Source organism: Methylophilus sp. Leaf408 (genome assembly GCF_916856905.1).
In the GTDB taxonomy this organism is placed as follows: domain Bacteria; phylum Pseudomonadota; class Gammaproteobacteria; order Burkholderiales; family Methylophilaceae; genus Methylophilus.
The window spans coordinates 113,899-171,569 of sequence record NZ_CAKASK010000001.1; the positions used below are offsets into that span (position 1 = coordinate 113,899).

47 protein-coding genes (2 of these 47 only partly in view) are annotated in these 57,671 nt (G+C 50.4%); 16 read left to right on the forward strand and 31 right to left on the reverse strand.

Features of this window, described 5'->3' with window-relative positions; all coding sequences use genetic code 11:
* The 5 genes from LPA26_RS00530 to LPA26_RS00550 form a co-directional block, all read left to right on the forward strand.
* Positions 1-808: the 3' portion of an ammonium transporter gene (locus tag LPA26_RS00530; protein ID WP_055829798.1), read on the forward strand. The gene continues 383 nt to the left of window position 1, outside the view; the window shows 808 of its 1,191 coding nt (coding positions 384-1,191); its start codon lies off the left edge, out of view; the stop codon is at positions 806-808.
* Between the two features lie 274 nt (positions 809-1,082).
* On the forward strand, positions 1,083-1,541 hold the full coding sequence (locus LPA26_RS00535; RefSeq protein ID WP_229006912.1) for a (2Fe-2S)-binding protein: 459 nt from the start codon (positions 1,083-1,085) through the stop codon (positions 1,539-1,541).
* A gap of 2 nt (positions 1,542-1,543) precedes the next feature.
* Entirely contained in the window at positions 1,544-3,760 is a 2,217-nt protein-coding gene (locus LPA26_RS00540; RefSeq protein ID WP_229006913.1) for a xanthine dehydrogenase family protein molybdopterin-binding subunit, read from the forward strand.
* A 5-nt stretch (positions 3,761-3,765) separates the two neighbouring features.
* Positions 3,766-5,046 (forward strand): cytochrome c, encoded by a 1,281-nt coding sequence (locus LPA26_RS00545; protein ID WP_229006914.1) that lies wholly within the window; start codon positions 3,766-3,768, stop codon positions 5,044-5,046.
* A 170-nt stretch (positions 5,047-5,216) separates the two neighbouring features.
* Positions 5,217-5,360, forward strand: coding sequence for a hypothetical protein (locus LPA26_RS00550; protein ID WP_156376548.1), 144 nt, complete (start codon positions 5,217-5,219; stop codon positions 5,358-5,360).
* A gap of 94 nt (positions 5,361-5,454) precedes the next feature.
* Here LPA26_RS00550 and LPA26_RS00555 read toward each other — a convergent pair whose 3' ends face one another.
* Positions 5,455-5,934, reverse strand: a complete 480-nt coding sequence (locus LPA26_RS00555) for an acyloxyacyl hydrolase (RefSeq protein ID WP_229006915.1) — start codon at positions 5,932-5,934, stop codon at positions 5,455-5,457.
* Between the two features lie 37 nt (positions 5,935-5,971).
* Positions 5,972-6,448 (reverse strand): CBS domain-containing protein, encoded by a 477-nt coding sequence (locus tag LPA26_RS00560; protein ID WP_229006916.1) that lies wholly within the window; start codon positions 6,446-6,448, stop codon positions 5,972-5,974.
* A gap of 240 nt (positions 6,449-6,688) precedes the next feature.
* Here LPA26_RS00560 and LPA26_RS00565 point away from each other — a divergent pair, with 240 nt between their 5' ends.
* Positions 6,689-7,342, forward strand: a complete 654-nt coding sequence (locus LPA26_RS00565; RefSeq protein WP_229006917.1) for an HAD family phosphatase — start codon at positions 6,689-6,691, stop codon at positions 7,340-7,342.
* A 28-nt stretch (positions 7,343-7,370) separates the two neighbouring features.
* On the opposite strand, the gene LPA26_RS00570 is transcribed toward LPA26_RS00565, so the two are convergent.
* Genes LPA26_RS00570 through LPA26_RS00585 form a run of 4 tightly spaced genes read right to left on the reverse strand, consistent with a single transcriptional unit; the run spans position 7,371 to position 11,981 of the window.
* Complete coding sequence (locus LPA26_RS00570) at positions 7,371-8,228, reverse strand: alpha/beta fold hydrolase (protein WP_229006918.1); 858 nt, start codon at positions 8,226-8,228, stop codon at positions 7,371-7,373.
* Positions 8,229-8,287: 59 nt separating this feature from the next.
* Complete coding sequence (gene fabF, locus LPA26_RS00575; protein ID WP_229006919.1) at positions 8,288-9,556, reverse strand: beta-ketoacyl-ACP synthase II; 1,269 nt, start codon at positions 9,554-9,556, stop codon at positions 8,288-8,290.
* Positions 9,557-9,593: 37 nt separating this feature from the next.
* A complete protein-coding gene (locus LPA26_RS00580) occupies positions 9,594-11,018 on the reverse strand; it encodes an MFS transporter (RefSeq protein ID WP_229006920.1) in 1,425 nt (474 codons plus the stop codon).
* Positions 11,019-11,075: 57 nt separating this feature from the next.
* On the reverse strand, positions 11,076-11,981 hold the full coding sequence (locus LPA26_RS00585; RefSeq protein ID WP_229006921.1) for an alpha/beta fold hydrolase: 906 nt from the start codon (positions 11,979-11,981) through the stop codon (positions 11,076-11,078).
* A 139-nt stretch (positions 11,982-12,120) separates the two neighbouring features.
* On the opposite strand from LPA26_RS00585, the gene LPA26_RS00590 reads away from it, so the two are divergent.
* The gene (locus LPA26_RS00590) at positions 12,121-12,732 is read left to right on the forward strand and encodes a TetR/AcrR family transcriptional regulator (protein ID WP_055829776.1); all 612 of its coding nucleotides are present in this window, start codon (positions 12,121-12,123) and stop codon (positions 12,730-12,732) included.
* A 61-nt stretch (positions 12,733-12,793) separates the two neighbouring features.
* Positions 12,794-14,236 (forward strand): PLP-dependent aminotransferase family protein, encoded by a 1,443-nt coding sequence (locus LPA26_RS00595; protein WP_229006922.1) that lies wholly within the window; start codon positions 12,794-12,796, stop codon positions 14,234-14,236.
* 337 nt (positions 14,237-14,573) lie between these two features.
* Here LPA26_RS00595 and LPA26_RS00600 read toward each other — a convergent pair whose 3' ends face one another.
* The 4 genes from LPA26_RS00600 to LPA26_RS00615 form a co-directional block, all read right to left on the reverse strand.
* Positions 14,574-14,942, reverse strand: a complete 369-nt coding sequence (locus LPA26_RS00600; protein ID WP_229006923.1) for a cupin domain-containing protein — start codon at positions 14,940-14,942, stop codon at positions 14,574-14,576.
* Between the two features lie 31 nt (positions 14,943-14,973).
* Positions 14,974-15,738: an SDR family oxidoreductase gene (locus LPA26_RS00605; RefSeq protein WP_229006924.1), complete on the reverse strand. Its 765-nt coding sequence runs from the start codon at positions 15,736-15,738 to the stop codon at positions 14,974-14,976.
* 208 nt (positions 15,739-15,946) lie between these two features.
* Positions 15,947-17,053 carry an NADH:flavin oxidoreductase/NADH oxidase gene (locus LPA26_RS00610; RefSeq protein ID WP_229006925.1) on the reverse strand — a complete coding sequence of 369 codons (1,107 nt, stop codon included), beginning with the start codon at positions 17,051-17,053 and terminating at the stop codon, positions 15,947-15,949.
* A 33-nt stretch (positions 17,054-17,086) separates the two neighbouring features.
* A complete protein-coding gene (locus tag LPA26_RS00615; RefSeq protein WP_229006926.1) occupies positions 17,087-18,277 on the reverse strand; it encodes an MFS transporter in 1,191 nt (396 codons plus the stop codon).
* 91 nt (positions 18,278-18,368) lie between these two features.
* On the opposite strand from LPA26_RS00615, the gene LPA26_RS00620 reads away from it, so the two are divergent.
* Complete coding sequence (locus tag LPA26_RS00620; RefSeq protein WP_229006927.1) at positions 18,369-18,695, forward strand: helix-turn-helix transcriptional regulator; 327 nt, start codon at positions 18,369-18,371, stop codon at positions 18,693-18,695.
* Positions 18,696-18,713: 18 nt separating this feature from the next.
* Here LPA26_RS00620 and LPA26_RS00625 read toward each other — a convergent pair whose 3' ends face one another.
* Complete coding sequence (locus tag LPA26_RS00625; protein ID WP_229006928.1) at positions 18,714-19,595, reverse strand: LysR family transcriptional regulator; 882 nt, start codon at positions 19,593-19,595, stop codon at positions 18,714-18,716.
* 240 nt (positions 19,596-19,835) lie between these two features.
* Here LPA26_RS00625 and LPA26_RS00630 point away from each other — a divergent pair, with 240 nt between their 5' ends.
* From LPA26_RS00630 to msrA, 5 genes are all read left to right on the forward strand, one after another.
* Complete coding sequence (locus LPA26_RS00630; RefSeq protein WP_229006929.1) at positions 19,836-20,492, forward strand: SDR family oxidoreductase; 657 nt, start codon at positions 19,836-19,838, stop codon at positions 20,490-20,492.
* Between the two features lie 235 nt (positions 20,493-20,727).
* Positions 20,728-21,240 carry an RNA polymerase sigma factor gene (locus LPA26_RS00635; RefSeq protein WP_229006930.1) on the forward strand — a complete coding sequence of 171 codons (513 nt, stop codon included), beginning with the start codon at positions 20,728-20,730 and terminating at the stop codon, positions 21,238-21,240.
* Between the two features lie 38 nt (positions 21,241-21,278).
* Entirely contained in the window at positions 21,279-22,139 is an 861-nt protein-coding gene (locus LPA26_RS00640; RefSeq protein WP_229006931.1) for a FecR family protein, read from the forward strand.
* A 76-nt stretch (positions 22,140-22,215) separates the two neighbouring features.
* Complete coding sequence (locus tag LPA26_RS00645) at positions 22,216-24,594, forward strand: TonB-dependent receptor (RefSeq protein ID WP_229006932.1); 2,379 nt, start codon at positions 22,216-22,218, stop codon at positions 24,592-24,594.
* 268 nt (positions 24,595-24,862) lie between these two features.
* Positions 24,863-26,125: a peptide-methionine (S)-S-oxide reductase MsrA gene (msrA, locus tag LPA26_RS00650; RefSeq protein WP_229006933.1), complete on the forward strand. Its 1,263-nt coding sequence runs from the start codon at positions 24,863-24,865 to the stop codon at positions 26,123-26,125.
* Positions 26,126-26,134: 9 nt separating this feature from the next.
* Here msrA and LPA26_RS00655 read toward each other — a convergent pair whose 3' ends face one another.
* From LPA26_RS00655 to LPA26_RS00750, 20 genes are all read right to left on the reverse strand, one after another.
* Positions 26,135-30,319: a bifunctional nitrate reductase/sulfite reductase flavoprotein subunit alpha gene (locus LPA26_RS00655; RefSeq protein WP_229006934.1), complete on the reverse strand. Its 4,185-nt coding sequence runs from the start codon at positions 30,317-30,319 to the stop codon at positions 26,135-26,137.
* A gap of 30 nt (positions 30,320-30,349) precedes the next feature.
* Positions 30,350-30,742, reverse strand: a complete 393-nt coding sequence (gene nirD, locus LPA26_RS00660; RefSeq protein WP_229006935.1) for a nitrite reductase small subunit NirD — start codon at positions 30,740-30,742, stop codon at positions 30,350-30,352.
* Positions 30,743-30,758: 16 nt separating this feature from the next.
* Complete coding sequence (nirB, locus tag LPA26_RS00665) at positions 30,759-33,323, reverse strand: nitrite reductase large subunit NirB (RefSeq protein WP_229006936.1); 2,565 nt, start codon at positions 33,321-33,323, stop codon at positions 30,759-30,761.
* Between the two features lie 460 nt (positions 33,324-33,783).
* A complete protein-coding gene (locus LPA26_RS00670; protein ID WP_229006937.1) occupies positions 33,784-35,472 on the reverse strand; it encodes a bifunctional protein-serine/threonine kinase/phosphatase in 1,689 nt (562 codons plus the stop codon).
* A gap of 59 nt (positions 35,473-35,531) precedes the next feature.
* Positions 35,532-36,743 (reverse strand): NarK/NasA family nitrate transporter, encoded by a 1,212-nt coding sequence (locus LPA26_RS00675; protein ID WP_229006938.1) that lies wholly within the window; start codon positions 36,741-36,743, stop codon positions 35,532-35,534.
* 61 nt (positions 36,744-36,804) lie between these two features.
* The gene (gene cobA / locus LPA26_RS00680) at positions 36,805-37,584 is read right to left on the reverse strand and encodes a uroporphyrinogen-III C-methyltransferase (protein WP_229006939.1); all 780 of its coding nucleotides are present in this window, start codon (positions 37,582-37,584) and stop codon (positions 36,805-36,807) included.
* Between the two features lie 24 nt (positions 37,585-37,608).
* Positions 37,609-39,054, reverse strand: a complete 1,446-nt coding sequence (locus tag LPA26_RS00685; protein ID WP_229006940.1) for an alginate export family protein — start codon at positions 39,052-39,054, stop codon at positions 37,609-37,611.
* A gap of 87 nt (positions 39,055-39,141) precedes the next feature.
* On the reverse strand, positions 39,142-39,948 hold the full coding sequence (locus tag LPA26_RS00690) for an ABC transporter ATP-binding protein (RefSeq protein ID WP_229006941.1): 807 nt from the start codon (positions 39,946-39,948) through the stop codon (positions 39,142-39,144).
* Positions 39,949-39,980: 32 nt separating this feature from the next.
* Positions 39,981-40,907, reverse strand: a complete 927-nt coding sequence (ntrB, locus tag LPA26_RS00695) for a nitrate ABC transporter permease (RefSeq protein WP_229006942.1) — start codon at positions 40,905-40,907, stop codon at positions 39,981-39,983.
* A gap of 18 nt (positions 40,908-40,925) precedes the next feature.
* Positions 40,926-42,230, reverse strand: a complete 1,305-nt coding sequence (locus tag LPA26_RS00700) for a CmpA/NrtA family ABC transporter substrate-binding protein (protein WP_229006943.1) — start codon at positions 42,228-42,230, stop codon at positions 40,926-40,928.
* 354 nt (positions 42,231-42,584) lie between these two features.
* Complete coding sequence (locus LPA26_RS00705) at positions 42,585-43,853, reverse strand: nitrate regulatory protein (RefSeq protein ID WP_229006944.1); 1,269 nt, start codon at positions 43,851-43,853, stop codon at positions 42,585-42,587.
* A gap of 139 nt (positions 43,854-43,992) precedes the next feature.
* Positions 43,993-45,447 (reverse strand): efflux transporter outer membrane subunit, encoded by a 1,455-nt coding sequence (locus LPA26_RS00710; protein ID WP_229006945.1) that lies wholly within the window; start codon positions 45,445-45,447, stop codon positions 43,993-43,995.
* Complete coding sequence (locus LPA26_RS00715; protein WP_229006946.1) at positions 45,440-48,604, reverse strand: efflux RND transporter permease subunit; 3,165 nt, start codon at positions 48,602-48,604, stop codon at positions 45,440-45,442. The genes LPA26_RS00710 and LPA26_RS00715 overlap by 8 nt, the downstream gene beginning before the upstream one ends.
* Before the next feature lie 56 nt (positions 48,605-48,660).
* The gene (locus tag LPA26_RS00720) at positions 48,661-49,872 is read right to left on the reverse strand and encodes an efflux RND transporter periplasmic adaptor subunit (protein WP_229006947.1); all 1,212 of its coding nucleotides are present in this window, start codon (positions 49,870-49,872) and stop codon (positions 48,661-48,663) included.
* 195 nt (positions 49,873-50,067) lie between these two features.
* A complete protein-coding gene (locus LPA26_RS00725; protein WP_370634289.1) occupies positions 50,068-50,496 on the reverse strand; it encodes an ANTAR domain-containing response regulator in 429 nt (142 codons plus the stop codon).
* Entirely contained in the window at positions 50,465-50,689 is a 225-nt protein-coding gene (locus LPA26_RS00730) for a hypothetical protein (RefSeq protein WP_229006949.1), read from the reverse strand. The genes LPA26_RS00725 and LPA26_RS00730 overlap by 32 nt, the downstream gene beginning before the upstream one ends.
* The gene (locus LPA26_RS00735; RefSeq protein ID WP_229006950.1) at positions 50,682-51,839 is read right to left on the reverse strand and encodes a transporter substrate-binding domain-containing protein; all 1,158 of its coding nucleotides are present in this window, start codon (positions 51,837-51,839) and stop codon (positions 50,682-50,684) included. Before LPA26_RS00735 ends, LPA26_RS00730 begins: the two co-directional genes overlap by 8 nt.
* A gap of 58 nt (positions 51,840-51,897) precedes the next feature.
* Positions 51,898-52,917: an aliphatic amidase gene (locus LPA26_RS00740; RefSeq protein WP_229006951.1), complete on the reverse strand. Its 1,020-nt coding sequence runs from the start codon at positions 52,915-52,917 to the stop codon at positions 51,898-51,900.
* Positions 52,918-53,177: 260 nt separating this feature from the next.
* Positions 53,178-54,875 carry a YbaL family putative K(+) efflux transporter gene (gene ybaL / locus LPA26_RS00745; RefSeq protein ID WP_055829729.1) on the reverse strand — a complete coding sequence of 566 codons (1,698 nt, stop codon included), beginning with the start codon at positions 54,873-54,875 and terminating at the stop codon, positions 53,178-53,180.
* 211 nt (positions 54,876-55,086) lie between these two features.
* The gene (locus tag LPA26_RS00750) at positions 55,087-55,695 is read right to left on the reverse strand and encodes a TetR family transcriptional regulator (protein ID WP_229006952.1); all 609 of its coding nucleotides are present in this window, start codon (positions 55,693-55,695) and stop codon (positions 55,087-55,089) included.
* A gap of 109 nt (positions 55,696-55,804) precedes the next feature.
* Between LPA26_RS00750 and LPA26_RS00755 the strand changes: the two genes are divergently transcribed.
* Together LPA26_RS00755 and LPA26_RS00760 are read left to right on the forward strand one after the other, a co-directional pair.
* A complete protein-coding gene (locus LPA26_RS00755) occupies positions 55,805-56,989 on the forward strand; it encodes an efflux RND transporter periplasmic adaptor subunit (RefSeq protein WP_055870808.1) in 1,185 nt (394 codons plus the stop codon).
* Positions 56,986-57,671, forward strand: partial view of a multidrug efflux RND transporter permease subunit gene (locus LPA26_RS00760; RefSeq protein ID WP_229006953.1) — the 5' portion only. Its footprint extends 2,425 nt past the window's final position; the window shows 686 of its 3,111 coding nt (coding positions 1-686); it begins with the start codon at positions 56,986-56,988; the stop codon falls past the right edge of the window. Before LPA26_RS00755 ends, LPA26_RS00760 begins: the two co-directional genes overlap by 4 nt.

Genomic DNA, 57,671 nt, shown 5'->3' on the forward strand with positions numbered 1-57,671 from the left:
TCCCTTTTTTGAAGGGATCGCCTGGAACAACCATTTTGGTTTCCAGGAGTGGTTAAAGTCCAGCTTTGGCGCCAGCTTCCATGACTTTGCAGGTTCGATTGTCGTACACGCGATGGGCGGCTGGATTGCTCTGGCAGCGGTGATGCTATTAGGCGCCCGCAGTGGACGCTATACTAAAGAAGGCAGATTGCATGCTTATCCACCTTCCAATATTCCTTTCCTGGCATTAGGCGCATGGATACTGACCGTCGGCTGGTTTGGCTTTAATGTGATGTCCGCGCAAGCTATCCAAAACATTTCAGGCCTGGTAGCCGTCAATTCGCTGATGGCGTTGGCCGGAGGCACTCTGGCTGCACTCGTACTCGGTAAAAATGACCCTGGCTTTGTGCACAACGGCCCTTTGGCTGGCCTGGTTGCTGTCTGTGCCGGTTCAGATGTGATGCATCCGCTTGGCGCCTTGGTCACCGGTGGTGTAGCTGGTGTTATCTTTGTCTGGGCGTTTACCATGACACAAAATCGCCTGAAAATTGATGATGTATTAGGTGTATGGCCGTTGCATGGTTTATGCGGTGCCTGGGGTGGTATAGCAGCCGGTATTTTCGGCAGTGCCAGTTTAGGCGGGTTGGGTGGCGTCAGCCTGGTAAGCCAGTTGCTCGGTACTATTGCTGGTATCACTGTCGCATTCATTGGCGGCGGTATTGTGTATGGTTTGCTGAAAAAACTTGTCGGCATCCGCCTGGATGCAGAGGCTGAGTTTGATGGCGCCGATTTAAGTATTCATAAAATTCCATCAGTCTCAGCCGATTAAGTGTTTACCCGCAAACACCTAAATTCTTACTAGACTAATAACTGCTCGCCTTCCATCTTGTCTCTTCTGGACAGGAGAGATAATTCAAACTTAATTCGAGTTCCTGCCTCTATCAATTAAGACTGATAGAGTCAGGAATATTGTTTTAGGCAATGATTTAATAAATTTTTGCTTGATTCGACGTTTGAATTAATCCACTCTAATGTTGTAAATAAAATCAGATTTAATATAAGACATCACTCAGTGATGCACTTCTTTCAAGGAAGATCCGACTATGGCGACACTGAATATTAATGGCACCACCCACCAGGTGGATGCGCCAGATGACATGCCTCTCCTTTGGGTGATCAGAGATATCATCGGTCTGACAGGGACCAAGTTTGGCTGTGGTATCGCGCAATGTGGCGCATGCACCGTTCATATCGATGGGCAGGGGGCCCGCTCTTGTGTACTGCCTATCTCAGCAATCGGTGACAAGAAAATCACCACCATAGAAGCGGTGGGTGAAACTTCTGCTGGTAAATCTATCCAGAAAGCCTGGCTCGACCTCGAGGTCATGCAGTGTGGTTATTGCCAGTCCGGCCAGATCATGTCTGCATGTTCTTTACTCGGACAACATCCTCATCCCAATGATGAACAGATAGACACCGCGATGGCAGGCAACATTTGCCGGTGCGGGACTTATCCACGCATACGTGCCGCAATCAAAGTTGCCGCGAAAGAAGGAGCCTGATTATGTCGCAAGGATTAATTCAGGGCCTGGCCGATAAATATATTGTTGCCAATCCTCCACGCAGAAATTTCCTCAAGTTTGCCGCCTCGGTTAGTGCCACAACAGCGGGTGGTATGGTGCTCAGTATCAGTATGCCCGCCTTGAGCCAGGGTAAACAAACACAGTCCTATGATGAGCTTGAGGCTGGCAAGAATGTGTTAGCGCCGAATGCCTTCATCAAGATTGATACGAATGGTGAAGTCACCATGATTATGCCCAAGGTTGAAATGGGCCAGGGTGTCTATACCTCACTGCCCATGTTGCTGGCTGAGGAGCTTGAAGTCGATGTGCAAACGGTGAAGCTGGAGCATGCCCCGCCGAATGACAAGCTTTATGGAGACGCGATGCTGGGTGCACAAGTCACAGGCGGGTCAACTTCTATCCGCGCAATGTGGGATCCGCTGCGCCAGGCTGGGGCTGTTTGCCGCTCACTGCTGGTGACTGCTGCTGCCCAGAAATGGAAAGTAGATGAATCTACCTGCCAAGCCAGGTCAGGGGTGATCTATCATGAAGCGTCAGGTCGAAAATTGGGTTATGGTGAACTGGTAAAAGTTGCCAGTGCATTACCTGTCCCCACTAAAGTTGCTCTCAAAGACCCCAAAGATTTCAAAGTCATCGGTACCTCGGCCAAAAGATTAGATACCCCCGATAAAGTAAATGGTTTGGCCAAATTTGGTATTGATGCGCATCCGGACAAAGTGAAGTTCGCAGTAATCGCCACCAGCCCGGTGTTCGGTGGAAAGTTGATTAGCGTGGATGATAGTCGTGCCTTGAAGATGCCTGGAGTCCTTCAGGTGGTCAAGGTGGATAATGCTGTTGCCGTGATTGGCATTCATACCTGGGCGGCCAAGCGCGGCTTAGGTGCGCTAGAAATCAAATGGGATGAAGGTAAAAGCACTGCGGTGAAAACGGGTGATCTGATCCAGGACTTGCGGGATGCATCCAAAAAACCAGGCGCGGTCGCCAAAAAAGAAGGTAATGCCGCCAGTGCATTTAAAAAAGCCGATAAAACCCTGAGTGTGGAATATGAGCAACCATTTCTGGCACATGCGACGATGGAACCCATGAACTGCACGGTAGAAGTCGGCGCTTCAGGTTGCGACATCTGGGTAGGCACCCAGATACCGACTTTTGCGCAGGGAATGGCTGCAAAAACGCTAGGTATTGCCGTTGAAAAAGTCAGGCTGCATAACTTCCTGATTGGGGGCGGTTTTGGCAGAAGGCTGGAGTTCGATGGTGTCGTGCAAGCTGTCAAAATCGCCAAGCAAGTCAAAGGGCCAGTCAAGGTCATCTGGACACGCGAAGAGGATATCCAGCACGATATGTTCCGGCCCTATTACTTTGATCGTATTTCAGCGGGCCTGGACGCGAAAGGCAAACCCGTTTCCTGGTCGCACCGGATTGTAGGTTCTTCAGTCATGGCGAGATTTGCACCGCCAGCAGTCAAAAATGGTGTGGACCCTGATGCAGTAGAAGTGTCTGCTGACCCTCCTTATGAATTGCCTAATCTGTATGTCGATTATGTGCGTGTTGAACCCCGCGACGTACCCACGGCATTCTGGCGCGGTGTAGGCCCTACCCGGGGTACTTTTGTGGTCGAGAGTTTTATCGATGAACTGGCAGCCCTGGCTAAAGTCGACCCGGTCAAATACCGTCTTGAACTGTTGAATAAAACTCCAAGGCTGAAAAACGCTTTGCAACTTGCTGTAAGCAAAAGTGACTGGGGCAAGCCGTTGGCAAAAGGAAAAGGCCGTGGCGTTTCTGTCATGCATGCCTTCGGCAGCTACCTGGCGATGATAGTAGAAATCACTGTGAACCCACAGGGTGAAGTCAAAGTAGATAAAGTGGTATGCGCGGTGGATTGCGGGTTGACGGTTAATCCCAATACGGTATTAGCCCAAATTGAAGGCGGCGTGATATTTGGTCTCAGTGCTGTGCTCTACAACGAAATCACCATCAAAAATGGACGCGTGGAACAAACCAACTTTAATGACTATCGTGTAATGCGCATCAATGAAGCGCCCGTGTTTGATATCCATTTGATCAAAAGCGCCGAAGCGCCTGGTGGCATCGGTGAACCAGGTACGGCGGCTATTGGTGCTGCCCTGGCAAATGCGGTGTTCTCGGCAACCGGAAAACGCATCCGTAAACTGCCAATTGGCAATCAACTACAAGCATAGGAGCCATGATGAAGATAACATCAGGTTTGATGAACATATGCGCCACCATCATCGCTTTCAGTTTTTCCCTGAATGTCTTTGCCATCAGTCCGGCAGACATTAAGAAAGGAGAATACCTGGCACGGGTGGGCGATTGTGTATCTTGCCATACGGCTCCACATGGCAAAGATTTTGCCGGCGGGCTACCCATGCTTACCCCGGTTGGTGCCATTTACACTACGAATATCACTCCAGACCCTGAAACCGGCATAGGTAAATATACGGAATCTGATTTTGCCAAAGCGCTACGTCGTGGTGTGGCAAAAGATGGCCACCATCTGTATCCGGCCATGCCGTATCCTTCTTATGCCAAAGTCAGTGATACTGACATTCATTACTTGTATCTTTATTTCAAGCATGGCGTCAAACCTGTGCGGCAGGCAAACAAAGCCAGTGAAATTCCTTGGCCCTTGAATTACAGATTTCCGTTGGCGATCTGGAATGCATTTTTTCTGGATAAAGAGACATACAAACCTGATCCTGACAAGGATGCAAACTGGAATCGTGGAGCTTATCTTGTGCAGGGATTAGGACATTGTGGCGCTTGCCACACTCCCCGTGGCTTGGCATTTCAGGAAAAAGGGCTTACCCATGAATCAGGTAAATTTTTAAGTGGTGAAACACTCGAAGGCTGGTCTGCGACCAACTTACGTGGCGACCATAACACCGGCCTTGGCCGATGGTCAGAAAGCGACATCGTTGTTTACCTCAAATCAGGCGCTAATCAGCATAGTTCCGCTTTCGGTACCATGACCCCCGTGATTAATAACAGTACAGAAGGCATGACGCTTGAAGACTTAACCGCAATGTCCAGCTATTTAAAAACAATAAAAGGCTCAGATGATAAAGGCCAAAAGCCTTATAAATACGACCCCTCTGCTACGCTAGCGCAATTCAAAGAGCCAGAAAAGTATCCCGGTGCCAAGTTATATCAACAATATTGTGCTGCCTGTCATAGCCAGAATGGTCAGGGTGTCGCTCCTTATTTATCACCGCTTGCCGGAAATCCGGCAGTGATGGATCCGGACCCATCTTCATTGATTAATGTCATCCTGAACGGCTCGCCCCAGCTAAAACCGCAGGGTGTTGCAGCTCCGTACAATATGCCAAAATTCCGCCATATACTGAATGATACAGAGGTTGCCCAGTTGGTGACTTTTATGCAAAAGGGTTGGAATCACAATCTGGATGCGACTGATGCCAAACAGGTGGCCAAAATTCGTAAGATGCCACCTTCTGCCCATTGATGATGACTTTGCTTGAATGAATAAAGCTCAGTGTCGCAAAGGTATGGGGGAGGCATAATCAAGGATGATTCTTACGCGCTTATCAGACTTTTTCTGATAAGCAGCTAACAGAAACTTCCATATCCTGTGTGTTAGGGGAAAACCTCTGACCAATAACCTAGGAGTTAAATATGGCTAATCCAGATATTCTGAATCCAGAAATTATTAATAACCAGGATGGATCTGATTCTAACCTCTTGAGCCCAGAGGTGATCAATAACCCGGATCTGAAATCTACAGCAGACCAGGACAGTGATGATGTCAATACAGATTAAGCTGATATCAATCATCTGATGAAAAAGCCCCGGGAAACAGGGGCTTTTTGCTTATGAACTGAAAGGTGAAAATTTATACTTAGAGCGCTTGGGCTTAAAAGTTGTAGTGCCAGTACAAGCTCAGCACTTCTACACCAGGATTTCTATCATCCAAATCGGCGTTGGACAAGTGGCTGACTGCCAAACCTAGGCTATTTTGTGCATTGATATCTTTTGCAATCTCGAGCTGTGAACGGAACTCAACCGGATGGCCCAAGTCGAGATCACTGCTTCCGCGACTGTAATACCCCACACCCAAACCAGGCTTCAGGTGCCAGGTATCAGCAAACTGCCAATCATACAACACGCCGCCGCCTAGCCACAGCGAACCATCGGTGGTCGCTTGCACGCCTAGCCATGGTTTTAAATGATCAACGATGACTGAAGTATCATATTCATAATCAACACGAAAATCTGTCGCAGAACGGGATCCATCGAAATCGTAACTACCTACCGCAAAACCCAGGGTGTCAGCATTAGTATTAAAAGAATTGGTAAGTACAAAAGCGAGTGCGAATAGAGTGATTTTTTTCATTATTTTTTAACTCAGGTTTAAGTGTTAATCAATAAGTCTAGGCCTGAACCAGGTTCTGGTAATTTTTATGGGTACTAGGTTTTTGCCATTGAGACGTGACAACTTCTATAGGGGCTTTATTTTTGATACTAAAAGAACCTGTGATTTTGTTGGAGATATCCAGGTCTTCGAGGCAGACGATGCCAACTAATTCGTAATCCCTGTCTAATACCAGCAAACTTTTGAGCTGCTGCTCAATCATAAAGTTGATGACATACGACGTGGCCTGATCAGCAAACACATATTTCGCCTCAACAGCCATGCACTGCGCAACTTTAGTTTCTTCGAGGGATCGTCCATGGGCAACTGCTTTGATGGCGATATCTCTGATTGAAAGCATGCCAACCAAACGGCCGTTTTCACAAACGGGTATCGCATCGAAATCATTTTCTTCCATGAGTTGTGCAGCAAATTTGAGAGAATCTTGAGGGGAGGCGGTAGCAACCTGAGAGGTCATCCATTGGCTAATCATCATTTTTTTAGTCCTTTTACTATGATATTAATCTGGGCGTACTGTGGACATAGATGCGGTAGCTCCTCAGGAACTACCGCGGTGCCGGTAACCAAACACGGGAATCCTATATAGCTTCCACTTTCGGTCCCAACGGTTGCAGAATAATCAAACAGGATTATTAAATTTATCAGGCATTCACTGCTATTGATGTAGGATTTGTCGGACTTAAATCTTTAGCGGATTGATAGAGAAATGAAGGCAATGAAAGCATTAAAATTAGTCATCTTTGATTGTGATGGTGTACTGGTGGACAGCGAGCCCATCACTAATCAAATATTTTTAGATATCTTGCAAGGTTATGGTCTATCCATTCCACACGAAGAGTTTGTCGCCAAATATGTAGGCAGTGGCATGAGCGTAGTCAAAGCGCTTTTATATCAGCATCACAATTTCACACTTCCGGATGACTTTTTCAAGTCATTCAATGCCATGAGTATAGAAGCGCTGGAGCGAGATTTGAAAGCAGTCAAAAATGTTGAAAAAGCGATTGATGATCTCAATGTGCCATTCTGCCTGGCTTCAAATAGCTCACCAGAGAAAGTACGTTTGATGCTCAAAAAGACAACACTTTTTAACAGGTTTGATGGAAAGATTTTTACTTCCAGCCTGGTTGCCGCACCGAAACCAGCGCCCGATATTTACTTGCATGCAGCCAAAGCCAATGGCGTGTCTCCCGAGAATGTTCTGGTGATAGAAGACACGCATATAGGCGTCACTGCCGCAGTGGCTGCGGGAATGAATGTGTTCGGTTATACCGGCACTTTCCCTGCAGAGAAACTCATCAATGCCGGCGCCTCAAAAACATTCGGCGATATGAATTATTTAAAAGGGTTAATTGAAAAAACATATGGCTGAGCGGCTTAGCCAACAGTCAATTTAACACTTATTTGAAAACCAATTTAAGCGCTTCCGGGTTATCAATGCTGAGAAAATGACCGGCACCGGCAATTGTCTGCAATGTGGCAGCAGGTAATTGATTTAATGTACGCGATCTTTCCTGCTGGGTTGACCAATCAAACTCGCCATATACCAAAATGACCGGGCATTTCACCTGCGCATAAAGCTCAGATGCTTTAGACCAACTTCGCCAGTTTTTCAGGAGATTTCTGCCAAGAAACTTATAACCTGGCCTGTGACCTGTCTGATCAAATAGTTTCATTAGCCAGGTCGGTATTCTCTTGATATTGGTCACGCCGCCATTCATCACCAGGCTCAAGAAAAAGCGGTTTTCTAACGCTGCGAAGATGGCACCATGCACAGGAATAGAATAATTCCACAATATGAAGTTAGCAATAAAGTTGCCCCGACGGATGCCATCGGCATACCGGGTTTCATAGTCATAAGTATTTACCGCAAACACCTGCTTGATTTTCTCCGGCAGGGTGGCTGCGATGGTGAGTGCGAGCGTTGCACCGATAGACTCGCCTACCAGCGTCAGGTTGTTTAGTCCTAACTGGTTGATGACTTCAATCAATGCATTCCTCAAATAAGGTTCATCATAATTGATTGATTTGTTAATGGATGACAGGCCGTGCCCAGGCAAGTCGACGGCGTAAACAGTGTAGTTTTTTGCATAGAATGGGATCATCTCGCTAAAAAACTCAATCTGCGTGCGTATGGTGTGCATCAGTAAAAGCGGCGCGCCCTGGCCGGTTTTTATCACACGTATGGTTTCTCCATTCGCCAGTTTGATGAAGCGTTCTTCACCATTAAATTTCAGGTCTTTTGGTGCGTAGTTCATTTAGTTTCCCCTATTGATTGGTTGGTTAATTGCCACGTTGTTGGTAAAGCGTGCGACTGTTAAAAATAGAAGCGTTTGAAAATCACTGACGCATTGACGCCGCCGAAGCCAAAGCCATTGGATAAGGCATAGTCAATGTTCTTGACTAGAGGTTGTTGGCCGACAATAGTCAGTCCACTGGCGCGTTCGTCAGCTTTCTCAAGATTAATAGTTGGCGGGCAGTATTGGGTTTGAATGGCTTTAATGGTGAAGATAGCTTCCAGCCCGCCCGCTGCACCCAGTAAGTGACCGGTAGAAGATTTGGTGGCACTGATAACTGGGGCATCCTGAGTTCCAAATACACGCTTGATCGCCGCCAGTTCACCTGCATCACCGACAGGGGTAGAGGTGGCATGCGCATTGATGTGATCAATTGCAGCGGGTGTTAATCCTGCCTGATTCAAGGCTATCGACATTGCCCGCGCCGCACCGGAACCATCTTCCGGGCTGGAGGTGATGTGGTAGGCATCCGAAGTGGTGCCGTAACCTACCAATTCGGCAATTGGCGTGGCACCTCTTGCCATGGCATGTTCATAAGATTCAATCACCAGAATACCGGCGCCTTCGCCCATGACGAATCCATCCCGGTCCTGATCAAATGGCCTTGAGGCTTGCTCGGGGGTATCTGCATACCGGCTACTCAGCGCTTTGGCTGCGGCAAAGCCGCCCAGGCTTACTTTGTCGATACAGGCTTCGGCGCCACCGCAAATGACAATGTCAGCCTCATTCGCATGGATTAGCCTGGCAGCATCGCCAATCGCCTGCACGCCTGCTGCACACGCGGTGACTGGTGCGCCCAGCGGCCCCTTGAATTGATGTTTTAGCGCCACCTGGCCAGCGGCGAGGTTCACCAGGAATGACGGAATGGTAAAAGGTGATAAGCGCTCAACGCCTTCCTGCTCGCCTTTGCGGACTGCCTGTGCGATGGCCGGAAAGCCGCCAATGCCCGAGGCGATAATCGTGGCGGTGCGTTCGCTTTCAGCATCATTCTTTGGATGCCACTGTGCCTGATGAACCGCTTCTTCTGCCGCGATCAACGCAAACTGGATAAACCTGTCTATCCTGCGCAACTCCTTGGCGCTGATATGCTGTGATAAATCCAGCCCAAAAACCGGATCAGTCTCTAATGGTTTTACCCAGCCGGCAATATTGACCGGGCTGCCTTCTGCCAAGATATCTGGCAACGTTGAGATGCCGGATTTTCCTTCCAGTAAATGCTTCCAGGCTAATTCAACACCTGTGCCTAGCGGGCTGACCACGCCCATTCCGGTAACAACAATTCTTTTCATAATAATGACCTTAATAACTTTTCAACATTAACCGGTGTCAAATAGTGCCGCTTGTTTTCACTAGTAATTGTTTGGGATGCGTATTGATGGGTAAACACAATAAGCCGGTGATCAGCGCCAGCGTGATATGAATGGCATAGATGCGATGAAAGTCGGCGATATGTAATTCTGCTTTGGCTAATAACAGCACGGTGAGCGAAACGCCAATGACTGTGCCTATCTGGCGCACGGAATGATTGATGGCGCTACCTACTGCATAATCTTTGGCGGGTAACCCAAATACGGAGGCTGCGGATAATGAAGGGATCACCAGGCCTACCGATAAACCGCTCAATATTAATCCTGGTAACCACTCAGTCAGGTAGTCGGGGCTGGCATCTGGTACCAACATGAACCACAAGCCACTCAAGGCATAGGTGATGGTGCCGGTAATCAATAAAGGTCTATGGCCGACTTTTGAGGCAAGCTTACCTGAAAGAATCGCAGTCGGTACCACCGTTAATGGGCCTGGCATGATAGAAGTGCCAGCCATCGACTGGCTAAAGTGCCAGATATTCTTCATCCAGAAAAAGAATGAAAAAAACATAATGGCAAAGGCGATGGCAAATATAAACCCGGCAATATTGGCAAACAGGAAGGTGTCGCTCTTGAACAGGCCTAACTCAAATAATGGCTCAGGGTTAGACTTTGCCCAGGGGATGTAACTGAGTAACAGGGCCAGGCCGAGTACTACGATACTGAGCAGTTCTACAGCAGACCAGTGAATAGAGTTAAGCTCGACAAGGCCGAAAGCAATTGCACCGACGCCCGTCATCAGTTGCAGTATGCCTACCCAATCCAGGCGTAATTTATCCCTGGGCTGGATCGACTCTTGCAACGAAGAGGCGCTTTGCCAGATACAAAATAAGCCAATCGGGATATTGATAAAAAATGCCCACTGCCAGCCGCCTATGTCAATAATCAATGAACCTATCCCTGGACCCAGGGCCGCTGCCAAGGCGCCTACCGCCCCCCAGGCGCCCATGACGACCATGCGTTTTTCCCTTGGGAAAGCTTCAAGCACAATGGCCAGCGCAGCGGGGGATAGCAAACATGCGCCTATGGATTGCACAATCCGGGCAACGATCAGAAAGCCGACATTGGGTGAGGCGCCGCAGGCAAATGAGGCGCTGACAAACAGCAACACACCCAGCATAAATATTTTTTTCCTGCCGAATTTATCTGCGATCCCCCCGGCCGGAATGAGCATGGCCGCATATACAATCGAGTAGGCATTCATCGCCCAGGATAAGTCGGCGGCGGTTGCGCCCGGGAAGCTACGCAGGATATTGCTGAAGCCTGCATACAGAATGGTGGTATCCAGCGACACCATAAAAATGGCGATACAGGCAATCGCAAACACGCGCCATCCGTTATGCGTGGCTTTGTCCGGCGGGCTGTAAGTTGCTTCAGTGGTTGTCATATATTTCTCGTATCCATCATGAATGAAACAAACCACCACTGCTGGTGGCTTTTGTAACTAATGACTTAGGAAATAGTTGGCTGTGTTAACAAAGCTATCGTGATACTGAAAAATAGAGCCGTGGTTTGAGTCCGGGTACAGCACTAATTGCGCATTTTTAATGTGTTTGTAGAGTGTGATCGAACCTGCAGTGTCCAACATGGTGTCATTGCTTCCGGTCACCACCAGTACCGGTTGCTGGATGGCGGTAAGTGTTTTGTATTCCGGATCCGGCGTGCTGGTCCATATGATCAGCGCTTTGCCATGCGCATCGGCAATGTCTTTACCACTCTCAGGGTCGCGGTCTTTTGTCCTGGCATAAACACGGGACAAAAATTCAGCGCCCGCTTTTTTGCCGGCATCGGTTTGCGAGAAGAATAGATAGTCACGTGGGTCAGGCGCATTGGCTCTAGAAAATGCTTCGCCAAGTACTTTCATTAAGTTATTGCCGCCTCCCTGGTGGGTGGTGCCGGCAAGAATCACTTTATGAATCAATTCAGGGTGTTGCGCAGCCAGTTCTTGTGCAACGAACCCGCCCAGTGAAAATCCCAACAGGTCTACTTTTTTGTAACCGAGCGCCTGGATAAACGCATAAGCGTCAGTGGTCATTTGTGCGACATTATCAGCAACGACATCATTAGTAGCGCCCACGCCCCGGTTATTAAAGACCACTACCGGCCTTGTTTTTGCAAAGGCATTCACCACAGCCGGATCCCATGCGTCCATGGTGCCGGTAAAGTGTTGCAGGAATACTAAAGGCGTTCCTGTTTTAGGGCCTAATGCGCGATAGGAGAATTTAACGCCATTGGTTTCTAAAAATTGGGTAGGAGCAGTTTCCAGTTTGTCTGCTGCCGAGGCAATGCCAGGCTCTACAATTGAAAATGTAGTGGCAATTAATAATAATGATTTGATAAATTTGTGCATAAACAGCTCCTTTTTTAATACGATTTTGATAAAAGTTTTTATTTAATACCGTTTGGTATATAAATAATATTCAGCAACACTTGCCTTGTCAATCTTTTTTTGTAACAATTGGTATATTATTTATTTGAAAGGCTTAAGCATGACTACCGAGACCAAAAAATTACGAGGGCGTCCACGGGTGTTTGATATGGATGAGGCACTTGATAAGGCCCTGCAGATTTTCTGGCAAAGAGGTTATGAAGGTGCATCGCTCGCTGAACTGACCGAAGCCTTAGGCGTCAATAAGCCCAGTTTGTATGCCGCCTTCGGTAATAAAGAAGAGTTATTTATGAAGGCATTATCAAAATACACCACGGGCCCGGTGGCTTTTGTGAGGGATGTGATCAATGAACCTACCTCGCATGCTGTGGCTAAGCGTTTTCTATATGAAGCAGCCGATTTTTTAACCCAGCCTTCTCATCCCAAAGGTTGCATGATTGTGCAGGGCGCGTTATCCGGCGGCGAAAGTGCCGAGATGGTGAAAAAAGTGCTTATACAATATAGAAACGCTTATGAAAACTTGCTGACCAAACGTTTTGAGCAGGCTAAACAGGATGGCGACTTATTAAGTGACGCCGACCCGCATGCGTTGGCGAAATATCTTGCAACCTTGCATCAGGGCATGTCGGTGCAGGCGACCAGTGGCGCCTCTAACGACGATTTAAAGGCAATTGCCGACTTGGCTTTAAGTGCCTGGCCAAAAGCAAAGTAATTACATCAATATATGAATCTGTTAAGGTGTGATTAATTATAAATAACCATGCCGCTAACAGATGGATTCCTCTCCACGAACATTCATCAAGCTTGATAGCTCGGAAACGCAGCCTATCCATTTGCAGATATACCATAGGTTTAAAGCGGCCATTGAAAGTAACTTGCTGAATGATGGCGACCGGATTCCTTCTACCAGGACATTGGCGAGCGAACTGAATGTCGCCAGAGGCACGGTTGAAAGTGCTTATGCCATGCTGCTGGGAGAGGGGGTTTTTATCTCCAAAGGTCAATCCGGCACTTATGTCTCCACTTTGTTGCGCAAGCCGGCTGCTAAAAAACTGAGGACTGTTGTACCACCTGTTGCCAAACAACCTGTCTCACAAACAGCTGATATCGAACTGGCAAAATCTGTTTCTCCCATTTATTTACCTGGTTGTCCGGCATTTGATGCTTTCCCCAGAAAAATATGGTCAAGATTAAGTGGTAACCGGGTCCGTGCAATGTCAGCGGAAGAGATGCGTCTCAAAGAGCCTCAAGGGTATGAGCCATTAAGGCAATCCATCGCAGCCTACTTGCGGCTCGCGCGCGGTGTGGTGTGCGAGCCGGAACAGGTTTTCATCACCAATGGTTACCAGGGCGCCCTGGATTTTTTGAGTAAGGTCTTCAAGTTTTACGGTGAGAATATCTGGATGGAAGATCCGGGATTTTTGCTGGCAGCCATGCTGCTCAAGGACCTTGGTGCCAATATCATCCGCGTGCCGATTGATGAACAGGGCCTGATCGTGTCTGCTGGAGTCGACAAATGTCCAGATGCCAAATTGGCCATTGTGACGCCTTCACACCATAGCCCGCTGGGATTGCCACTTTCGGCTGCGCGGAGGATTGAGCTGCTGCAATGGGCAAGTGCTAATGATTCATGGATCATTGAGGATGACTATGATGGGGAATTCCGCTATTCCGGCTATCCGCTGCCTTCATTAAAAAGCCTGGATCAATACGACAGGGTGATTTATGCCGGCAGTTTCAGTAAAACCATTTTTCCTGCATTGAAGATTGGTTATATCGTCGTTCCGTCTGGACTGGTGGATATCTGCAACGAGAAGGCCGCTATCTATCAACGCGGCTTTACCATTACTTCGCAAATGGTAGTGAATGATTTCATTACCGAAGGGCATTTTTCGCGCCACCTGAAAAAGATGCGTGACTTGTATGCACACAGGCGCGAACTGGCCAGCAAGGCGCTGATGGATGTGTTTGAGGACAAAATACAGATCAGCTCGCACAAAAACGGCATGCACTTCGTAGCGTCTCTAGATCATCAGTATTCTGATACTGAAGTCTGTAGCAGCTTTAACAAGCTGGGCTATGGTATTTATCCTATTTCAAAATGGACCATCGATCCCAAATACAACGGTCTGCTGATCGGGTTCAGCAATGTGCCTAACAAGAAAGTCGCCGAAGAAATGGCGATCAAGCTGAAGAATAGTTTCATCATTGAATAGAAATACAACAACACCTTTTTCATCTCCAGGTTGCGTTATATGTCTGGTGTATATATCGCTTCAATAAAATCGTGGGAAATGTTGGGCGGTGTTGTACCGAAGTATCCATATAATCGACTTCCAAACCGGCAAATTTTTGCTTGAGCTGTGCAATAAGATAAGCTGACAGCATCTTGGAACTGGAACCTGTTATTTTCGGTCTGGCGTCTACGTGCATGACTCTCATATCTATCCTCCGACACGTAATAATGTGCATGGATACTGGATGTTTAAACCATCATCCAGTATCTGGCTAAGGTTTAGTCGATTGGCAAAACAGGTGCTTTGTTTTTGTCTTTCAACAGTAATACCAGGAATTTTGCAGGTTTTGTTTTGCTGGCGTTACGGCCCACAGTGTGAATATCTTCAGGGCCTTCATAGAAGCTTGGCCCGCGCCCAGGGTGAGCTCTTTGCCCCCTTTGACTGCCATCACGATTTCACCTTCCAGCACATATACAAAAGCTTGGGCTTCATGTTTGTGCGGCGTTTCGATCTCGCCTGGTTTGTAATTCACGGTAAGCATAATCACTTCTTTGCCGGGAATATTGCTCAGGTCTTTATTCATGATCATGGTCAGCTCCGGGTGATCATGACTGCCCTCATGCGCAATTGCAGCAGTCGTGGTGAATAACGCGATGGAAATCAGTATTGTTTGAATCAATTTCATGATGAGTATCCTTTCAATCAATAAGGGTGTCTTATTTATAAGCTCTGCCAGGATTGCTCAACCACTGGTTAAAGGTTAGGCTGCCAATTAAAACAGGGTGCAGGCTTGGGGTAAGGGTGCCGTCATTGACTGGGAAAGTCTGTACATAAAGGGCGCTTTCATCTGTTACGACATCACGGCCATCCTGTTCAGCAGCAAGTGTTCTGCGGGCAAACTCGCTCATGGCAATCTGTTCCGGGCCGGCGATATCGACAATAGCGTTGTAGGGCGTGCCGGTCGCGATGCCTGCAATTGCCTGAGCCACATCAATTGCAGCAATCGGCTGCATTTTTGCCGAGGGCAAACGCACGATGTCATCTTCAGTCGCAGCTTGCGCAATAAATCTGGCAAACTCGAAAAATTGCGTCGCACGTCCGATGGTGTAAGGAATGCCGGAAGCCTTGATCAGGTTTTCCTGTTGTAGTTTTCCCTGGAAATAACCTGAAATTTGCAGGTTCTGCGTACCAACGACTGATAGCGCAATGTAGTGTTTAATGGCTTGGTCTTTGGCTGCGGCAATAATATTGCTGGTAGCTTTCTCAAAAAACTCCCGCGCAATATTGTCCTCAAAACTTGGCGAATCCATGGTGTCGATAATGATATCTGCATTTTGCAGCACCGCATCCAGGCCCTGGCCTGTGTATGCATCTACACCCAGATTACGTGAAGCAATGACCGCCTCGTGACCTTGTGTGTTCAATACTTCAACTACCTTGCTACCGATTAAACCTCTACCGCCAAAAACGACTGCTTTCATGAAATCTCTCCTCTAAATGCCTGATGATTGATACTAAATGACAGAACGAATGTTATTTGAGACGGCAAGGTAGCTACAGAGCCATGATTGTGAGAAATGCATAGGCCATGATCAGCCTTGCAGGTTGAGAAATCTAAATGTGCTTGATACCCGGAAAAATAAACCTGCCGAATGGCAGGTTTATTGAACAAGAGCGAAGAGGTGCGTATCAGGCCTCTGTCGGGCTTCTGTAACGAGCCAGCCAGTGCGCATATGGTGCAGGCAATACCCAGGCTGCGTTTTCCTGATTCAATGCTTTTGCCGCAAAATAAGGCCAATGCGGGTTTTCCAGATGCGCGCGGCCTATCATGGCTAAGTCCAGTTCTTCATTGCGAATCGCATTATCTGCCAATGTGGGCGCACCAAAACCCCAGGCGGATGACACCGGAATACCCGCTTCATTGCGTACGCGCTGCGCAACCGGTGCCAGGAATGCCGGTCCCCAGGGAATATTCGTTTTCGGAATGGTGAAGCCGACACTGACACTCAGCATATCCAGTCCGCGCTGTTTCCAGGCTTTGACCATTTGAATGGATTCGCTCAGGGTTTCTTCATCTTTACCATCATATTCAATCACACCAAATCGTGCGGTGAGTGGCAGGTTTTCCGGCCAGACTTCACGAATGGCTTCCAGTGTTTCAATAGTAAAGCGTGAACGGTTTTCAAAACTGCCGCCGTAAATATCCGTGCGCTGGTTAGAGTGTGCTGAAGTAAAGCTTTGACCCAGGTAGCCATGAGCAAAATGGATTTCCAGCCATTCAAATCCTGCATCCAGCGCGCGTTTGGCAGCAGCAGCAAAGTCATTCTTTACTCGGGTAATGTCAGCGATGGTCATTTCTTTAGGCACGCGTGGCAGGTCGCCGCCAAAGGCAATCGGCGAAGCACCTATGGTTTGCCATGCGCGCGGGTCGTTTTCAGGAATATGGTCGTCGCCTTCCCACGGTTTGTTGGCGCTGGCTTTGCGGCCGGCATGCGCGATCTGGATGCCGGGCACTGCGCCAGCCGCCTTGATAGCTGCCGCGATCTCGCGCAGTTTTTCTGCCTGGGCATCATTCCAGATGCCTAAACATCCCGGCGTGATGCGGCCTTCCGGCGCGACGCCGGTAGCTTCTACAATCACCAGGCCACTACCACCACGTGCCAGGCTGGTGTAATGGGCAAGGTGCCAGTCATTCACTACACCATCTTCAGCCATGTACTGACACATCGGCGGGATGGCAATGCGGTTTCTGAGAGTTACGTCTTTTAACTGGTAGCTTGAAAATAAGTCAGCCATAGGGGTCCTTTTACTTAAGTTTTTAAATGATGTTTATGCTGGTGTTGAATATGTTTTGCCTGAGACTAATTGCATTTCGATCACTGCCAATACCAGCCCAACGAATACGATGCTGGCAGCAATCCAGCCAATTGAGGTCAGCCCCAGGCCGTGTGAAATCACCAGTCCGCCTACCCATGCACCGGCGGCATTACCGATATTGAATGCCCCTATATTCATGGCAGAAGCCAATGTTGGCGCGCCGCTGGCTTTTTCCAGGATCTTGATTTGTAACGAAGGAACCGCAGCAAAACCGGCAACACCCAGCAGACCGACCAGGGTGATTACCGCAATCTGATTGTGCGCGAATAATGAAAACGAAGCCAAAATGGCGATGATGAAGATCAATGCGCCTATCAGTGTTTTATCAAGATGAATATCGGCAAGCTTGGCACCCAGGATATTGCCGATCACCATGCCAACGCCGAATAACAGAAACACTGGTGAAATAGCGGTGGATGAAAAAAGGGCTACATCGGTAAGTATCGGGGCCAGGTAAGTCAGCACGGCAAACAGCCCAGTATCAGCAATAATAGTCAGCAACAGTCCCGCAATGACCTGCGGTTGCAGCAGGGTAGTTATCTCTGATTTCACATTCACTTTTTCAGCATGATGATCTTTAGGCAGCAGGTAATACAGCGCTGCCAAAGCTATAGGACCGATCATGGTCACCGCCCAGAACGTTGATCGCCAGCCCAGCATCTGGCCTAACCAGGTACCTGCCGGTACGCCAACCACATTTGCCACCGTCAGTCCGGTAAACATCAGTGCCAGCGCAAACGCGCGTTTTTCTTTTGGGACGAGGTCGGTGGCTACGATGGCGCCTATGCCAAAGAAAGTACCATGTGCAAATGAGGTGACTACCCTGGCTACCATGAGCGTGGTGTAGTCAGGAGCGATTGCACAAATCAAATTGCCCAAGGTAAATATTCCCATCAGCCACAGCAGCGAATTCTTGCGTGAAAATTTAGTCATTAATATCGACATAATCGGGGCGCCCACAGCAACACCAAGGGCATAACCGGTAATTAATAATCCTGCCATTGGAATGCTGACCATCAGGTCCCGGCTGACTTCCGGCAACAATCCCATAATGACGAATTCGGTAGTGCCTATACCAAACGCGCCCGCCATCAATGCATAGAGGGCGAGGGGAATGCCCTGGGAGGATTTTTCTTTTTTCATATTGCCTGCTTAAAAATGCTTAGATGAAATTCTATTGTTCGAATATAATCGAACAATAGAATAATATCAAGTACTGTGATAAATTTTAGTCATGCGACAAATCAAACATCCAAGTCTGGATCAAGTTGAACTGACGGACATTATGTATGCGCTGTCGGACCCGACACGCCTGGAGATTGTCGGGCGACTGGCAAGTGCTGGCCGCAAGATGACCTGCGGCGAGTTTGACCTGAATCGTCCGAAATCCAGCATGTCACATCACTTTAAAATCCTGCGTGCAGCCGGATTAGTTGAAACCCTGATTGAAGGGACCGAGCATTTGAATGCACTGAGGGTGAAAGAAATAGAGCAGAAGTTTCCCGGGGTGCTGCAATCGGTGCTCAAAGTCCTAAGTCCCGCCGCTGATACCACGGTTTAAGATTTTTGCAGTTTGAGCTTATGCCAGGTGTGCGATCAGGTAATCGACAAAAGATGCCAGCTTAGGCGTCGTCTGGCGTTCTTTCGGATAAATAGCGTTTACCGGTCTCGGTGACGGCTTGAAGTCCTGAAGCACCTCTACCAGGGCACCGCTTTTGATATCCTGATCGAGCAAAAGCCTGGGAGAAAGAATCAAACCCAGGCCCTTGATCGCGGCGATGCGCAGTGACTGGGCATGGTTCGCATCAAAGCGCGAATTTGCCTGCAGGGTGCTATCCAGATGTTTGCTCAGCAGCTTCCACCCGCCATCATGTTTCCAGTTGGTGAAATTCAGGCACTGAAATTTTTTTAAATCATCCGGGTGCTGTGGTGTGCCATATCTTTCCAGGTAAGCAGGTGAGGCGCAGGTAGCCACTTCAAACTCGGTAAGTTTTCTCGCCACATAGCTTGAATCATCCAGTTGACCTATCCTGATCGCTACATCAAAGCCTTCATCAATAATATCCACAAACCGGTCCGCTAATATCAGCTCTATCGATACGTCCGGGTATTCAAGCAGGAAATCGGCGATCAAGGGTGTCAATGTAATTGATCCAAACCAGATAGGCGCGCTTACCCTGAGTTGGCCTCTCGGCTTACCGCGCATTATTTCTGCGCCGGCTTCAGCTTCATTGATTTGCTTAAGAATCTCTTTGCAGTTCTCGTAATAATTACTTCCGATTTCGGTAAGCTTCAATGTACGGGTGGTTCTCTTTAACAAAGTAGAGCCAAGCCGCTTTTCCAATGCATTGATGTGCTTGCTGATCATGGAGGGCGAGAGACGGCATTCAGTCGCTGCCGCAGTAAAGCTCCCAAGCTCTACTACCCTGGTAAACACTTCCATGCTTTCAACTCTATCCATATTGAACACTATAGGTAAATAATATTTTTAATAATAAGCTATTTATCACTTTTGGTGAATAAACCACAATGTCTGTCATCACTTATTTCAAAGGTGAAAAGACGGATTGGTTGAGCTAATACCAACCTGTGATGTCGATAAGAAATGCATGCATGAAAGCCATCAATCGGTGATTTGTTTCTTTATCACTGGAATGATGCTTTGAATTAAACCTACAATTTATAACTGACTGGAGCAATGATGAAAACATTCTTAAGTATTGGTAGCGGCCCTGGCATTGGTTTCGCAACGGCTGAACGTTTTGCCAAAGAGGGATTCCATGTAGTGTTAAGTGCGCGTACCGCAGAAAAAACCAGTGCCTTGGTGGAGAAACTCAAGGCCAAAGGCTATTCAGCGGAAGCGAAAACGGTGGATGCCGGTAATCCTGCCAGCATAACAGCGCTGGTGAGCGCAGTCGAAAAGCAACAGGGGGCGATTGACGTGCTGCATTACAACGCAGCATTTATACGCCAGGCGACGATTGCTACACAACCTGTCGAAAGCTTTAATAGCGACCTGGCCGTGAATATTGGCGGCTCGCTGGCCGCTACCCAAGCGGCTGCACCAGGCATGATCAAGCATGGTTCAGGCACAGTATTATTAACCGGCGGTGGTTTTGCGCTGTCGCCGCATCCTGACTACCTTTCGATCAGTATCGGGAAAGCGGGGATACGCGCCCAGGCGCTGGCATTGTTCGAATCCTTAAAAGAGCAGGGCATCCATATCGCCAGTGTGACGGTAGCCACATTCGTTAATCCGGATTCCAAAGAAGCCACTGATATTGGCGAGGAATTCTGGAAGTTGTATTCCCAGCCCAAAGATACCTGGACTGCTGAAGTGATTTATCCGCAAGGCTAAGTTTTCATTCACCTTCACCAGCAGCCTCAGCCAGTCACTCCCTGGAAGTGGCTGCTGGGTGTTTTGCTGTCTTTTAGCCAGCCAATGGTTAGCATGCATTCGAGGATTGCAGCGCATATTGATGAGTGCAGCATCAAGTTAAAGTTTGTTGGATTGCAGCAAGTCAGGTTGCCAATGAGAATCATTATCAATATAATTGATTGTCTTTCAACTCTTCGTTCACAGAAGTATCTCTTTGCAGATTGATCTCACAAAAAGTAGGCTGCTGTCATCACTGGTCTTGCATTACGGTGAGTTAGTCAATCACGTTAATCATCACTTTGGCAGCCGCCATTTTGCCGAAGACGTCGTGCACGATGTCTGCATCCAACTCATGGAGAATCCCCCAACTGCCGAGATCAGGACGCCATTGAGCTACCTGAGAACAATAAGCATGAACAGGGCGCTGGACCGCACCCGGCATGAAAAGGTAGGTGCGAACTACATTGCAAATTTGCCAGCTGAAGGCGATAGCCATTTTTATGATGGCGCCGCGGCATTGGACTTTGCGCAAAAAATTGAGCAGATCCGGCAAATGATTGATGCGTTGCCGAAAAAGCAACGGCAAGTGTTTTTATTACATCAGCTGTACGAAATTTCGCAGCATGAAATTGCGGTCGAAATGGGAATATCCGCCAATATGGTGTCACGGCATTTCAATAAGGCGCTGGTAAATATCACCATAGCCAGGAAACAGCTATCCATTTAGAATAAATAAGCTGTCAACCCACTCCCACTTCTAACCAGATGAATACTTCCAAACAACCGCAGCCGCATCAGCCTCCAGACACCGAGTCTACTATTTCGGATTTGTTGCCTTATATCAAAGCGGCTAGAGATAAGTTTCCATCGAAAGAAGAATTATTTTCTGAGGTGAACCGGGATAGAGATAACCGCAAAAAAGTCCTTAAAACGGTGCAATATACCGCAGCGCTGGTTTTCTGTGCTTTGGGGGTGTGGACGGTCAATCCAACCATTTCAACGGATACTTATTCCACTCGATACGCCGAGAATGCAGAATACACGTTGGCTGATGGCAGTCGTGTGCATTTAAATTCCAACACGACATTGCTGACCAGATTCAGGTTGCATTCCCGCGAATTGACGCTGGATAAAGGGGAAGCTTCCTTTACGGTCAAGCATGAGTGGCGGCCATTCACGGTTGCGGTGGATACCTCCAAAGTGGTGGATATCGGTACGGTATTTAATATCTCGAAATGGAAACAATCATTTGTTACCACTGTTTTGGAAGGTAAAGTGGAGTTACACACTGGTGACCAGCAGACCAGGTTGATTGCCGGTCAATCGATTGTAGTGTCTGCCGGGAAGGCTGGTATACCATATCTGGCAGAGATGGATGCGGTAACGGCCTGGCATAGCGGGAAAATCCTGTTTAACAAAACGCCATTAAAAGACGCGATAGCCAGTATCCAGCGCTATAGAAAAGCGCCTATCCAATTGGACCCCCGAGTAGAAAACATGTTGATCACCGGTATTTATGACGTCAGCAAGGTTGAGCAATTGCTGGATAGCATGGATACCATGTTCCCGGTAAAAGTGACTCGTTCGAATAATGGCGAAATAAATATTCAAAAAATGCATTCATGACGTGCTAGTTTCATCGACGTTAATCGCCTTAAGGGTATAGCGGCAAATGTAGTCGCAAATATTTTTAAGGGAAACCATGACAGCACGTACTCATTTTCAGCTTAGCCGTCGTACTAAGTTGAAACAGTTATCTATCGCCGCATTACTTTCAATCAGCCTGCATGTGCATGCAGCCACTGCCAATATAGATATTGCCGCGCAATCACTAGATCAGGCTATCCTGTCGCTGGGCAAGCAAAGTGGTGAAAATATTGCCTTCCCATCAGATTTGGCCAGCACACTGAAAGCGCCTGCTGTGAAAGGTAATTACAGTGTTCAGCAGGCTTTGGAGTTGCTTTTAAAAGGCACCGGCTTAACCACCCAGAAAACCTCGGCCGGGTATTCAGTCGTTAAACAGGTCGAAAATAAAACTGAGACGCTGCCTGAGGTGCAAATCAAGGATAAAGCGATTAAAGATATCACCGCTGAATATCCCGGGGGCCAGGTTGCACGCGGTGGTAAAGTAGGTTTGCTGGGCAATAAGGATTTGATGGATACGCCTTTCAGCGCCACACAATATACTTCTAAATTAATCGAAGACCAGCAGGCGCAGAATCTTGGCGATGTGCTGGTGAACGACCCTTCCATCCGCAATACCTATTCACGTGGCTCAGGCCGTGACGAATTCAATATTCGTGGCTTTACCCTATTCAATTACGATGCCATGTTTAATGGCTTGTACGGTATTTCGCCGCGTGACTCCAGTTCGATGATAGGTATCGAACGTGTTGAAGTGCTAAGGGGCCCGAATGCGCTGTTAAACGGAATCGCGCCCGGCGGCTCAGTAGGTGGTGCAATCAATCTGGTCCCTAAACGTGCCGGCTATCAACCGCTTAATCGTATGACCTTATCTTATATTGACGATAGCCAGCTGGCGGCCCATGCGGATGTGGCAAGACGTTTTGGCGCAGATCAACAATTTGGCGTGCGTGTGAATGCGATTAAAAGTTCTGGTGATACGCCAGTGGACCATTCCAAAGAACGGCTGGATGCCATTGCCATCGGTCTCGATTTTCAAGGCGAACGGTTCCGTCTGGAAGGTGACATCAATTATCAAAATCGCCTGACTTATGCGCGTAGCGGTCTGCTGTTTGCAGATACTGGGGTAAGAATAGGTTCAGCGCCAGACGCTAAGAGCAACTTTTTCCCAAAATGGACTTATTGGGACAGTAACCAGATTTCAGGCACAACACGTGCGGAATTTGACCTGACAACAAACTGGATGGTTTATGGTGCATTCGGTGGTTCTGAGTATGACTTCAGTAGTTTGCAAACCAGCTGGTTGTTAACCAATCAACAAGGAGATATTGCCTCACGTCCCGCACGCACACAACAATATGTCAAAACCCTGACCGGTGAGATGGGAGTTAGAGGAAAGTTTGTTACAGGCGCCTTGAATCACCAGCCGGTGTTAAGTGTTACTAATTATTTTATGGAGTCTGGATTCCAATCAGATCGAATAGGAGCAACATTTTCAAATATCTACTCACCGCAAGACGTAGCTAAACCAAGTATTTCATTAATAGGCAATGTCCCGAAAGCGGTGGAGACCAGGCTTCGCAGTATTGCTTTGGCCGATACCATGTCTATTCTGGATAACGCAGTACAACTCACACTTGGCGTGCGTCATCAAGAAGTCATTGTCGATAGCTTTGACGTAGCTGGCAACCGTCGACTTGATCAACACTATGATGAGTCTAAGCTGACTCCTACCGTAGCCGTGGTCATTCGTCCAACCGAAAAGTTGTCTGTGTATGCCCACTACATTGAAGCATTGAATCAGGGACCTGTCGCCCCGCCTACAGCATCAAATGGCGGCCAGGCATTTGCACCTACGGTTTCCAAGCAGCGCGAAGCCGGAGTTAAATATGATTTTGGCCGGTTTGCCACTACTGTGAGTGTGTTTGAGATTGAGCGCGCAAGCGAGATTACTGATCCGGCCACTTTGCTGTTAGAAGTGAATGGGAAACAGCGCAATCGCGGGATTGAGTTCTTAACGCAAGGAGAAGTGGTCGAGCATGTACGGTTATTGGGTGGTCTGGCGCTGACTGAAGGAAAACTTGTTAAAACAGATGGTGGTACAACCGATGGAAATACAGCACCAGCGGTACCTAGACAGCAATTCAATCTGGCCGCTGAATGGGACACGCCTATGCTGCATGGCCTGACACTTACTGCGAGAATGTTGCACACAGGCGAGCAGTATCTGGATCCTGAAAATACGCAAAAAATTCCGGCGTGGAATCGCTATGATTTGGGTGCCCGATATGCGTTTACTACCGGCAAAGTGCCTGTAACCTTAAGAGGGTCGATTGAAAACCTGTTTGACAAAAACTACTGGCTTTCCGCTGCGCGTCAAGGGTTATCAGTGGGGGCACCAAGAACTGTGTTGCTCTCTGTGACGGCTGATTTTTAAATGGATTAAACAGAAATAAACAGGGTTGTATTGAATAGGGAAGGCTTGAAGCCTTCCTTTTTTCTTTTGTGGACATTCACAAAGCACTTGTGCACTTAAGCCGGCCGAAACTTGCGAGAAATAGTTAGTCATTTTCATCACCTCTGTAACCAATCAGACCGTAGCAGCGTACTAACAAGTGAAAATTGCATCAAAAAACTGCATACGACGGAAACAGCTTTTTTCTCGACATGTTCGAAGATACGTTAAGTCATAAGGAGTGATGACGATGTTAATCAAAAGAATTCAGGCAGCAGCGCTTTGTTTGCTTGCATGTGTTGCCATGTCTGCAAGTGCAGAAAACGCGACGGCATCTGACACTATTGTTTTAGGCATGGGTTGCTTTTGGGGTGCAGAAAAGCGGATAGCAGAAACTCCCGGGGTTATCCGCACTGAAGTGGGTTACGCGGGCGGCAATACCAAGTCGCCGACTTATGAAACCGTATCCAGAGAGGGGCACGCAAACAAAACAGAAACCCACGCTGAGGTTGTCAAAGTGATCTACGATAAAAATGCAGGTACGCTGGAGAAAGTGTTAGCTGCGTTCTGGCAAAACCATAACCCAACCCAGGGTAACCGGCAGGGCAATGATGTTGGTTCAAATTATCGCAGTGCTATTTTTTATAGTTCTGATAGCCAGCAGCAAGCCGCTCTGCAAACCAGGGAAGTCTACCAGCAAGCCCTGACCAAGGCCGGGTTGGGGAAGATCACCACTGAAATCATGCCGCTGAAAACGTTTTACGCGGCTGAAGGTTTTCACCAGCAATATCTGAAGAAAAATCCCAACGGTTATTGTGGGTTAGGTGGTACTGGCGTTGCGTTTCCTGGGACCACGCAAGTGACGCCAGTCGCGACAGCACCACTGGATGGCAAGAAACTTGCGAACAGGCAATTGGTGGTTTTCGAGTCTGAAACCTGCCATTTCTGCAAAGTGTTCGAGAAGGACATCATGAGTCAGTGGAAGTCTGAACTCGCTATCGCTAAAACCTACTCTACCCAAGCGCCGGCTGGCTGGGCACTGAAAGATTCTTTATGGGCAACGCCTACTATTGTCTTGTTTGAAGATGGTAAAGAAGCGTCGCGCTACACCGGCTATGACGGTAATAAACAGCGCTTCTGGCGCTGGCTTGGGGTGCAGACCTTAAGCGCTGAGCAAAGGAAAATCGCGTTTGAAAAAGGTACCGAAATGCCGTTTAGCGGTTCGCTGCTTGATAATCATGCGTCGGGCTATGTGGACCCGGTTTCCGGCGAGCGACTGTTCAGGAGCGATAAGAAATTTAACAGCAAAACCGGCTGGCCCAGCTTTTTTGACCCATTGCCAGGTGCGCTGGTAATGAAAGAAGATTCAAGCCAGGGCTTGCGCCGCACAGAGGTACTCAGCGCCAGTTCCGGTATTCATTTAGGCCATGTGTTTGACGATGGTCCGCCCCCGACTGGCAAGCGTTACTGCATTAATAGTGCTGTATTGAAGTTTGTGGCTGATAAAATATAAGCATATGAATTAGTACACATCACGCACATACCGTTTTTCTCGGGCCATGGTTGAAACGTAATCAGCCGCCTGTTCTGCGGTCATGTTGCCATGCGTCTTGATAATGGTTTTCAAGGTGGCATCCACATCTTTCGCCATGCGGCTGGCATCACCACACACGCAGAAGTGTGCGCCCTGTTGCAGCCATTGCCACAACTCTGCACCTTGCTCCTGCATGCGATGTTGCACATAGATCTTTTCTTTCTGGTCGCGTGAGAAAGCAGTATCCAGCTTGTGCAGCACACCTGTTTTTTGTAGAGAATCCAGCTCTTCTTTATAGTAAAAATCAGTGGCGGCATGCTGTTCGCCAAAAAACAACCAGTTTTTACCTTTGGCGGCGATTGCCTGGCGTTCCTGTAAAAAGGCGATGAATGGGGCAATGCCAGTGCCAGGGCCCACCATGATTAGCGGCGCATCAGGGTTTTTTGGTGGGCGAAAGTGTGCAGAGCGTTGCAAGAAAATAGAGACTTCTGCCTCTTGTGCGCGGTCTGCCATAAACGTAGAGCATACGCCACCACGTGCCAGGTCTTTTCCGTAACGTACTGTGGATACCGTTAAATGCACCTGGTCCGGAAAAACTTTAGGGCTGGACGAAATGGAGTACAAACGTGGCTGCAAACGCTTTAATACGGCCAGCCATTTGCTAGCTTCGACTTTAAACGGGAAGGCCAGTAAAAGATCGATGATTTGTTTTCCCCATAGCCAGTCTTTGAGGCGTTCGTCATCTTCCATCAATAATGCCAGGGCTGGGCTGGCGCTATGTTCCTGCACAAATTTCACCAAGTCCGGGGTAATCCGTGCGATTTCGTAGTGATGTAGCAAAGCATCGCCTAGTGCAAGCTCACCATGCTCTTTGACGGTGACCATGGTCGAAGCGGAAAGCTTTAATGCGCGCAATATTTCACTTACCAGCTCCGGGTTGTTTGTTGGCCACACACCCAGCGCATCGCCAGCTTCATATTTGAACCCGCTATTGTTCAAATCAAAGCCAAACTGGCGGATTTCTTTTTCAGCACCTTCCGCGTTCAGGCGCTGGTTGATGATCAGCCTGGTTTTTAGCGGATGTTGACGTGTGTATGCGGGCACTGCCGGGTATGCTGCAATATCGCTGCCTGCTTCATCGATTAAATCCGCCATTGCCAGCACCGGTTGGTTGATGGGGGCAGACACAGCCGCCAAAGCCGCCACTGTTTTCTCTAGCCAGGCATTGGCTGGTTCCTCAAAATCCGGTTCGCAGTCAACGCGGTCAAGCAGGCGTTGCGCGCCTAGCGCTTCCAGTCTGGCATCCAGTTTGCGGCCAAAGCCGCAGAACTGGGCATAGCTGGAGTCGCCAAAGGCCAGCACGGCAAAACGGGTATTTTCAAGTGATGGTGCATTCTCTGCCTGCAGGCCACTCCAGAACTGGCTGGCATTGTCCGGCGGGTCACCGTCACCAAAGGTACTGGTCAGCAGCAAGACTTGTGCGTATTTAGCCAGGTCTGCCATGTTGATACTATCCATCGCCTTGACTGACGTTTGCAGACCGCCTGATCTGATACGTTCGGCACATTTCTCGGCAAAGCCTTCGGCATTGCCGGTTTGTGATGCCCATAGAATAGCCACTGTAGCGGCAGCCGTTGCCGGGTTGGCCGAAAAATCCGGCAAGCCGCTGGGAAACTGGTCGCCATGCGGTAACCAGCTACGCGCAAATAATCCTGCCAGCATGCCATTGACCAGCAGGTGTTTGGCCGGGGCCAGTGGTGCGCTTTCCGGCAGCATGGGCACACCACCCATTTTGCGTGATTCTTCGCTGCGTAAACCACTAATAAAACCTTGCAGATAAAGCTGTTCCTGCGCTTCGAGGACAATTTCGGGTGCGGTATCCAGGCCAAGTAACCTGGCCAAAGCATCAATATCTCTCATGTCGAGTTCCTTGTTATTCTTGCTTGCCTCACCGGTGGCGATCAGGGCGGGCTCTTCTGCGTCCTGACTAAGCGGGGCAGGTGCGCTGGCAACGCGTGTCATGGTCACGGCGCAAAATTTGAATTCGGGTTGTTGCGAGATAGGGTCAATCGCATCGCTGGTCACGGCATTGATAGTCAGGTCGTCGCCATACACATCATTCCAGTGGAAGGGGGCGAAGCAGTTGCCAGGGCGTACGCGGTCGGTCACCACGGCGGGTAACACCGCACGGCCTCGGCGTGAGCGGATTTCAACCTGGTCTTTGTCTTTAATCCCTAAGGCGGCGGCTTCTTCAGGATTTAGCTCTACAAACGGCCCCGGATTGAGTTTGTTGAGGGTGGCGATCTTGCCAGTCTTAGTCATGGTGTGCCACTGGTGCTGCAAGCGACCGGTATTCAGCACAAACGGGAAGCTGTTGTCGGGCAGTTCGGCAGGGTCCATATGCGGGCGGGCAAAGAACACGCCTTTACCACTCGCTGTGGCAAATGCAATACGTGGCCGGCTGCCATCTTCACGTATTTTTAAAACCTGGTTGATGCCATCGTTAAGGTAGCGAATCGGGTTTCTGTCATTCCGGCTATCCGGTGAACACGGCCATTGCAGCGATGTTTCGCGTAACTTTCCATGGCTGACGCCACGTATGTCATAGCCGGTGTTGAGATTGGTCGTGCGCGTAATTTCTTCAAATACTTCGGCACCACTGTTGTAACTGAATCCATCGCTAAAACCCATCTCGCAAGCGACTTTGGCGATGATCTGCCAGTCAGCCATGGCTTCGCCAGGTGCATTGACTGCCTGTTGCATCAGCGTCATATTGCGTTCGGAGTTGATCATCACGCCTTCTGCTTCGGCCCACAAGGCGCCTGGCAGCAGAATATCGGCATAGCGGTTGGTTTCGGTGTCGAGGAAGGCATCCTGGGCGATCACCAGCTCGGCTTTTTCCAGGCCTGCAATCACATTCTTGCGGTTAGCCATGCTGGCGACCGGGTTGGTGCAGATCACCCAGCAGGCTTTGATTTTGCCTGCGATCATCTGCTCGAACATGGCAACCGTGCCGCCGCCGAGACGGGTATGCAGGGTGCCTTCCGGCACGTTCCAGAGTTGTTCGATAAACTGTCTGTCCTGTTCGACCAGCACAGAACGCTGACCGGGTAAGCCCGGGCCCATATAGCCCATTTCACGTCCGCCCATGGCATTCGGTTGCCCGGTCAGTGAAAAAGGGCCGCTACCCGGACGGCAAATCGCGCCGGTAGCCAAGTGCAGGTTACAAATCGCATTGGTATTCCAGGTGCCATGCGTACTTTGGTTCAGGCCCATGGTCCAGCAACTCATCCAGTTTTTGCTGGTGCCTATCCATTCAGCCGCCTGGAGGATATCCGCAATATTCAGGCCGGTGATCTCGGCCACTTTTTCCGGCGAGTAATCTTCCAGAAAGGCCGGCATCACTTCCCAGCCTTCGGTAAATTCGGCGATGAACTCGGCATCTGTATGGCCGTTTTTCACCAGCAGGTGCAGCAGGCCATTCAGCAAGGCGAGGTCGGTTCCCGGCTTGATCTGCATAAACAGGTTGGCTTTATCGGCAGTGGTGTTGCGGCGCGGATCAACCACAATCAGTTTGGCACCAGCCTTGACCCTGTCCATCATGCGCAGGAACAGGATAGGGTGGCAATCGGCCATGTTGGCGCCGGTCACAAAAAACAGGTCGGTCTGGTCAAAGTCCTGGTAAGAACCCGGTGGACCATCTGCGCCTAACGACAGTTTATAACCGCTGCCGGCACTGGCCATACACAGGCGGGAATTAGATTCAATGTTGTTGCTACCGAGATAGCCTTTGACCAGCTTGTTGGCCAGGTACTGGGATTCAATCGACATCTGGCCGGAAACATACAAGGCAATGGCGTCCGGGCCATGCTCGTCGAGAATGCCACGCAAGCGGCGCGCGGTTTCCTTGATGGCTTCGTCCATGCCGGTACGCACGGATTCCTGCCCGCGCTCAGGGCGCACATAGGCATATTCCAGCCGTCCGGATTCAGCAATGGCTTGTATGCAGGTGCTGCCTTTGGTACACAGGCGGCCATAGTTGGTCGGATGCTGCTTGTCACCGTAGACCTTGATCACGTGCCGGGTCTTGGTGGCCGCGTCATCCTCCACGTCCATGACAATGCCACAACCCACGCCACAATACGGGCAAACTGATTTAACCTGCTTCACCATTGTTGCTGGTCCCGATGCTATCCAGTCAGCCTATACCTGTACCCAGACTGCGCCATCGCGCAGTTCCACCGGGTAGGTTTGCAGGCGGATATCCGTATCTTCCACGCAGATGCCGGTACTCAACTGGTAATGGTGCTTGTAAATGGGGGACGCGACGACACGTTCGCCACCCAGGTCACCGACGATGCCACGCGAAATGACGTTGGCATCACTATGCGGATCGTAGTTGTCGATGGCGTACAGCAGGTCGTCCTGCAAGCGGAAAATCGCCACCTGGCGACCCTCTACCAGGGCGCATACGCCGGTGTTGGGCCAGATATCATCCAGTGCGCACACTGCATGCCAGGTGCCTGAAGCGGCAGTGGAAATCGCCGCCTGATTGGCTGTACTGTCTGATACGGCTGCTTGTTGAAATTGACTCATCGTTTTACTCCACTTATTACTCGGTCGTTGCCAGGATAGGGATGACCTTTGCCTGCTTCTTTTCTTCTACTGTTGCCGGGCGCATCTGGTCGCGTTCCTTGACGAAGACGATGTTGTTGTCGCCAGCCACGCTGTTGACGAAGCTGCGGAAACGTTTACGCACTTCAGGATCATTGACGGCGGTTTTCCACTCATCCTGGTAGTTATCCACCACATGCTGCATCTGCGCTTCCAGCTCTGCGCCCAGGCCAAGGCTATCGTTGATGACCACGTCTTTCAGGTAGTCGAGGCCACCTTCCAGGTTGTCACGCCAGGTACTGGTGCGTTGCAAGCGGTCAGCAGTGCGGATGTAGAACATCAGGAAGCGGTCTATCATGCGGATCGCGTCTTCTTTGCTGAGGTCGCTGGCGATCAGTTCGGCGTGGCGCGGTTTCATACCGCCGTTACCGCATACGTACAGGTTCCAGCCGCTTTCGGTCGCGATCAGACCCACATCTTTGCCTTGAGCTTCGGCGCATTCACGTGTGCAACCGGAAACCCCAAACTTGATCTTGTGCGGGGCGCGCAAACCTTTGTAGCGGTTCTCCAGCTGTACCGCCAGCCCGACACTGTCGTCCACGCCATAGCGGCACCAGGTGGAGCCGACGCAGCTTTTCACGGTACGCAATGATTTGCCGTAGGCATGGCCGGATTCAAAACCGGCAGCGATCAGCTCTTCCCAGATATTAGGTAATTGCTCGACGCGGGCACCGAACATATCCACTCGTGCACCACCAGTCACTTTGGTATACAGCTTGTATTTCTTGGCGATCTGGCCGATGGCGATCAGGCCATCCGGTGTGACTTCGCCACCCGGCATGCGTGGTACCACGGAATAACTACCATCTTTCTGGATATTGCCGAGGAAGTAGTCGTTGGAGTCCTGCAGAGAAGCCAGGTCTTTCTTCAGGATAAAATCATTCCAGACTGAAGCCAGTACACTGGCGGCAGTCGGCTTGCAGATATCGCAGCCCAGGCCTTTACCATGCTTGTGCAACAGTTCGTCAAAGGTCCTGATCTGCTCTACGCGCACCAGGTGGTAAAGCTCCTGGCGCGAGTAAGGAAAGTGTTCGCACAGGTGGTTGTTGACGGTCATGCCCAGCTTGACCATTTGCGCTTTCATCACTTGCGTCACTAAAGGTACGCAGCCACCGCAGGCAGTACCCGCCTTGGTGCAGGATTTGATGGCGCCTATGCTGCAATTGCCGGCAGCCACCGCTTCGCCAATCTCGCCTTTGTTGACGTTGTTGCAAGAACATAGCACTGCCGTGTCTGGCAATGCATCCACACCCAGGCCAGGTTTTTCCTTACCATCACTGGCAGGCAGGATCAGGAATTCAGGATTTTCCGGCAAGGCCATGTCGTTGACGGTCATTTGCTGCAAGGTGCCGTATTCATCGGCATTGCCGATCAGCACTGCGCCTAGCAGTTTCTTGCCATCTTCGCTGACGACGATTTTTTTGTAGATGTTGCGTACTTCATCTGTGTACTGGTAGCTACGGCAGCCATGGGTCTTGCCGTGCGCATCGCCGACACTGGCGACATCGACGCCCATCAGCTTGAGCTTGGTGCTCATATCCGCACCCTTGAAAGTTGATGCGGTTTCGCCAGCCAGGTGCGCGCAGGCCGTGCGGGCCATATCGTAGCCAGGCGCTACCAGGCCAAACATCTCATCGTTCCAGCTGGCACATTCGCCGATCGCGTAAATGTCGTGGTCGCTGGAGCGTGAGAAATCGTCAATCGCGATACCGCCACGTGCGCCTATCGCCAGGCCGGATTCACGTGCCAGTTCATCACGCGGACGGATACCGGCAGAGAACACGATCATGTCGGTTTCCAGCCAGGTCTCATCAAAGAACACCATGCGGTGGCGTGCAGTCGCGCCATCGACAATCGCGGTGGTATTGCGGCTGGTATGTACATGCACACCAAGCTCCTCAATCTTGCTGCGCAGCACACGGCCACCGGCTTCGTCCACTTGCACGGCCATCAGGCGCGGGGCGAATTCGACCACGTGGGTATCCAGGCCCATGTCACGCAATGCCTTGGCGCATTCCAGGCCCAGCAGGCCACCGCCGACCACAACCCCGCTCTTGGAGGTTTTACCTGCTGCGGTCATCGCTTCCAGGTCTTCAATGGTGCGGTACACAAAGCAGTTTTCGCGGTCACGCCCGGCCACCGATGGCACGAACGGTACCGAGCCGGTGGCCAGTACCAGTTTGTCGTATGGCAGCGTTGTGTTGTCAGTCAGGGTGACGACATGCTGATGTCTATCAATATGGCTCACACGCGCATTCAGTCGCAATTCCAGGCCAAGGCGGTCATAAAAACCAGGCTCGACCAGGGAGAGGTCTTTAGCTGTGCTGCCGGAGAAAAAGCTGGAAAGATGCACACGGTCATAAGCCGGGCGTGGTTCTTCGCCCAATACTGTCACTTGCAGGTTGGCGGCCGCCAGGTCAGGGTGACGCTTGACCAGCTCCTGCATAAAGTAATGTCCCACCATGCCGTTGCCGACAACTACTATGCGGGTGTGTTGATTCATCGTAATGTTCCCCATCAGATGCAAGCATGTGACACGTTATTTCATTGATCATGCATTGCTGTTTACTAAGCTAAAAACGAAAAAAGGCGTCCATAGCTTATCTATCGACTACCGGTGGCAGTTCGAAAAACAAGCTATGGACGCCGTTGTCCATAAAAACTAATCGTTAATAAAACGAGATTTAATATCTATTGAGCAATTAGCAAGCGACATGCCAATCTGGGATATAGAGTATTGATAAAATCTGAAAATTTTTTAAGTGATTGTTTTATTGATGTTTAATTCCGGTTTGTGAAGAGTCTGGATATATTTTTGTAAAGGTGGCATGGCTGGAAAAACCAGCTGAGCGCACGGGAATGATGCAAATTAAAGCGTTTGCACCAGAATGGGTCTTGATAGGGTAAGCGTTTCAATCTGAACTTGGAGATGTTTTTAATTCTTTACGAGAAGGGATATCTGGTCAGGTAATAAACAACAAGTAGATCAGGATAAGATTGGCCAGCAAAGAGCAGATAGCCAGCCACTGCCATTTGACAAGCCTGGCGCGCGCAATCAGTGGCATGCGTGGAATCACTACCGGTTTTAATTCGCCATGCTCCATGGCGAGCAGCATTTCTTCGGCCGTTTCAAAACGATCTTCCGCTTTCCTGGCGATCGCTTTAAGAATCACGTTTTCCAGCCAGGCGGGGATTTCTGGCCGGTAGCGGCTGGGTTTGATCGGCTCGCCAAAACGCGGTGACTGGAAAGGCTCTATCTCGCCGTAGGGATATTTGCGGGTGAGCAAATGATAAAGTGTCACGCCAGCGGCATAAATGTCTGCCTGCCGGTCAGCGACTTTACCGTCAAACAACTCGGGTGCCATAAAACTGGGTGTGCCCGGGTTTTCCATCTGCTCTGGCATCGGCAGGGTAGGGTTTAGTGCAACACCCAGATCCAGAATCCGCAGGCGGGTGTCACTACCGATATGAATGTTGGCTGGTTTGATATCGCGGTGCACAATATTCAGGCGGTGCAACATGCTCAAGCCGCGCAATAAATCCTGGCCGATATTGGCAACGCCATTCATGGTGAAATGGTGGCCGGCATCCAGCCGTTGCTGCAAGGTTGAGCCTTCGTGCCAGGTCATCACATAATAAAGTGCGCTGCGCTGTTCCAGCGTCAGCGGCAATATCTGCGGCACACATTGCGAGACGACGCGCTTGGCTAGCCACTCTTCATTCAGTAAAGCTTCGCAACTTTCCTTGTCGTCCGCACGTGAGGGTTGCAGGGTTTTTAAAACAAACAGTTGCCCGGCTGGATTTTTCACCTGGTAGAGGATGCTCAGGCGCGAATCGTGAATCACCCTGGTCACGGTGAAACCATCGATCTGGTCGCCGACAGAAAGTTTAGGCGGCAACGGCAGGCTGAGCGCATCGGCCAGCATATCGGTCAGATGGTCCTGGCCGACGCTTTCAATATTAACGATCACCGCAGAAGCATTATCCTGGCCGCCTTTTTCGATCGCCAGTGCAGTCAGGTATTCAGCCACCATTTGCGGTGAGTGGTAGAGCATCAACGCGCGGTGAATTTCCGCATCGCCCACTGCATCCCATACCCCATCACTGAGGATGGCATACACATCACCGGGTTGCAGCAGGCCTTCGGCATAATCCACCGTTAGCTGGTCATCCAGCCCGACCGCACGTTTAAGCACATGCCGCATGTCCGGTCTGTCCCAGACGTGATCCGTGGTCAGGCATTGCAATGATTGTTCGCGCAGGCGGTAAATACGCGTGTCGCCCACATGTGCCAGCACATAGCGCTGACCGCGCAATACCAGCATGGACAAGGTCGTTGCCATGCCCGCCATCTTGCTGTCCTTGCGCGCTTGCGATAGTACCCACAGGTTGGCCGCCTGCACGACCTTGTCCAGCGCATGCTGCACCGTCCAGGTTTCCGGGGTGGCGTAATAATCCGCCGAAATACTCCTGGCGGTCATTTCCGACGCTTCAGCACCACCGGCACCACCGCTGACACCATCGGCAACCAGCATCAAGGCGCCTTTGATTGCCAACTGCGAGGCAGCGGGGGTGACCACGGTGACATAGTCTTCGTTATGCAGCCTGGGACCGGTTACGCTATGTTCACCGACTGTAAAAAAGAGACTCATAAGCCAGCCATTTAAAGGTTTTTGGAATTATACGGTGGCTAGTCTATCTATTGGCCGGTTTATACCTTAGCCGCCGTCACGCTCGCTGCACCCCAGGTAGTACGCCAGCGGTTTTTAACACCAGTCAAACCTACCAGTGCCAGGATAGCTAATCCGGCAAAAATAATTAAGCCCAGCTGATAGCTACCGGTGATCTGCTTGGAGTAACCCAGGCTGGAAGCCAGGTAGAAACCGCCGATACCACCAGCCATCCCTACCAGGCCAGTCATCACCCCTATCTCTTTGCGGAAGCGTTGCGGCACCAGTTGGAACACTGCGCCATTACCCATACCAAGTGCCGCCATCGCCAGAATGACTACACCCAGGCCAGCCAGTTGCGTGCTCATGCCGAAACTCAGGGTAAACAGGAATATAGCCGCCAGTGTATACATGGTACTTAAGGTACGGATACCACCGATACGGTCAGCCAGCAGGCCGCCGAAAGGGCGCACCAGTGAACCGGCAAATACGCAGGCTGCGGTAAAGTAACCGGCATGCACAGGGTCCAGGCCGTACTGGTCGTGGAAGTAAATGGTCAGTGAAGAAGCCATGCCGACAAAACCGCCGAAAGTCACGCAGTAAAACAGCATAAACCACCATGCGTCCTTGTCTTTAAGCACAGACAGGTATTGCGCCAGCGATTTAGGTGCTGGCGTATCCGGCGCATCTTTGGCAAACACCGTATATACAATCAATGCCAGCAATAAAGGGATCAGGGCCAGGCCAAACACATTGTTCCAGCCAAACGCCACGGCCAGGCCAGGCGCGAATAATGCCGCCAATGCCGTGCCAGAATTACCTGCACCAGCAATGCCTAAAGCGGTGCCTTGGTGTTCAGGTGGATACCAGCGTGAAGCCAAGGGCAAGGCGACGGCAAAAGCGGCACCGGCAAAGCCAAGAAACACGCCTAACAGTAACGCTTGCTGATAAGTATGTATGCCATGCAACCAGGCAATCAACAAGGCAGCCAGCACAATCAACTGGCCAATCAGGCCGGCTTTTTTAGGCTTAAGCTGGTCTACCAGCACGCCCATGACGATGCGTAACAATGCGCCTGTGAGTACCGGTGTGGCCACCATCAGGCCTTTTTGTGCCGGGTTTAATTGCAAGTCGGCGGCGATCTGAACGGCCAGTGGTCCCAGCATGACCCACACCATAAAGCTAAGGTCAAAATAAAAGAACGCTGAAAACAGCGTAGGCTTGTGGCCTACATCCCAAAAACTCTTTTTCATGTTAAATCTCCGTTTATTTCAAAAACATTCTATTCTTGACGCGTGTGAATGAGGTCTTTTTCTAGTTGCCATTCACCGCTTGTAAATATTCAACTTGGCCCAGCATTTCCAGAGTCTTGGCACTATTCGCCATTGTCACCACTTCACCGACGACTATCATGGCCGGGCTTTTCATCTGGTGCTGGTGGCTCAGCATAGGCATGGCTTCAATGGTGCTGACCAGTGCGCGCTCATCTGCACGGGTGGCGCTTTCTACAATCATGCAGGGCATATTTGTTGACATGCCGGCAGCGATCAATTCGCGGCTGATGTCGGCCAGGTGTTGCATGCCCATATAAATCACCAGTGTGGTGTTGCTTTCAACCAGTGCACGCCAGGGTAATGGTCCGCCATCCTGCGTATGGCCGGTTACCAGTGTCACACCATGGTTCAAGCCGCGGTGCGTGGCCGGTACATCCATACTGGCGCAGGCGCTGAGGCCGCTGGTCATGCCGGGGATAATCTCATAGGTCACACCTGCTGCACGCATAGCCAGCATTTCTTCACCGCCACGGCCAAACACAAACGGGTCACCGCCTTTCAGGCGCACGACTGTTTGCCCTTGTTCGGCCAGCGCAATCATCATGCGGTTGATAAAGTGTTGCGGGGTAGACTTGCAGCCGCCACGCTTACCCACGTGCACGATGCGTGCCTGCGGGCAATGCGTGAGCAGGTTCGGGTTGACCAGGTCATCCACCAGTATCACTTCAGCTTGCTGCAAGGCCTTGATGGCCTTGAGCGTAATGAGGTCTGGGTCACCGGGTCCGGCACCTACTAAAAAAACTTTTCCGGCTGGAGTCATCACTTTTTCCTTACATTCAGACAATCAAAAGGTGTACATGGCGGTCAGCCATAATTTCTCGGTATCTTGAAAACGTGCACGATTGGTCGCGCCGTTGGTCACGGCATTAGGGCCTGCAGCGTACTGGTCATTTTCGGTATATTTGCCGTATTCAAATTTGGTCATCCAGTTCTTGTCGATATTCCAGGTGACGGCAGCATTCCACTCGCGGCCATAGCAGTTACCTTTGGCAGTCGCACCGCCATTGACAGTGAAGAAATCCTCATCGGAACTGATGTCGTGGTAATCGACAAAAAACAGAAAGTCGCCATATTTATAAGTGGCAGTAATGAAAGAGTCCTTGATGCCCTGGCGTGGCGTCACCAGGAATTTGTCTACCCAGCCCTGGAATAAATGGTTGGTACCAAACGGCGTCTGGAATGCATACTGGCCATCGTTGCTGGAGAGCAGTTCCTGGTCCACGCGCAGGTTGAAGTTATCTATGCCGAAGCCGCCGCCCACTTTGTAGTAATGGGCATCAATGCGGTTGTCGCCACCCTTGTAATCGGTCTGTTTGGCGTATTCCGCCGTGTAGTGCGCACGGTAGTTCGGGGTGAACGGGTGCGTGCCATCCAGGCGCAAGCCTATGATTTTGTTGGACTGGTCTGCCAGTAAATTATTGAACGTGTTATTTAATGCGCCCGCACCAAACCACGCATTGCCCAGCCCTAGGTTCTCGAAGTTGGAGAAGTAACCGTATCCAACCAGAAATTCGGTAGGCGAGATGCGGTAGCGGGCATTGGCAATCTCCAGGTCACCGCTGCGATGCGTAGTGAAGATTTGCCTGACGCGGTCAAAGTGCGCCAGATAGATTTCGGTATCCGGGATGGTTTTGTTGAACACAGACACGCCATCGAATACCTGTGTGTTCTGGCGGAAGGCGATGTCGCCTATGAAACGCACGTTATCCAGGTTGATCACCTGACGGCCTGCACGGACACGGGTGTTCTTGATACCCGTCCAGTCCACAAACAACTGGTTGATATCGGTATAGTCGGGGTCTACCACTTTGGCATAGTTAATCCTGTCGCTTTCGTTTGACGCGCCATTGGTCCTGACCGTATTGGTACTGTCATTAAAATCATCCTTGAGTTTGCTGACATTGGTGATTTGTGCGGCAAAACTCCAGTTTTTGTAAGGTGCAGTTTGCCAGCCGATCAGGCTGCGCAAAGTGACCGCGCTGGCATTTTCCAGCTCACGGTTTGCGGTCGGGTTGGCAGAGCCATTGGCAAAGGTTGCCGGCTGTAGGCCATCTTGGTCAACATGCTCGTAACGTAATCTGAAACTGGTCATATTCTTGCCGGTTTTAATGGCATCCATAAATGTGTATTCAGGTAAAACTTCTTCTTCAGCCACCACTTGCATGCTCATTGCTGCCATCAATACAGCCAATGAGACTTGACGCAATCGTTGGTAAGAGTTAGCTTTCATGTTGTTGCTCCTTTGCTTAAGTGGGTAACCATACTTCGATGAGGTATGCGGTGCTGGTGGGTTGCCGCCCGTCAGCACCACTTTTATTTATGCCGCCTTTTTGGCGTGTCTTTCATATAAAAACTTCAATACTTCGCTACGCAGATGTGTATAAGCAGCGTCTTCCACCAATTCCAGCCGGTGGCGCGGACGTGGTAGGTCGACTTCCAGGATTTCGCCTATGGTGGCTGCCGGGCCATTGGTCATCATCACGATGCGGTCAGACAGCAACACTGCTTCATCCACATCGTGGGTGACCATCACCGCAGTACAACCCGAACGTGCCATGATGTTCATCAGTTCATCCTGCAATCCGGCGCGGGTCAGTGCATCCAGCGCGCCAAACGGTTCATCCAGCAGCAAGACTTTGGGTTCCATGGACAGGGCGCGGGCGATACCCACACGCTGCTTCATGCCACCCGAGATTTCATTCGGGCGCTTTTCCATGGCATGGCTTAAGCCGACCAGCTCCAGTGCCGCGCTGGTGCGCTCGGCCAATTGCGTTTTACTTTCACTGTCAGCAAAAACACGTTCTACTGCCAGGTACACGTTTTCAAAACAGGTCAGCCATGGCAGCAGGGAATGGTTCTGGAACACTACTGCACGCTCAGGACCGGGCTTGGCGATTTCACGACCGGCACAGAACAGGTAGCCATCAGTCGGTTGCAGCAGCCCGGCAATCAGGTTGAGCACGGTGGATTTGCCGCATCCGGAGTGGCCGATGATGGAGATAAACTCGCCTTCGCGGATATCGAGATTGATATCTTTCAAGGCCTGGAAGCTGCCTTTTTTGGTTTGAAACGTCATATTGACGTTTTCGATCAGGACATAACGGTCTTGCAGTGCGGTTGTCATTATGAATTCCTTTATGGGTTTATTGTGATGGCTTATTCGTAGCTGTAGCGTTTAGCTGCCAGTACCAGCAACTGTTCCAGCAACAAGCCGACAATGCCGACGATAAAAATGGCGATGATGATGTGCTCTACATTCAGGTTATTCCATTCATCCCATACCCAGAAACCAATGCCCACACCGCCGGTCAGCATTTCTGCTGCCACAATCACCAGCCAGGCGGCACCGATAGACAGGCGTACACCGGTCATCATGTAAGGCATGACATAAGGCAGCAGGATTTTGGTGACTACTTTCCATTCCGACAGATTAAGCACCTTGGCTACATTCATATAATCCTGTGGCACTTTGCTGACGCCGACGGCAGTGTTGATAATCATGGGCCAGACTGCGGTGATGAAAATCACCCAGATCGCCGCAGGGTCAGCGGCTTTGAATACCAACAGGCCGATTGGCAACCAGGCCAGGGGTGATACCGGTTTCAGCAGGCTGATGATGGGTGCTGCCATGCGCGACATGAATGCGTAACGGCCAATCACAAAGCCCATGGGGATGCCGACAATCGCAGCCAGCGCAAAACCGGTCGCCACGCGTTTGAGCGAGCTGAGGATGTTCCAGCCTATGCCCATGTCGTTCGGGTTATTGATATAAAACGGGTCGCTAAACAGCTCGACTGCCGACTGCCAGGTTTTCACCGGGCCAGGCAAGCCTTGCGTCAGGGCTGCCACAGTCGCCCAAATGGCGCCGAATACCAGTAAGCCAATCACAGGCGGCAACAACCATTCAAACACAGGTTTGGTGGTTGCCGCCCATGCGCTCCGCCGCTGCAACGACGGAGTGGCTACTGCAGCTGTGGTCGAGAGAGGGATAACCACAGCAACAACGGGTTGTGCAGGCGCTGTTTGCACAGCGTCCTCGCTTGTCTGTATCATTTTTTCCTTGTTAAAGCTGACGACACTCATGGTGACTCTCCTTAAGAATTAAGCTTTAACCTTGAAGCTGTTGGCATAGGCTTTCGGGTCTTTACCATCCCAGACGACGCCATCAATCAGCTTGCTGCTGCGCATTGGGTCTGCGGGGACGTTAATGCCCAGCGCCTTGGCCGCTTCGGTGTAAATATCAATCCGGTTCACTTTCTTCGCCACGCCCAGGTAATCCGGGTCAGACTTCAGCAGGCCCCAGCGTTTGTGCTGTGTCAGTAACCACATACCGTCAGACAGGTAAGGGAAGTTGACCTTGCCGTCGTTGAAGAACTTCATGTAGTTAGGGTCTTCCCATTTTTTGCCGATGCCATTGTCGTAATGGCCGAGGAAGCGGCCTTCAATCACTTCTTCAGGCGCATTGACATAGGCTTTACCGGCAATCAGCTTGGCGACTTCAGGGCGGTTTTTGGTGGCGTCTATGTAGCGGCAGGCTTCCAGGATTGCTTTGGTCAATGCCAGTGCAGTATTCGGGTTCTTCGTAGCAAAGTCTGCAGTAGCACCCAATACTTTTTCCGGATGATCGGTCCAGATATCCTGGGTGGTCGCCACGGTAAAACCAATCTTGTCGTAGATCGCACGTGCGTTCCACGGCTCGCCAACACAGTAGCCATCCATATTGCCGATACGCATATTGGCGACCATTTGTGGTGGAGGCACGACGATGGTTTTCACGTCTTTCATCGGGTTGATGCCGTAGTTGGCCAGCCAGTAATACAGCCACATGGCGTGGGTGCCGGTCGGAAAAGTCTGTGCGAACGTGAAGTCACGGTTTTCGTTGTCCAGCAGGCGTTTCAGGGTACCGCCGCTGATCACGCCTTTTTCTTTCAACTGGTTGGCAAGCGTGATGCCTTGGCCATTATGGTTGAGCGTCATCAGTACATTCATGTCTTTTTGCTGGCCACCGATGCCCATTTGCACGCCATACACCAGGCCGTACAACACATGTGCAGCATGCAGTTCACCGTTTACCATCTTGTCGCGCACGCCAGCCCAGGAAGCTTCTTTCGAAGGCACAATCTTGATGCCGTATTTTTTATCAAAACCCATTTGCGCGGCGACTACGATAGGCGCACAGTCTGTCAGTGGGATAAAGCCGACTTTCACCTCGGTGATTTCAGGGGCATCAGAACCGGCTGCCCATGCCTGGCTGCGGATTGCAGACGGCACCATGATCATCATGGCGGCGGCTCCAAATGCACCGGCTAGGGTATGCATAAAGAAATGGCGGCGCTGGTTATCTACCTGCTCAGGTTGACTGTCTGCCGCAGGAAGAATGACTGTTTTCTTATCTGAACTGCTCATTGCTGCTCCTTGATATGATTAATCTGGATAATGATGAATTTGGGAAACGTAAAACGAAAAAAGGCGTCCTGAGTGCAAACGAGGGTTCGTTTACACTCAGGACGCCTTTGTCCTCAATCTTTAAAAACTGCTTACGATGAGTGGCCTGATTTTTATCAAGCTCGCAATTTCAACTTACTCTACTCGTATCCAACCGCCGTTAGCTGAGTACTTAAAACCTGTTCAGCAATTGTTATGCCAAAAATAGTGTTGGTTTTAAGTGACTGTTTTATTGAGGTTTTTTGTAATATTCTTTAAAGAAGTGAGCGATGTGCATCGCACCATACAAGTGCGGATGCACCAAGGAAAGCGTGATTAACCGGTGTTTTTGTGCAGGGCGAGGATATTCTCGGCGACATCAATCACCTTGCGATTTTGTTCCATCGCCATACTGCGCAGAGACTTGTAAGCCTCCATTTCATTGATGCCCAGTGTACTCATCAGCAAGCCTTTCGCACGCTCAATCTGCTTGCGTTCAACCAGGGCTTTGCGGGTATCCGCCAGCTCGCTTTCCATATCTGCGATCTGCTGTGATTGTTGCTGCAACAGGCTGATCATCGAGGCGATCGGATAAGTCTGGATTGTGTCTTGCGCCTGGAAATTCAAGGCACTTTCCACCGGGATTGCCAGGTTGAAGAACGTGCTATCCAGGGTTGAAGAGCGCTTGGCCGCAATCGTATTTAAATATTCCTGCGTTTGTTCCAGATCGTGCCTGGCCTGGTGTGCCAGCGCTTTCAGCATGCTATGCATTTTCTCGATTAACTGGCATTGAATCTGCCAGATTTCAGTTTGCAGTTGCGTGCATAAATCAAACCAGATATCTGCATCACTGGATTTCAGCGGCTGCTGATCCAGGGCAGAGGTCAGTTTATGACGATATTTCAGGTGCTGACGGTGCAGGCTGGTTGCTTGCAGTGCAGTCCAGGCTTGTCTTAACTCATCACCGCCCAGTTGGCTGAATAATTCAAAATGCCGCTCTTGCTGGGCGACCAGTTCCAGTAGTTTTTGCTGGTGCGGCAGTTGCAAGCTGCCTGAACCAAAGATATAAGAACCAACCGCGCGTTCCTGGCCTGCAAACTCCTTGCCTTGAATTAAGTTGTACAGCGTGAGTAAACAGGTGGAAATCTTATTGTTCACCGAACTATCCGTGATTTCAAAAATGAGCGAAATCAGGCTGGCAATCAGGCGGCTGAATGACTCAATGCAATCGGTAAAAGAAATCTTTTGCAGGGTGATCTGGTGGCGCAACGATGTTTGCTGGTCCAGGCCTAGCAGTATCCAGGAAATTAAAGTCAGCTGCTTAGCATCTGCCAGTGCGTTCTGATCAAGATGCTGCGTTAACGCCTGTTTGAAGCGTGTTTCCAGCGCAAGATTTTTGCTGATGATCTCTGCGCGTTCGGAAGCAAAGCGCTTGCCCGCAGAAGCCAGATACAGGGAGCTTGCCCCACGTTCAGCCTGCATCTGGTGCACCATCTGGCCTATGCTTTCGACAAATTGAATGCAGGTATCCAGGCGTTCAAGCTCTTCGATATGCCTGATTTTGGCCAGGATAATGGTTTGTTCGGGGGAAATATCTGTACTCATTACTGAAAACCTAAGCAAAAAATGTGCACGTTCCCGGTGCACATTCATTTTTGTTTAAAACGGAATTAAAGCAGGCTTAATGAAAGAGGAACCTGATACGGATGACGCGGCAGCGAAGCAGTCGTGAACCAGGAGTCCACTACTGCCAGCCACCACCCAATACTTTGTATAAAGTCAGTTGGCTGGCGGCATCGCTTAACTGCAAAGTCACCAGTGTTTGCTCGGCAGTATAAAGCGTTCTTTGCGCATCGAGAACGACCAGGTAACTATCGACGCCATTTTTAAAACGGGCATCGGCCAGTCTGAATGCTTCAGCGGCGGCGCCGTTTAATGACTGTTGTGCTTCCAGTTGTGCCTGCAAACCTTCGCGCTGTACCAGTACATCTGCCACTTCCCTGAAAGCAGTTTGTACGGTTTTTTCATATTGCGCGAGCAGAATCTGCTGGTTTTTTTCACCAATTTCCAGGTTAGAGCGGTTACGACCGGCATTGAAAATTGGCAGGCTGATTTGTGGCACAAAAGTCCAGATGCGGGAGCCGGGGCCAAACAAGCCATCCAGCTCGGTGCTGGCCGTACCGATGGTGGTGGTCAGGCTGATGGTTGGGAAGAACGCAGCACGCAGCGCGCCAATGTTGGCGTTGGCACCTTCCAGCAAGTGTTCGGCTGCACGTACATCAGGCCGTTGCTGCAAAGTCTTGGAGGTGACGCCACGCGGCAACGCTGTAGTAAGTGCCACACTGGAAAGAGCGCTATCCGGCAACAAGGTTGAAGGCACCATACTGCCAGCCAGCAGGTTGAGGGCGTTGATATCCTGCTTGATCTGGATATTGTAAGTGGCGACGGCGACACGCGCATTATCAACGCTGGTTTGCAACTGCCTTAAGGTCAGAGCGTTGGCGACGCCGAGCTCAAACATTTTCTGGTTGATCTCGTAAGTATTTTGCTGGCTTTTCAGTGTTTGCTGGGCGATTTCCAGCCGCCGTTTATCGGCAGCCAGCGTCAGCCAGGCAGTAGCGACTTCAGCAACCAGGCTGATTTGCGTACTTTTGCGGTTTTCCTCCTGCGAATAAAACGTCTGCAAGGCCTGCGCATTTAAATTACGGATACGGCCAAACAGGTCCAGTTCATAAGCACTAAAACCAACCGTGGCGCGGTAAACATGCGATACGTTACCGCTGTTATTATTACTTGCGGCGACCGTGCCTGCAGACACATTGCCATTATTGCCAACGTTAGAAAGCCCTTTAGAGGCAGTTTCTGACAAGGTGGCGGCTACGGTGGGAAACAAATCTGCGCGCTGTACTTGATATTGCGCCCTGGCTTTTTCTATATTCAGCGAGGCCACCCGCAAATCGCGGTTGTTTTTTAATGAAAGATCCACCACTTGCTGCAAACGTTTATCGGTAATAAATGATTGCCAGCCAAGTTCGGTCAGCGCTTTCTGATCATTGTCGACTGTGCCATAGGTGGCAGGCACCGGTGCTTCAGGCGGGCTGAAAAACGGCGCCAGATTGATGCAGGCAGTCAGTGATAGTGAGCACGTGATTAACGCAGCCTCTTTAAAATATTGGCTCATGGCATGCGGCTTACTCATGTTCTGCCTTACTGTGCTGTGATATTTCGGCTGAAACACTTTCGACCTGATAAGGGAACAAAGTACGTATCAACACATAAAATAAAGGCACGAAAAATATACCAAGGAAAGTCGCCGTCAGCATACCGCCGAGTACGCCGGTACCAATCGCCTGGCGGCTGACGGCACCTGCGCCTTCACTGAACGCCAGCGGCAATACGCCGAAAATAAACGCTAGCGAAGTCATCAAAATAGGCCGCAGGCGCAATTGCACCGCTTCCAGTGTTGCTTCAATCAGCGGCTTGCCCTGTTCTTGCAGATGCTTGGCGAACTCCACAATCAGGATGGCATTTTTGGCGGCGAGGCCTATGGTGGTCAGCAAGCCGACCTGGAAGTAAACGTCTGCCGTCAATCCGCGCAAAGTGGTGGCCAGTACGGCACCCAAAATACCCAGCGGTACGACCAGAATGACCGAGAAGGGCACCGCCCAGCTTTCATACAACGCAGCCAGGCACAGGAAGACAAAGATGATGGAGACGGCATAGAGTAGCGGTGCCTGCGAGCCGGATAAACGCTCCTGGTAAGATTGCGCACTCCATTCATAACCTATGCCATCCGGTAATTGTTTAATGATGTCTTCGGCAATCTGCATGGCTTCACCAGTACTGATGCCTTTGGCCGGTTCGCCAACAATTTCCATAGAGGAGATGCCGTTAAAGCGTTCAAGCAAAGGCGAGCCGGATACCCATTTCGTGCTGGAGAAAGCCGAGAACGGCACCATATCATTCGTGGTGTTGCGAACGTACCAGCGTTCGATATCTTCAGGTTGCATGCGGAACGGCGCGTCACCTTGCAGATAGACTCTTTTCACGCGACCTTTATTAATGAAATCATTCACATAGGTACCACCCATGGCAATCGAGAGCGTGGAGTTAATACTGGCAGTCGTCAGGTTGTAAATGCCTGTTTTCTGGTCATCGATATTTACCCTGAACATAGGCGTGTCATCCAGCCCGCTCGGGCGCACCCGGTTCAATTTTGGGTTTTGTGACGCCAGTTCAATAAAGCGGTTCCTGGCCGCCATCAAGCCATCATGGCCCAACCCCCCTACATCTTTCAATTCCAGCGTAAAGCCGGAACCCTGGCCCAGGCCGCGCACCGGTGCTGGCTGCGTCACAAATAGCTTTGCATCGCGTATCCCGGATAAGGCTTTGGTCGCCCTGTCAGCCAGTGACGCGGCATCCTCGCCTTCGCCACGTACCGACCAGTCTTTAAGACGGATAAATGCGCGCCCTGAGTTCTGGCTGCCACCACCACCTTGTCCCTGCCCTGCAATCGTTAAAAACTGGTCTATCACCGCATCCTGGCTATTCAGGTATTTTTCAACCTGTTTCAGCACTTGTTGCATACGTGCATCAGTCGCGCCTACCGGCAGCTGGATTTGTGCGCTCAGTGTGCCCTGGTCTTCGGTCGGCAGAAAAGAGCTGGGCAGTCTAGCGAATAACACTGCCAGTACTATGATGATGACGCCATATACCAGCATGGTCAGCGTTTTTCTACGCAGTATGGTTTCCACCGAGGCATGGTATCTGGCTGACATCGTATCGAACGCAGGGTTAAACCAGCGGAAGAACCAGCCAAACATGCCCCCCGTGGTGGATTTTTCATGCGAGACCGGTTTTAGCAAAGTTGCACACAGCGCTGGTGTCAGCGTTAATGCGACCAGCACGGACAGCAGCATGGCTGAGACGATGGTGATGGAGAACTGGCGGTAAATCACGCCGGTGGCACCGCCAAAGAAAGCCATCGGGATAAATACCGCAGACAACACCAGTGAAATACCGACCAGCGCGCTGGTGATCTCGCTCATGGATTTGCGGGTGGCCTCCTTGGGACTCAGGCCTTCTTCACGCATGATACGCTCCACGTTTTCAACCACTACGATGGCGTCATCCACCAGCAGGCCAATGGCCAGTACCAAGCCAAACATGGTCAACGTGTTAATGGAGAAGCCAAATGCCGCCAGCACGCCGAAAGTACCCAGTAAGACCACCGGCACCGCAATCGCCGGGATCAGGGTCGCACGCAGGTTCTGCAGGAACACGTACATGATAATTACCACCAGTAAGATTGCCTCCACCAGCGATTTCACCACTTCCTTGATCGAAAGCCGCACGAATGGCGTGGTGTCATAAGGAATATACACGCTAAGCTTCAACTCAGCGGGGAAGTAGGGTTCAAGTTCGACCAATTTGTCTTTCACTGCCTGCGCAGTCGCCAGCGCATTGGCACCGGAAGCCAGCCTTACCCCAAAAGCGGCCGAGGTTTTACCATTGAGCCTGGCGACCGGCGTATAACTCTCAGCGCCTAGTTCTACTCTGGCAACATCAGATAAATGTACCAGGAAACCGTCAGCCCCGGATTTGACGATGATCTTCTTGAACTGGTCTACAGTCTGTAATTTGCTGCGTGCGGTGATTGGCGCGTTCAGTTCCTGGCTGTTCACGGCAGGTAATGCGCCCAGCTGGCCGGAGGAGACTTCGGTATTCTGTGCCTGCACCGCGGCTGAAATATCGGAAGGGATCAGATTGTATTTTTGCAGTTTGGCCGGATCCAGCCAGATACGCATGGCGTAGCCCGAGCCCAGTGTTTGCACATCACCCACGCCATCCAGGCGGCTGATCTGGTCTATCAGGTTGCTGGAAATATAATCACCGATATCAATCGCGCTTACGCTGCTGTTATCAGACATCAGCGATACCACCATCAGGAAATCGATACCGGTTTTAGCGACTGTCACACCCTGGCTCTGGACAATCTGGGGCAACCTTGGCATGGCCTGCTGCAATTTGTTTTGCACCTGCATCTGTGCCACATCGGGGTTGGTGCCGGCATCAAATGTCAGACTGATACTGGCCGTGCCGGAAGAGGTGCTGCTGGCCGACATATAGGTCAGATTATCGATACCTTTCATGTACTGCTCAATCACCTGGGTGACCGAGTTCTCGATCGTATCGGCTGCAGCACCGGTGTAAGTAGCGTTAATCGATACGCGTGGCGGGGCAATATCAGGGTATTGCTCCAGTGGCAGCCATTCGATGGAGCCTATCCCGGCCAGCATGATGACGATGGCAATCACCCAGGCAAAGATCGGACGTTGAATAAAAAAGGCAGCCATGAAGTTAGTCTTTATCGTATGTGATTGGTACGCTGTGAATGAGTCTTGGCAATCTCTTAACGCGGTTGGCTATTCGTTGTAGCCGCGGGAGTAATGACAGTCCCCGGTGCAGCGCCAGTCGCTTTGTCAAATGGCACCGGCTTGACTATCGTGCCAACGCTGATTTTCTGGACACCATCCATTACCACACGTTCACCGGCCTGCAAGCCTTTGCTGACTCGCCATTCATCCCCGTATGTACCATTGGTCTCTATGTTTCTCTGTTGCACCTTTTGCCCGGCGTCTACTACGAGTACCGTAGGTTCGCCACGCGTATTACGCGTCACTGCCCGTTGCGGCACCATGATGGCCTCCTTATCCTGCGCCACGTCAATCAGGGCGTGTACATACATGCCTGGCAGCAATACGCCATCAGGGTTAGGCACGACAGCTCGTAGCGTCACTGCGCCGGATGCAGTATTCACACTCACGCCACTGAATTTGAGTTTTCCGGCATGTTTGTAAATAGAACCGTCCTCCAGCACGACCCGCACCGGCACTTCTTTTTGCGTATTGCCGGTCAGTTTGCCGGCAGCAATATCGCGTTTCAGTTTTAGAAGATCACTACTCGACTGAATCACATCCACATAAATCGGATCCAGCTGTTGGACTGTGGTTAAAGCCGTTTCCTGGTTGGCCGTCACCAGCGCACCCGGGGTAAAGGTAGAGGTGGAAACAAAGCCGTTAATCGGTGACACCAGTTTGGTGAAATCCAGGTTGATTTTGGCGGTGCTGAGTGCCGCCCTGGCCGCCGCCACATCTGCTTCGCCTTGTTGCAGCGCGGCTTGGGTATCATCGTTATCCTGTCGGCTGATCGCGTTGATTTTGACCAATTCTTTATAACGATCTGCTTTAAGTTTCAGGGTGACCAGGGTGGCTTCGGTTTTTTGCAGCGCTGCTGCAGCACTTTGATAACTTGCCAGATACGGTGCAGGTTCAATCTGGTAGAGCAGGTCGCCCGCTTTGACCAGTGCGCCTTCAGTAAAAGTGCGCTGGCGAATAATCCCGCTCACTTGCGGGCGGATTTCGGCAATCAGGTAGGCATTGGTCCGCCCGGGCAGATCGGCCACGATAGGCTGGGTAACCTTCTGCACAGTCATGACCCCAACTTCTTGGATTTTTGGGACAGGTTTATTGTCGCCCTTGCCCGAGGTGCAGGCGGTCATCGTCAGGCCAATGCCGCATATCAGCCACAGGCAGTGCTTGAAAAAGACGCAGGAAGTGTTCATAGAAGTACCAATGAGGAAGTCATTATTCTTGTCTGACAAAATTGTACTGCGTTTGATTGCATGCAGGTGTAACGATACGTATCTGCATGTGTACAAGTTGAAGGGTGTGGTTAGTTGGACGTCAGGAAAAGATGAGATCGAGGCTATTTGTGAAGGAGGGAACGATTATTATCGCCATGCATACACAAGCATGCATTAATTGAATAAAGTCCCTTCGGCATGCACAATCGCTCGCGCAATTTCTTCCACTGTCACGCGCTTGAGCATGGCTTGTTCGCGCATGAGTTTGTAGGCTGCGATGGCGCTGATACCGCGTGCACGGGCCAGAATCGCCTGTGCGGCGCTGATTTCATTTGCTGCCTGCAGTTTTTGCTCCAGGCGCTGGTTCCGCTTTTGTAAGGTCCTGACTTCATGAAAATGGTGAATCGCCATAATAAGAGTAGACAGGATGCCATGTGGTTGCGTCGGGCTGACCAGAATGCCATGACAGCCGAGTGTTGTCGCCGTATCGAGAATGGTCGGGTTTTCATACTCAATCATGCCAATCAGCGGAATTGGCGAGTCAGGCATTAACCAGGGCAGTTTTTTTCTATTACTGGCCTCCGCATTCAACAGAAAAATCACCAGATCTGTTTTTTTCGGGCAGTTCAGCAGTGGGTGGCCACAGTGACACGGTCTGGCAGCCTATGCGCTGTAGTTGCTGTATCAATGTACTGCATTTTTCATCGCGTGGATGAAAAATGGTCATACGTGACTGCCGTAGCTGGCGGAATAGCTCCAGGGTTGAGCGTGAGCCTGTTGCACCTTTGTTAGCCAATTTGCGGCTCCGGCGTCATGGACTGACGCCAAGTCTCATTGGTATGCGTGACAAGATATGGATCCGGGCTCACACCGACTGACTCGGCCACAATGTCGAACTGACCGTGGTGATTGACGCGACCTATACGTGGATGCAGTAAAGTGTGATGGTTGGCGGGGTTAATCGCCACACGACCCTGCAGTGCCTGATGTGCACGACCGAGTATATGGGGCAACAACACATCGTAGGTATCGTCGCCTGCTGCACGCATGGCTTCAGCGAATAAGTGTGTTTGAAAGTAAGCGGCTTCCCAGCACATGTTAGGCTCAATCTCGTCGCCATATTGGTGACGGAACTTGCGTAGGCAGGCCTGGTTTTCTGCACTCTGAATCGACTGGAAGTAGGGCGCTGACGTGAAATGTCCAGCCGCAATCCTGCTGCCCATTTCAGCGGCTTCCGCTTCACAAGTGGTCAGGCTTGCAATCGGTGTTTTCATGGCATCCATGCCAATGTCAGCGTAGGCCTGGTACAACATGCGGGTGGCTTTGCCAACCACAGTGGAGAATACAAAGTCAGGAGATTTTGCCTTGATGTCGCGCGCAATCGGCAAAAAGTCTTTTTCAGTGGCATCCAGTGGCAAATAGCGCTCGGCCAGCTTTTTGCCACCAGGGACCTCGAGGATAAAGTCACTCATGATACGGTTGGACTCATAGGGATAGATATAATCACAGCCAATCAGGTAAACACGCGCACCAAAGTGACGGGTCATATAATCCGCCAGTTGTGCACTGTTCTGGTTAGGTGCGGCGCCTGTGTAAATCACATGTGGCGAAAACTCAAAACCCTCATAAGGGGTTGGGTAAAACAACAACTTGCGCCATTTTTCAACTACCGGGATCACCGCTTTGCGCGTGCTGGACATGTAGCAGCCAAAAATCACATTGACTTTGTCCTCACTGATCATGCGTTCAGCCAATGCTTGATATTTTTGCGAAATGCCTTGCGGATTGTAATGTACTGGCAACAGTTCGCGGCCACAAATGCCGCCAGCCGCGTTGATTTCGTTGATGGCGAAAAAAGTCGCAAATGCCTGTGAGCGTTCTATGGTTGCAGTGGCGCCGCTGGTAGAAAACAGGACGCCGACCGGAATTGGGTCGGTATTTGCCATGATGCTGTTCCTTGCGGCATCCCGTGTGGCCTGGATGCCGGATTGCGGTGGATTCGCTTTAGTTTGGTATGCCGTCTATCGGTGCTTCTTTGGTGCCCAAGGTCGGGCGTGTAAACGATTCTACCATGTCGCGTGCGGCTGCCGGGTCTTGTATCCACTTGCTGTAAAAGCTGTAAGGGCACTGTGCGATGCCTTGGTCACCATCGCCAGAGTTAAGCACCCCGGTATAACCGCGGTGCAGCAACTTGAATAAGTGATTTTCAGATTGACCATGTTTGCGGAAGTCGCGGATCAATTGCTTGCTCAGTGCTGCATACTGCACGCCATTTTCCTCTTCGCCACATTCGCCCAGGGTCCGGCCGTCAAAACCGATAATCGCAGAGTGACCGAAGTAGGAATAGACGCCATCAAAGCCGGCAGCATTGGACACCGCGACATAGGTGTTATTGGCAAACGCCATGGCCTTGCTGATCAGGATTTGCTGCTCTTTGGCCGGATACATATAGCCCTGGCAACGTACAATCAGCTCGGCACCTTTCATGGCGCAGTCACGCCAGATTTCAGGGTAGTTGCCGTCATCACAGATAATCAGGCTGACCTTGAGTCCTTTGGGCCCCTCGCTGATAAAGGTTTCCTTGCCGGGGTACCAGCCTTCGATTGGCACCCAAGGCATAATCTTGCGGTATTTCTGAACAATCTCGCCTTTGTCATTCATCAGAATCAAGGTGTTGTAAGGCGCTTTGTTCGGATGCTCTTCGTGCTGCTCGCCAGTAATGGAAAACACGCCCCAGACTTTTGCCTTGCGACAGGCTTCGGCAAAAATGTCCGTCTCGGGGCCGGGGACCGTCGTCGCATTATCATACATCTCCTGGCCATCATACATAATGCCGTGCGTACTGTATTCCGGGAAAATCACCAGGTCCATGCCAGGCAGGCCGGCTTTCATGTTGACCACCATGTCTGCAATGTTGCGGCAGTTGTCCAGTATTTCTGCTTTAGTATGTAGTCGTGGCATTTTGTAGTTCACCACAGCTACGCCGACGGTATCGTTACTGCTTGAAATATCACCATGTATCATGTGCTTCTCCTGAATAAAAGTAAGTGAAATGAATGAATCACGCTGGCAACAGACGAAAAAAAAAGCTCACCTGCCGTTTTAAAACGGTGGGTGAGCTTTTTTGCTCTGCTCATCGCCGGCTCTGTTGACGGCGTGAGAAATATGTCAGGTGCCTGTAACGGCAGTCTTCATTCGTGAAGCTAGTTTAAGAGGCGGTGTGGCAAACAGCTATGCGTTATTTGACGTAAATTGCCGCCCGGACTTTAGTTTTTATACGCGTATCAGAGTACATGGCGTTCAAAACGTTTTAGGACGTGTGCTGACATACCTTTGGCCAATTCTTCCTCACCAAAAAACACCGTATCGCCGACTTCTTTTTGCAGGCGCTGGTATTCGTCTTCGTGATGCGTGCGGATCACCACTTCGATATCGGGCTTCAACTGCTTGGCGATATCGACAATTTTACGGATATCCATGGAGTCCGGTGTGGCAATAATCAGCATGGCAGCGTTAGCAATGTGAGCCTGTATCAGTACCATGGGGTCAGCTGCATTACCTGATACCGCAGGCTGGCCTTTTTTACGCAGTTTTTCTACCAGTTCCCGGTTTTGCTCAGCCACCACAAATGGGATGCTGGAAGCTTCCAATGACATGGCAATGCGTTTACCAACACGGCCATAACCCACGAGTACCACCTGGCCTTCCAGGAATTTTCTTTCGGTAGTCATCGGCAATTCACCGTATGGGTCTATGCGTTGTGAAAGGCGACGCGCGACATCAGATTTATTCACCACCCAGTTGGCAAACGGTTTGATCGAGGCAAACACTAAAGGATTAAGTGCAATTGAAATCAATGCCCCTGCCAGTACCAGGCTCATTGCGTCCTGGGAGAGTAAGCCCAGCGAAACGCCCAGCCCTGCCAGAATGAACGAAAATTCACCAATTTGCGCCAGGCTGGCAGCAACAGTTAAGGCGGTGTTCAGCGGGTAGCGAAGCGCAAGTACGATAGCAACCGCTGCCAGCGATTTACCGACCACAATAATGCCCACTACGGCCAGCACCTGGTAAGGTTGCTTGATCAGGATGCTTGGGTCAAACAGCATCCCGACAGCCACAAAGAACAGGACTGCGAATGCATCGCGGAATGGCAGGGAATCTTCTGCCGCGCGATGACTGTATTCTGATTCGCGCATGATCATCCCGGCAAAGAATGCCCCCAGCGCAAAAGAGACGTTAAATAAGGACGATGCAAAAAAGGCGACACCAATCGCAACTGCGATCACGGTTAGGGTAAATAATTCACGTGAACCAGTGCCTGCGACATACCACAAAAGCCATGGCAATACACGTCGGCCAACCACCAGCATGACTGCGACAAAACCGGCAATTTCCAGCATAGTCATGCCTATGGTTTCCCAAATGGCACCGGCATTGGCAACCTCACCCTGGCCGCCTAATGCGCCAGCCAGTGCGGGCATCAACACCAGTACCAGCACGGTAATCATATCTTCCACCACCAGCCAGCCTACGGCAATTTTGCCGTTCATGCTTTCGAGGATGCGTCTGGATTCCAAGGCCTTCAGTAACACCACGGTACTGGCGCACGAAAGGGATAAGCCGAACACCAGGCCATGACCCACGCTCCAGCCCCAATAATGGGCGACCAACATGCCCAGCAGGGTGGCCAATGCCATTTGTACGAGTGCGCCGGGCAAGGCAATCCGCTTGACTGACATCAGATCCTGGATGGAGAAATGCAAGCCGACGCCAAACATCAGCAGCATGACGCCTAACTCTGACAATTGAGATGCGATTTCAATATCTGCCACGAAGCCGGGTGTAGCCGGTCCGATTAATATTCCGGCAAATAAATAACCAATCAGGGCCGGTAATTTTAGTTTTTCGGCAATTAATCCAAAAATCAGCGAAAGCGCAAAGGCTGCGGCAATGGTAGTAATGAGGGAAAGGTTGTGATCCATAAGGCGTGTTTTTCTTCTGGCAGATTGATTAGGTTTTGTAAAAGCTGTTTTTATAAGTTGAATGAATGACCATGTTCATACTAAAAAGTTGAACATTTATAAATTTACATAAATGGATTCACCCCTTATCTTGCAGGAAGCCAAGGCCAGTCGTCAATGTTTAATGCATGAAAAACCAGCCCATTTGCATATCCAGACAATGCCTGTTTTTCTAAGTCGAAAGCCGTTGAAGGCCATATTCACATAGCTGTTCGGCTTTATGCCAGCGTTGTGTTTCCGGCAAATTGCCAAAATGCACAATGCTGAATACCCCTTCAATGATAGATTGACAATACAGGCTCATCAGCTCGAAATCTGCATCTGGTTTCAACTCGCCAACAGTGATCGCTTGTTTGAGTAAAGCATTAATCTGTGTAATCCGTTTTTTTTCCCACGCATAGCGGTGTTGCAATAGTTCAGGCGAATCATCAATGCCGACATACAGAAAAAACAATACTTTCTGTATAGAGCTGGGTTCAATGTAACTGCGGATTTCCTGCAGGCAATAGTGTTTCAGATTGAGTAGAGGGCTCAGGTTTTCATCCCCATGAAAAGGTGCGACTTGTTCAATCACGCGTTCAGCCATTGCAGTTGCCAGTTCCAGCTTACTTTTGTAATGGCCATAGACGGCACCGCGCGAAAGTGCGGCGGATTCCGCAATGTCTGACATGGTGGTGAGCGTAAATCCCTTGCTGTAAAACACGGTTTCCGCAGCATCCATAATCTGGTCGCGGGTTTTTTGGGCATCCTCTTTGGTTTTTCTGGCCATGGCTAATGACATGCTTAAGAAATGAATGGCTTCATCATAGCAAAAAATAATTAATCAGTCACGATTGATTAATTAAATGGCAGCGGATAGAATGGAGGCAATCCGCATTTAAGGTATGTGTATGTCGCTATTCCGTTCAGTATCCATTTCCTTGTTTTTATTATTGTTTTTGGCTGCCTGCAGCAAAACTGAAGAGGCAGCCGTTGACAAGACTGGCGCGCCCGAAGTTGAGGTAGTTCAGGTGCAATATACAGAAATACCTACGGAAGTGGAGCTGCCAGGTCGGGTAGAGGCTTTCCGGATTGCTGAAGTACGGGCACGCGTCACCGGTATTGTCGCCAAGCGTTTGTACCACGAAGGGCAAGTTGTCAAAGCCGGGACAATCTTGTTTGCGCTGAATCCCGAACAATTACAGGCTTCCAAGCTGGAAGCCGAAGCTGAGTTAGCCAGGACAGAAGCCAACCTGGTGAATGCCAATGACAAATTGCAACGCTACCAGGCATTAGTGAGCGACCAATCGGTGAGCCAGCGCGATTTTCGTGCGGCGCAAGCCGAAGTGCAGCTGGCAAAAGCCGAAGTGGCTGCTGCCCATGCCAAACTCAATCGCGCCAAACTGGATGTTGGCTATGCCAATGTGGCAGCACCTATTGATGGGGTGGCAAGACGTGCGCTGGTGACTGAAGGTGCGCTGGTGGGGAAGGATGAAGCCACGCATATGACCACGGTGGAGCAGGTAAATCCGGTCTACGTGAACTTCGCGCAATCCTCTTCTGAAGTATTTGCCTTGCGCAAAGCACTGCGGGACGGGCAACTCAAGGGTAGCGATGGCAAATTTAAAATCGAATTGATTCTTCCAGACGGATCAGCTTACCCAAGCGCTGGAAAACTGTCATTCTCGGATGTGTCTGTCAACCAGACCACAGACTCAGTGGTGATGCGCGCCATTTTTGAAAACCCGCAGCAAGAGTTGATGCCAGGCGCGTATGTGCGCCTGAAGATACGCCAGGCAACAAACCCGAAAGCTATTTTGATCCCGCGTGATGCCTTGCTTCGCGACCAGTTTTCAGCAAGGGTTTGGGTAGTGAATGCACAGCAAGCGCTTGAATCACGTGAAGTGCAAACCGGCAGCCTGTCGGGCAAACAATGGGTGATTGAGCAGGGCTTGCAACCCGGCGAAAAGGTAGTGATCACCAATGCGGCTACACAAGTGGCGGGTACAAAAGTGACACCGAAAGTGGTCGGCGTAAATGATAAAGACGCTAGCAAAAGCGACACCACCGAAAAAACAACGAAAGCCGCTTCATGAGCAGATTCTTTATTGATCGCCCGATATTTGCATGGGTGATCGCTATCCTGATTGTGCTGGCCGGTATCCTGGCGATTAAACAATTGCCGATTGCACAATATCCTGACATCGCACCGCCAGTGGTCAATATCGCGGCAACTTATCCCGGCGCGTCAGCGAAAGTGGTCGAAGAAACCGTCACCTCGATTATTGAGCGCGAGATGAATGGCATGCCAGGCCTGATGTATGTATCGGCCACCAGCAATGTGGGCATGGCGTCCATCAGCGTGACATTCCGCCAGGGCACCAACCCCGATCTGGCGGCGGTGGATGTACAGAACCGCCTCAAGAGCGTGGAAGTGCGCTTGCCGGAAATCGTCCGCCGTAGCGGCATCATGGTCGAAAAATCTGCTGACAGCTTCCAGCTGATCGTGTCGCTGACTTCTGAAGATAATCGCTACAGCGAAATTGACCTTGGAGAGTTGTCTTCTGCCACTGTGATGCCTACGCTTAAACGCGTGCAGGGTGTGGGTAAGGTGCAATCTTTCAGCCCGGAATATGCCATGCGTATCTGGCCTGACCCGCAGAAGATGGCAGGCCTGAATGTCAGCGTGTCGGAAATTTCCAATGTTTTGCGTAGTTACAATACCCGCCTGACTCTGGGCCAGGTGGGTGCCAGCGGTGTGCCTGATGGCACGCCACT

Excerpts from the sequence above, each read along its gene's own strand:
- LPA26_RS00565 (WP_229006917.1), top strand. The coding sequence starts at position 6,689 with ATGAAAGCATTAAAATTAGTCATCTTTGATTGTGATGGTGTACTGGTG.
- LPA26_RS00585 (WP_229006921.1), bottom strand. The coding sequence starts at position 11,981 with ATGCACAAATTTATCAAATCATTATTATTAATTGCCACTACATTTTCA.
- LPA26_RS00750 (WP_229006952.1), bottom strand. The coding sequence starts at position 55,695 with ATGTCATTAGCCATGGCCAGAAAAACCAAAGAGGATGCCCAAAAAACC.
- nirB (WP_229006936.1), bottom strand. The coding sequence starts at position 33,323 with ATGAATCAACACACCCGCATAGTAGTTGTCGGCAACGGCATGGTGGGA.
- LPA26_RS00705 (WP_229006944.1), bottom strand. The coding sequence starts at position 43,853 with ATGAGTACAGATATTTCCCCCGAACAAACCATTATCCTGGCCAAAATC.
- LPA26_RS00610 (WP_229006925.1), bottom strand. The coding sequence starts at position 17,053 with ATGGCTGACTTATTTTCAAGCTACCAGTTAAAAGACGTAACTCTCAGA.
- LPA26_RS00615 (WP_229006926.1), bottom strand. The coding sequence starts at position 18,277 with ATGAAAAAAGAAAAATCCTCCCAGGGCATTCCCCTCGCCCTCTATGCA.
- LPA26_RS00535 (WP_229006912.1), top strand. The coding sequence starts at position 1,083 with ATGGCGACACTGAATATTAATGGCACCACCCACCAGGTGGATGCGCCA.
- LPA26_RS00550 (WP_156376548.1), top strand. The coding sequence starts at position 5,217 with ATGGCTAATCCAGATATTCTGAATCCAGAAATTATTAATAACCAGGAT.
- LPA26_RS00555 (WP_229006915.1), bottom strand. The coding sequence starts at position 5,934 with ATGAAAAAAATCACTCTATTCGCACTCGCTTTTGTACTTACCAATTCT.
- LPA26_RS00700 (WP_229006943.1), bottom strand. The coding sequence starts at position 42,230 with ATGAGCAGTTCAGATAAGAAAACAGTCATTCTTCCTGCGGCAGACAGT.
- nirD (WP_229006935.1), bottom strand. The coding sequence starts at position 30,742 with ATGAGTCAATTTCAACAAGCAGCCGTATCAGACAGTACAGCCAATCAG.
- LPA26_RS00625 (WP_229006928.1), bottom strand. The coding sequence starts at position 19,595 with ATGGATAGAGTTGAAAGCATGGAAGTGTTTACCAGGGTAGTAGAGCTT.
- LPA26_RS00655 (WP_229006934.1), bottom strand. The coding sequence starts at position 30,319 with ATGGTGAAGCAGGTTAAATCAGTTTGCCCGTATTGTGGCGTGGGTTGT.
- LPA26_RS00545 (WP_229006914.1), top strand. The coding sequence starts at position 3,766 with ATGATGAAGATAACATCAGGTTTGATGAACATATGCGCCACCATCATC.
- LPA26_RS00740 (WP_229006951.1), bottom strand. The coding sequence starts at position 52,917 with ATGATACATGGTGATATTTCAAGCAGTAACGATACCGTCGGCGTAGCT.
- LPA26_RS00710 (WP_229006945.1), bottom strand. The coding sequence starts at position 45,447 with ATGAGTAAGCCGCATGCCATGAGCCAATATTTTAAAGAGGCTGCGTTA.
- LPA26_RS00570 (WP_229006918.1), bottom strand. The coding sequence starts at position 8,228 with ATGAACTACGCACCAAAAGACCTGAAATTTAATGGTGAAGAACGCTTC.
- LPA26_RS00620 (WP_229006927.1), top strand. The coding sequence starts at position 18,369 with ATGCGACAAATCAAACATCCAAGTCTGGATCAAGTTGAACTGACGGAC.
- LPA26_RS00715 (WP_229006946.1), bottom strand. The coding sequence starts at position 48,604 with ATGGCTGCCTTTTTTATTCAACGTCCGATCTTTGCCTGGGTGATTGCC.
- ybaL (WP_055829729.1), bottom strand. The coding sequence starts at position 54,875 with ATGGATCACAACCTTTCCCTCATTACTACCATTGCCGCAGCCTTTGCG.
- LPA26_RS00685 (WP_229006940.1), bottom strand. The coding sequence starts at position 39,054 with ATGAAAGCTAACTCTTACCAACGATTGCGTCAAGTCTCATTGGCTGTA.
- cobA (WP_229006939.1), bottom strand. The coding sequence starts at position 37,584 with ATGACTCCAGCCGGAAAAGTTTTTTTAGTAGGTGCCGGACCCGGTGAC.
- LPA26_RS00560 (WP_229006916.1), bottom strand. The coding sequence starts at position 6,448 with ATGATGATTAGCCAATGGATGACCTCTCAGGTTGCTACCGCCTCCCCT.
- LPA26_RS00720 (WP_229006947.1), bottom strand. The coding sequence starts at position 49,872 with ATGAACACTTCCTGCGTCTTTTTCAAGCACTGCCTGTGGCTGATATGC.
- LPA26_RS00595 (WP_229006922.1), top strand. The coding sequence starts at position 12,794 with ATGGATTCCTCTCCACGAACATTCATCAAGCTTGATAGCTCGGAAACG.
- LPA26_RS00735 (WP_229006950.1), bottom strand. The coding sequence starts at position 51,839 with ATGGCAAATACCGACCCAATTCCGGTCGGCGTCCTGTTTTCTACCAGC.
- LPA26_RS00690 (WP_229006941.1), bottom strand. The coding sequence starts at position 39,948 with ATGACAACCGCACTGCAAGACCGTTATGTCCTGATCGAAAACGTCAAT.
- LPA26_RS00605 (WP_229006924.1), bottom strand. The coding sequence starts at position 15,738 with ATGAAAGCAGTCGTTTTTGGCGGTAGAGGTTTAATCGGTAGCAAGGTA.
- LPA26_RS00590 (WP_055829776.1), top strand. The coding sequence starts at position 12,121 with ATGACTACCGAGACCAAAAAATTACGAGGGCGTCCACGGGTGTTTGAT.
- LPA26_RS00645 (WP_229006932.1), top strand. The coding sequence starts at position 22,216 with ATGACAGCACGTACTCATTTTCAGCTTAGCCGTCGTACTAAGTTGAAA.
- msrA (WP_229006933.1), top strand. The coding sequence starts at position 24,863 with ATGTTAATCAAAAGAATTCAGGCAGCAGCGCTTTGTTTGCTTGCATGT.
- LPA26_RS00670 (WP_229006937.1), bottom strand. The coding sequence starts at position 35,472 with ATGAGTCTCTTTTTTACAGTCGGTGAACATAGCGTAACCGGTCCCAGG.
- LPA26_RS00755 (WP_055870808.1), top strand. The coding sequence starts at position 55,805 with ATGTCGCTATTCCGTTCAGTATCCATTTCCTTGTTTTTATTATTGTTT.
- fabF (WP_229006919.1), bottom strand. The coding sequence starts at position 9,556 with ATGAAAAGAATTGTTGTTACCGGAATGGGCGTGGTCAGCCCGCTAGGC.
- LPA26_RS00580 (WP_229006920.1), bottom strand. The coding sequence starts at position 11,018 with ATGACAACCACTGAAGCAACTTACAGCCCGCCGGACAAAGCCACGCAT.
- LPA26_RS00540 (WP_229006913.1), top strand. The coding sequence starts at position 1,544 with ATGTCGCAAGGATTAATTCAGGGCCTGGCCGATAAATATATTGTTGCC.
- ntrB (WP_229006942.1), bottom strand. The coding sequence starts at position 40,907 with ATGAGTGTCGTCAGCTTTAACAAGGAAAAAATGATACAGACAAGCGAG.
- LPA26_RS00600 (WP_229006923.1), bottom strand. The coding sequence starts at position 14,942 with ATGAAATTGATTCAAACAATACTGATTTCCATCGCGTTATTCACCACG.
- LPA26_RS00640 (WP_229006931.1), top strand. The coding sequence starts at position 21,279 with ATGAATACTTCCAAACAACCGCAGCCGCATCAGCCTCCAGACACCGAG.
- LPA26_RS00630 (WP_229006929.1), top strand. The coding sequence starts at position 19,836 with ATGAAAACATTCTTAAGTATTGGTAGCGGCCCTGGCATTGGTTTCGCA.
- LPA26_RS00675 (WP_229006938.1), bottom strand. The coding sequence starts at position 36,743 with ATGAAAAAGAGTTTTTGGGATGTAGGCCACAAGCCTACGCTGTTTTCA.